Annotated in this window: 58 protein-coding genes (1 of these 58 only partly in view); 33 read left to right on the plus strand and 25 right to left on the minus strand. The window is 70.3% G+C overall.

Features of this window, described 5'->3' with window-relative positions; genetic code table 11:
• A partial coding sequence (locus HKK72_RS08405) for a PucR family transcriptional regulator (RefSeq protein WP_187233700.1) occupies positions 1-566 on the plus strand: 566 nt, incomplete at its 5' end.
• A gap of 52 nt (positions 567-618) precedes the next feature.
• Here the strand turns inward: HKK72_RS08405 and HKK72_RS08410 are convergent.
• The 7 genes from HKK72_RS08410 to HKK72_RS08440 all read right to left on the minus strand — a co-directional run bounded on the left by HKK72_RS08410 (position 619) and on the right by HKK72_RS08440 (position 7040).
• Entirely contained in the window at positions 619-1848 is a 1230-nt protein-coding gene (locus tag HKK72_RS08410; protein WP_187233701.1) for an ABC transporter permease, read from the minus strand.
• Entirely contained in the window at positions 1845-2621 is a 777-nt protein-coding gene (locus tag HKK72_RS08415; RefSeq protein ID WP_187233702.1) for an ABC transporter ATP-binding protein, read from the minus strand. The genes HKK72_RS08410 and HKK72_RS08415 overlap by 4 nt, the downstream gene beginning before the upstream one ends.
• Positions 2618-3751, minus strand: coding sequence for a peptidoglycan-binding protein (locus HKK72_RS08420; protein WP_187233703.1), 1134 nt, complete (start codon positions 3749-3751; stop codon positions 2618-2620). The genes HKK72_RS08415 and HKK72_RS08420 overlap by 4 nt, the downstream gene beginning before the upstream one ends.
• A gap of 5 nt (positions 3752-3756) precedes the next feature.
• Complete coding sequence (locus HKK72_RS08425) at positions 3757-4347, minus strand: hypothetical protein (protein WP_187233704.1); 591 nt, start codon at positions 4345-4347, stop codon at positions 3757-3759.
• Positions 4348-4583: 236 nt separating this feature from the next.
• Positions 4584-5474, minus strand: coding sequence for a hypothetical protein (locus HKK72_RS08430; RefSeq protein ID WP_187233705.1), 891 nt, complete (start codon positions 5472-5474; stop codon positions 4584-4586).
• Between the two features lie 205 nt (positions 5475-5679).
• A complete protein-coding gene (locus HKK72_RS08435) occupies positions 5680-6456 on the minus strand; it encodes a hypothetical protein (RefSeq protein WP_187233706.1) in 777 nt (258 codons plus the stop codon).
• Positions 6453-7040 carry an RNA polymerase sigma factor gene (locus HKK72_RS08440; RefSeq protein WP_222720490.1) on the minus strand — a complete coding sequence of 196 codons (588 nt, stop codon included), beginning with the start codon at positions 7038-7040 and terminating at the stop codon, positions 6453-6455. The genes HKK72_RS08435 and HKK72_RS08440 overlap by 4 nt, the downstream gene beginning before the upstream one ends.
• 363 nt (positions 7041-7403) lie before the next feature.
• Here HKK72_RS08440 and HKK72_RS08445 point away from each other — a divergent pair, with 363 nt between their 5' ends.
• Complete coding sequence (locus tag HKK72_RS08445) at positions 7404-9674, plus strand: peptidoglycan recognition protein (RefSeq protein WP_187233707.1); 2271 nt, start codon at positions 7404-7406, stop codon at positions 9672-9674.
• A 66-nt stretch (positions 9675-9740) separates the two neighbouring features.
• Here HKK72_RS08445 and HKK72_RS08450 read toward each other — a convergent pair whose 3' ends face one another.
• Both HKK72_RS08450 and HKK72_RS08455 read right to left on the minus strand, forming a co-directional pair.
• Entirely contained in the window at positions 9741-10457 is a 717-nt protein-coding gene (locus HKK72_RS08450; protein ID WP_187233708.1) for a hypothetical protein, read from the minus strand.
• Positions 10458-10629: 172 nt separating this feature from the next.
• Positions 10630-11202, minus strand: a complete 573-nt coding sequence (locus HKK72_RS08455) for a TetR/AcrR family transcriptional regulator (RefSeq protein WP_222720491.1) — start codon at positions 11200-11202, stop codon at positions 10630-10632.
• Positions 11203-11306: 104 nt separating this feature from the next.
• On the opposite strand from HKK72_RS08455, the gene HKK72_RS08460 reads away from it, so the two are divergent.
• The 4 genes from HKK72_RS08460 (at position 11307) to HKK72_RS08475 (ending at position 16058) form a co-directional block, all read left to right on the plus strand.
• Positions 11307-13550 carry an MMPL family transporter gene (locus HKK72_RS08460; RefSeq protein ID WP_187233710.1) on the plus strand — a complete coding sequence of 748 codons (2244 nt, stop codon included), beginning with the start codon at positions 11307-11309 and terminating at the stop codon, positions 13548-13550.
• A gap of 71 nt (positions 13551-13621) precedes the next feature.
• Positions 13622-14524: an SDR family NAD(P)-dependent oxidoreductase gene (locus HKK72_RS08465; protein ID WP_222720492.1), complete on the plus strand. Its 903-nt coding sequence runs from the start codon at positions 13622-13624 to the stop codon at positions 14522-14524.
• A 27-nt stretch (positions 14525-14551) separates the two neighbouring features.
• Entirely contained in the window at positions 14552-14854 is a 303-nt protein-coding gene (locus HKK72_RS08470) for a hypothetical protein (RefSeq protein ID WP_187233711.1), read from the plus strand.
• A 463-nt stretch (positions 14855-15317) separates the two neighbouring features.
• Positions 15318-16058 carry a PP2C family protein-serine/threonine phosphatase gene (locus tag HKK72_RS08475; RefSeq protein WP_187233712.1) on the plus strand — a complete coding sequence of 247 codons (741 nt, stop codon included), beginning with the start codon at positions 15318-15320 and terminating at the stop codon, positions 16056-16058.
• Between the two features lie 117 nt (positions 16059-16175).
• Here the strand turns inward: HKK72_RS08475 and HKK72_RS08480 are convergent, their stop codons facing one another.
• The gene (locus HKK72_RS08480; protein ID WP_187233713.1) at positions 16176-16706 is read right to left on the minus strand and encodes a hypothetical protein; all 531 of its coding nucleotides are present in this window, start codon (positions 16704-16706) and stop codon (positions 16176-16178) included.
• Positions 16707-16892: 186 nt separating this feature from the next.
• Here HKK72_RS08480 and HKK72_RS42045 point away from each other — a divergent pair, with 186 nt between their 5' ends.
• Positions 16893-18350 (plus strand): DUF2786 domain-containing protein, encoded by a 1458-nt coding sequence (locus tag HKK72_RS42045; protein ID WP_187233714.1) that lies wholly within the window; start codon positions 16893-16895, stop codon positions 18348-18350.
• Here the strand turns inward: HKK72_RS42045 and HKK72_RS08490 are convergent.
• From HKK72_RS08490 to HKK72_RS08500, 3 genes are all read right to left on the minus strand, one after another.
• Positions 18340-18984, minus strand: a complete 645-nt coding sequence (locus tag HKK72_RS08490) for a response regulator (protein WP_187233715.1) — start codon at positions 18982-18984, stop codon at positions 18340-18342. The genes HKK72_RS42045 and HKK72_RS08490 overlap by 11 nt on opposite strands.
• Positions 18936-20258 (minus strand): sensor histidine kinase, encoded by a 1323-nt coding sequence (locus tag HKK72_RS08495; RefSeq protein WP_315987147.1) that lies wholly within the window; start codon positions 20256-20258, stop codon positions 18936-18938. Before HKK72_RS08495 ends, HKK72_RS08490 begins: the two co-directional genes overlap by 49 nt.
• 367 nt (positions 20259-20625) lie before the next feature.
• A complete protein-coding gene (locus HKK72_RS08500) occupies positions 20626-20916 on the minus strand; it encodes a YiaA/YiaB family inner membrane protein (RefSeq protein WP_187233716.1) in 291 nt (96 codons plus the stop codon).
• A 186-nt stretch (positions 20917-21102) separates the two neighbouring features.
• On the opposite strand from HKK72_RS08500, the gene HKK72_RS08505 reads away from it, so the two are divergent.
• From HKK72_RS08505 to HKK72_RS39760, 8 genes are all read left to right on the plus strand, one after another.
• A complete protein-coding gene (locus HKK72_RS08505) occupies positions 21103-21651 on the plus strand; it encodes a nucleotidyltransferase family protein (RefSeq protein ID WP_261986656.1) in 549 nt (182 codons plus the stop codon).
• Positions 21644-21892 (plus strand): BON domain-containing protein, encoded by a 249-nt coding sequence (locus tag HKK72_RS08510; RefSeq protein WP_187233718.1) that lies wholly within the window; start codon positions 21644-21646, stop codon positions 21890-21892. Before HKK72_RS08505 ends, HKK72_RS08510 begins: the two co-directional genes overlap by 8 nt.
• Positions 21889-22635 carry a metallophosphoesterase gene (locus HKK72_RS08515; RefSeq protein WP_187233719.1) on the plus strand — a complete coding sequence of 249 codons (747 nt, stop codon included), beginning with the start codon at positions 21889-21891 and terminating at the stop codon, positions 22633-22635. The genes HKK72_RS08510 and HKK72_RS08515 overlap by 4 nt, the downstream gene beginning before the upstream one ends.
• A gap of 103 nt (positions 22636-22738) precedes the next feature.
• Positions 22739-23512, plus strand: a complete 774-nt coding sequence (locus HKK72_RS08520; RefSeq protein ID WP_187233720.1) for an SDR family oxidoreductase — start codon at positions 22739-22741, stop codon at positions 23510-23512.
• Between the two features lie 10 nt (positions 23513-23522).
• Entirely contained in the window at positions 23523-24287 is a 765-nt protein-coding gene (locus tag HKK72_RS08525) for a crotonase/enoyl-CoA hydratase family protein (protein WP_187233721.1), read from the plus strand.
• A gap of 608 nt (positions 24288-24895) precedes the next feature.
• Positions 24896-25618 (plus strand): response regulator transcription factor, encoded by a 723-nt coding sequence (locus HKK72_RS08530; RefSeq protein WP_187233722.1) that lies wholly within the window; start codon positions 24896-24898, stop codon positions 25616-25618.
• 11 nt (positions 25619-25629) lie between these two features.
• The gene (locus HKK72_RS08535; protein ID WP_261986657.1) at positions 25630-27210 is read left to right on the plus strand and encodes a sensor histidine kinase; all 1581 of its coding nucleotides are present in this window, start codon (positions 25630-25632) and stop codon (positions 27208-27210) included.
• Positions 27211-27803: 593 nt separating this feature from the next.
• On the plus strand, positions 27804-28607 hold the full coding sequence (locus HKK72_RS39760; RefSeq protein WP_315987148.1) for a S1C family serine protease: 804 nt from the start codon (positions 27804-27806) through the stop codon (positions 28605-28607).
• A 35-nt stretch (positions 28608-28642) separates the two neighbouring features.
• On the opposite strand, the gene HKK72_RS08545 is transcribed toward HKK72_RS39760, so the two are convergent.
• On the minus strand, positions 28643-29479 hold the full coding sequence (locus HKK72_RS08545) for an oxygenase MpaB family protein (RefSeq protein ID WP_187233724.1): 837 nt from the start codon (positions 29477-29479) through the stop codon (positions 28643-28645).
• Positions 29476-29787, minus strand: a complete 312-nt coding sequence (locus tag HKK72_RS08550) for a hypothetical protein (protein ID WP_187233770.1) — start codon at positions 29785-29787, stop codon at positions 29476-29478. Before HKK72_RS08550 ends, HKK72_RS08545 begins: the two co-directional genes overlap by 4 nt.
• A gap of 81 nt (positions 29788-29868) precedes the next feature.
• Here HKK72_RS08550 and HKK72_RS08555 point away from each other — a divergent pair, with 81 nt between their 5' ends.
• Both HKK72_RS08555 and arfB read left to right on the plus strand, forming a co-directional pair.
• Positions 29869-30783 carry a cation diffusion facilitator family transporter gene (locus HKK72_RS08555; RefSeq protein WP_315987149.1) on the plus strand — a complete coding sequence of 305 codons (915 nt, stop codon included), beginning with the start codon at positions 29869-29871 and terminating at the stop codon, positions 30781-30783.
• Positions 30784-30894: 111 nt separating this feature from the next.
• Positions 30895-31323 carry an alternative ribosome rescue aminoacyl-tRNA hydrolase ArfB gene (gene arfB / locus HKK72_RS08560; protein ID WP_187233726.1) on the plus strand — a complete coding sequence of 143 codons (429 nt, stop codon included), beginning with the start codon at positions 30895-30897 and terminating at the stop codon, positions 31321-31323.
• Here arfB and def read toward each other — a convergent pair.
• A complete protein-coding gene (gene def, locus HKK72_RS08565; protein ID WP_187233727.1) occupies positions 31317-31859 on the minus strand; it encodes a peptide deformylase in 543 nt (180 codons plus the stop codon). The genes arfB and def overlap by 7 nt on opposite strands.
• Before the next feature lie 189 nt (positions 31860-32048).
• Positions 32049-33311: a DivIVA domain-containing protein gene (locus HKK72_RS08570; RefSeq protein WP_187233728.1), complete on the minus strand. Its 1263-nt coding sequence runs from the start codon at positions 33309-33311 to the stop codon at positions 32049-32051.
• A 177-nt stretch (positions 33312-33488) separates the two neighbouring features.
• Here HKK72_RS08570 and HKK72_RS08575 point away from each other — a divergent pair, with 177 nt between their 5' ends.
• The 3 genes from HKK72_RS08575 (at position 33489) to HKK72_RS08585 (ending at position 38763) form a co-directional block, all read left to right on the plus strand.
• On the plus strand, positions 33489-34022 hold the full coding sequence (locus HKK72_RS08575; protein ID WP_187233729.1) for a gamma carbonic anhydrase family protein: 534 nt from the start codon (positions 33489-33491) through the stop codon (positions 34020-34022).
• A 70-nt stretch (positions 34023-34092) separates the two neighbouring features.
• Positions 34093-38445 (plus strand): AAA family ATPase, encoded by a 4353-nt coding sequence (locus HKK72_RS42050; protein WP_187233730.1) that lies wholly within the window; start codon positions 34093-34095, stop codon positions 38443-38445.
• 132 nt (positions 38446-38577) lie between these two features.
• Positions 38578-38763, plus strand: coding sequence for a hypothetical protein (locus HKK72_RS08585; RefSeq protein WP_187233771.1), 186 nt, complete (start codon positions 38578-38580; stop codon positions 38761-38763).
• 54 nt (positions 38764-38817) lie between these two features.
• On the opposite strand, the gene HKK72_RS08590 is transcribed toward HKK72_RS08585, so the two are convergent.
• Positions 38818-39024 carry a heavy-metal-associated domain-containing protein gene (locus HKK72_RS08590; protein ID WP_187233731.1) on the minus strand — a complete coding sequence of 69 codons (207 nt, stop codon included), beginning with the start codon at positions 39022-39024 and terminating at the stop codon, positions 38818-38820.
• Positions 39025-39366: 342 nt separating this feature from the next.
• Between HKK72_RS08590 and HKK72_RS08595 the strand changes: the two genes are divergently transcribed.
• A complete protein-coding gene (locus HKK72_RS08595) occupies positions 39367-39984 on the plus strand; it encodes a DUF47 domain-containing protein (RefSeq protein WP_187233732.1) in 618 nt (205 codons plus the stop codon).
• A gap of 104 nt (positions 39985-40088) precedes the next feature.
• Positions 40089-41126 (plus strand): inorganic phosphate transporter, encoded by a 1038-nt coding sequence (locus HKK72_RS08600; RefSeq protein WP_187233768.1) that lies wholly within the window; start codon positions 40089-40091, stop codon positions 41124-41126.
• Between the two features lie 154 nt (positions 41127-41280).
• On the opposite strand, the gene pstB is transcribed toward HKK72_RS08600, so the two are convergent.
• The 6 genes from pstB to HKK72_RS08630 form a co-directional block, all read right to left on the minus strand.
• The gene (gene pstB, locus HKK72_RS08605; RefSeq protein ID WP_187233733.1) at positions 41281-42057 is read right to left on the minus strand and encodes a phosphate ABC transporter ATP-binding protein PstB; all 777 of its coding nucleotides are present in this window, start codon (positions 42055-42057) and stop codon (positions 41281-41283) included.
• Between the two features lie 64 nt (positions 42058-42121).
• Positions 42122-43021 (minus strand): phosphate ABC transporter permease PstA, encoded by a 900-nt coding sequence (gene pstA, locus HKK72_RS08610; RefSeq protein ID WP_187233734.1) that lies wholly within the window; start codon positions 43019-43021, stop codon positions 42122-42124.
• 207 nt (positions 43022-43228) lie between these two features.
• On the minus strand, positions 43229-44215 hold the full coding sequence (pstC, locus tag HKK72_RS08615; RefSeq protein ID WP_187233735.1) for a phosphate ABC transporter permease subunit PstC: 987 nt from the start codon (positions 44213-44215) through the stop codon (positions 43229-43231).
• A 70-nt stretch (positions 44216-44285) separates the two neighbouring features.
• The gene (pstS, locus tag HKK72_RS08620) at positions 44286-45392 is read right to left on the minus strand and encodes a phosphate ABC transporter substrate-binding protein PstS (RefSeq protein WP_187233736.1); all 1107 of its coding nucleotides are present in this window, start codon (positions 45390-45392) and stop codon (positions 44286-44288) included.
• Between the two features lie 145 nt (positions 45393-45537).
• On the minus strand, positions 45538-46470 hold the full coding sequence (gene mshD / locus HKK72_RS08625) for a mycothiol synthase (protein ID WP_315987152.1): 933 nt from the start codon (positions 46468-46470) through the stop codon (positions 45538-45540).
• 179 nt (positions 46471-46649) lie between these two features.
• Positions 46650-47363 (minus strand): winged-helix domain-containing protein, encoded by a 714-nt coding sequence (locus HKK72_RS08630; protein WP_187233738.1) that lies wholly within the window; start codon positions 47361-47363, stop codon positions 46650-46652.
• A 149-nt stretch (positions 47364-47512) separates the two neighbouring features.
• On the opposite strand from HKK72_RS08630, the gene HKK72_RS08635 reads away from it, so the two are divergent.
• The 11 genes from HKK72_RS08635 to mycP all read left to right on the plus strand — a co-directional run bounded on the left by HKK72_RS08635 (position 47513) and on the right by mycP (position 55496).
• Positions 47513-47767, plus strand: coding sequence for a MoaD/ThiS family protein (locus tag HKK72_RS08635; RefSeq protein ID WP_187233739.1), 255 nt, complete (start codon positions 47513-47515; stop codon positions 47765-47767).
• Positions 47768-47943: 176 nt separating this feature from the next.
• Positions 47944-48645 (plus strand): DUF2993 domain-containing protein, encoded by a 702-nt coding sequence (locus HKK72_RS08640; RefSeq protein WP_187233740.1) that lies wholly within the window; start codon positions 47944-47946, stop codon positions 48643-48645.
• A 61-nt stretch (positions 48646-48706) separates the two neighbouring features.
• Complete coding sequence (locus HKK72_RS08645; RefSeq protein ID WP_187233741.1) at positions 48707-49231, plus strand: sigma-70 family RNA polymerase sigma factor; 525 nt, start codon at positions 48707-48709, stop codon at positions 49229-49231.
• Positions 49232-49309: 78 nt separating this feature from the next.
• Positions 49310-49975 (plus strand): anti-sigma factor family protein, encoded by a 666-nt coding sequence (locus HKK72_RS08650; protein ID WP_187233742.1) that lies wholly within the window; start codon positions 49310-49312, stop codon positions 49973-49975.
• Between the two features lie 97 nt (positions 49976-50072).
• Positions 50073-50492 carry a TlpA family protein disulfide reductase gene (locus tag HKK72_RS08655; RefSeq protein ID WP_187233743.1) on the plus strand — a complete coding sequence of 140 codons (420 nt, stop codon included), beginning with the start codon at positions 50073-50075 and terminating at the stop codon, positions 50490-50492.
• 135 nt (positions 50493-50627) lie between these two features.
• Entirely contained in the window at positions 50628-50693 is a 66-nt protein-coding gene (locus HKK72_RS42690; protein WP_410050289.1) for a putative leader peptide, read from the plus strand.
• Positions 50694-50805: 112 nt separating this feature from the next.
• A complete protein-coding gene (locus HKK72_RS08660; RefSeq protein WP_187233744.1) occupies positions 50806-51243 on the plus strand; it encodes a DUF4395 domain-containing protein in 438 nt (145 codons plus the stop codon).
• A complete protein-coding gene (locus HKK72_RS08665) occupies positions 51240-52079 on the plus strand; it encodes a sulfurtransferase (RefSeq protein ID WP_187233745.1) in 840 nt (279 codons plus the stop codon). Before HKK72_RS08660 ends, HKK72_RS08665 begins: the two co-directional genes overlap by 4 nt.
• A 50-nt stretch (positions 52080-52129) precedes the next feature.
• Complete coding sequence (locus HKK72_RS08670; RefSeq protein WP_187233746.1) at positions 52130-52438, plus strand: DUF1416 domain-containing protein; 309 nt, start codon at positions 52130-52132, stop codon at positions 52436-52438.
• Positions 52439-53088: 650 nt separating this feature from the next.
• Positions 53089-54207 (plus strand): MinD/ParA family protein, encoded by a 1119-nt coding sequence (locus tag HKK72_RS08675; RefSeq protein ID WP_187233747.1) that lies wholly within the window; start codon positions 53089-53091, stop codon positions 54205-54207.
• A gap of 80 nt (positions 54208-54287) precedes the next feature.
• The gene (gene mycP / locus HKK72_RS08680; protein WP_187233748.1) at positions 54288-55496 is read left to right on the plus strand and encodes a type VII secretion-associated serine protease mycosin; all 1209 of its coding nucleotides are present in this window, start codon (positions 54288-54290) and stop codon (positions 55494-55496) included.
• Between the two features lie 56 nt (positions 55497-55552).
• Here the strand turns inward: mycP and eccCa are convergent, their stop codons facing one another.
• On the minus strand, positions 55553-56934 hold the final stretch of the coding sequence (gene eccCa / locus HKK72_RS08685) for a type VII secretion protein EccCa (protein ID WP_187233749.1). It continues 2584 nt past the right edge of the window; 1382 of the gene's 3966 nt are visible here — the last part of the coding sequence; its start codon lies beyond the right edge, outside the window; its stop codon occupies positions 55553-55555.

The raw sequence follows: 56934 nt of genomic DNA on the forward strand, positions 1-56934 counted from the left end.
TGCGCTACGACCACGGCGTGCTCGTCGTCCGCGACAAGCAGGGCCGGGGCGATTCCGGTCCGCGCGCCGTCGCGGAGCACCTGAACCACGATCTGCGGACCGCCGTGCGCGGGCTGCCCTCGGTGACCGCCGTGGTGGTCGGCGTCGGCCGGCCGTGCGCCGATCTCTCGGAGATTCGCTCGTCGTACGACGAGGCGGCGCTGGCCGCCCGGGTCGCCGTGCAGCTCCCGGCGGTAGGCCCGGTCGCGTTCTGGTCGCAGCTCGGGATCTACCGGGTGCTGTCCCGGCTGACCAGCGAGGAGATGCGCAACGCTTGCGTCCACCCCGGCCTGGAGAAGCTGCTCGGCGATCCGGCCAACCGGCCGCTGCTCGAGACGCTGGAGACCTATCTCGACCTGGCCGGCAACGCCCACGCCACCGCGGAGCGGATGAACCTGCACCGTACGTCGCTGTACTACCGGCTGCAGCGGCTCGAGCAACTGGCCGGCACCGACCTGAAGAACGGCAACGAGCGGCTGTCGCTGCACCTGGCGCTGAAACTCGCCCGGCTCACCGGGCCGGTGTAGCGATCCTGACCCGAGCAGCGTCCGCGGCGCGTCGCGCACCCGACCACGCGGGTCAGGAGGATGCCAGCGCCTCGGTCGGGGGAAGACGGGCCGCGCGGCGGGCGGGATAGAGGCCGGCGACGGCGCCGATCACGGCCGCGGCCACGGCGCCCCCGGCGATGGCCTGCACCGGTAGGACGAGCGGCCAGTCGCGATAGAGGGCATAACCGAGTGTGATGCCCACGCCGAGGAGCAGCCCGATCACCGCGCCCAGAAGTGACAGGGTCACCGATTCGGTGAGGAACTGCAGGCGGATCTGGCGGCGGGTGGCGCCGAGGGCCCGGCGCAGCCCGATCTCCTGGCGGCGTTCGAGCACCGAGATGACCATGATGTTGGCGATGCCGACGCCGCCGACCAGGAGCGCCACGGCGCCGAGCGCGAGGAAGAGCCCGTTGAAGGCGGACTTCGCGGCGAGTCGCACGGTGAGCACGTCCGAGGGTCTGCTCACCGAGACGTCCTCGGGATGTTCGGGGTTGGCCGTGGCGGCGAGCACGGCGGCCACCGAGGCCACCGTGGAGTCCGTCGACCGTTCGTAGATGCTGGTGGGGTGCCCGTCGAAGCCCAGTGTCGCCGCGTACGGCCAGCCGATGAGAGCGGCCCGGTCGATCTCCGGGGCCAGCGGCAGGGGGTTGAGGACGCCGGTAACGGTCACCCAGCGGCCGGCGAGGAAGACCTGGTCGCCCGCGTGCGAGATGCCGAGCCGGTCGGCGGCGACCGCGCCCAGCACGACCGTGGGGTAGCGGGCCGTCGCGTCGTTCAGGAACGCGCCCGATCTCATCGCCGTACCGTCACCGCCCAGGGTGCCGAGCAGGTCGAGCCGGGTCGCCAGCACCGCGATGCCGCCCGTCTCAGCCGGTGCGATCTTGTCGGTGCGTCGCACGGTCGCCTCGGGCACGGTGCCGACGGCCGACGCCGATATCACCCCGGGGATCCGCCGCACCATCCCGGTGGCGTCCTCGGGGAGCCGGGAGGTCTGCCCCAGCAGCGACTGGCCAGGTGTGACGGTGAGCAGATTGGTGCCGAGGCCCTCGATCTGCGCCAGCAGCCCGGCCCGGCTCACGGTGCTGATGCCCAGCACGGCGACGAGCGCCGCGATTCCGATGGCGATGCCGAGCGCCGACAGCGCCGCGCGCAGTGGACGGCCGCGCAGTCCGCTGAGCCCCACCCGCAGAAGGTCGCCCGCGGGCAACCGCGTCGAATCGGGCAGCGGCACGGCCGAGGCCGTACGGGTGGTCGCGGTCATGAGCGGGCCTCCAGGCCCGGCCCGGTGTCCGCCGTCGCGACGGAGCCCGTTTCCCTGCCCGTTCCTGTGTCCTTGCCCTTGCCGGTCGTGTCGGTGCTCGTGCCGGTATCGGAGCGGATCCGGCCGTCCAGCATCTCCACCTGACGCGGCATCGTGGCGGCGACGCCGGGGTCATGCGTGATGATCGCGACGGCGGTGCCCTCCTGGTTCAGATCGCTGAGGACCTGGATGATCCCGGCGCTGGTGGCCGAGTCGAGATTGCCGGTCGGCTCGTCGGCCAGCAGCAGCGAGGGCCGCCCGACGACCGCCCTCGCGATGGCCACCCGCTGTCGTTCCCCGCCGGAGAGCTGGTGCGGGAGGTGGCTCAGCCGATGGCCGAGCCCGACCCGCTCGAGCCGGTCCTCGGCGAGGGCGCGGCGGCGCCGCAGTGACGTGCCGCGGTAGAGGAGGCCGGTGGCCACGTTGTCGAGCGCGGACAGGTGACCGGTCAGGAAGAACTGCTGGAACACGAAGCCGATCCAGTGCGCCCTGATCGCGGCCAGCCGGCGGTCCGGCAGCTCGGCGATGTCATGTCCGCGGATCGAGACCAGCCCGGTGCTCGGCCGGTCGAGGGTGCCCATGAGGTTCAGCAGAGTGGACTTGCCCGACCCCGACGGCCCGACGATGGCCAGCAGCTCGCCCGGACCGATGGTGAGCGACACTTCGCGCAGTGCCCGTACCCCTCCGGGATAGTCCTTCGATGCGGCGTGCAGCGCCACCACCGGTGCGGTCATGGTCGGGGCACCTCGACCTTCGCGCCCTCGGCCAGCTCGCCGGCGACCTCGACCTTGCCGCCGGCGAAGACGCCGAGCCGCACCGGGACCCGCCGGGTACGGCCCGGGGAGTCGACGACGACCACCGCGTAGCCGAGGTCGGGCGTGGCGAGCAGGGCGTTGACCGGTACGGCCAGTACTCCCTTGTGCAGGCTGCCGGTGAAGCCGACGGTGACCGGCGCGCCGTCGAGCCGACCGGCGGCCGATGGACGGTCGAGCGTGATGTGGACCGGGATGGTGGCGGTCTGGGTGCCCTGCCCGGTCTGCGGCTGTTCGCCGTCGCCCCCGCCGTCGCCGCTTATGGCCACGGTGCCGACCTTGCGGATCCGGCCGGTGGTCGCCTTCCCTCCGGGCAGTTCGACCTGTACCTTCGCGCCGGTGGCCGCCAGCCCCTGTAGGCTCACCGGAAGGTTCACCGTGATCTGGCGGGTGGTGCTCGAGGCGGTCAGCAGCGTGCCCTGGGCGGCGCCGCCGGCAGTGGCCTTCACGGTGGTGATCCGCAACGCACCGGGCTGCATGACGACCTCGCCGGGGTGCACGACGCCGGTCTCGGCGACCCCCAGATCCTCCTGCCACCTTCTGACCGCGGTCGCGGTCGCGTAGCCGAAGTCGTCGTCGACGGTCAGGCCGTCGCCGTGACCGAGCGCGGCGAGGTTGCCCTCCAGCTCGCGGACGTCCCGGCCGTCGGTCATGCCGATCCTCAGCTCCCGCCAGAGCGGCGTCGAGCCATAGAACAGCGGGACCTCGTGCCCGTCCACGCCGTACACCTGCTGCCCACGACGGATCACCGTTCCGACGGCGGGCAGCCAGGTGAGGCGGCCGGGCCCGGCGGCGACCACGGGGTAGGTCCCGGCGTAACCGAGCGTGCCGTCCACCTGGGTCCGGTCGGCCAGGTCGGTGCGCACGACGTCGGCCGTCGCGGCCGCAGGGGCGGCCGGGCGCTCATCGCCTGAGCCGTCCCGCACGACCATCAGGATCCCTGCGGCGCCGAGGGCGATCACGGCCGTGGCGGCGAGCGCGATGCGCCCGGGCCGGAGGCGGCGCGACGTCTTCTCCGGGCCGCCCGGCGGCGCGGGATCGAGCAGGGTCATCGCGCTCAGCCCCCGCTTCCGGCGGGAGTGGGCGCCGCTGCGTTCAGCTCTTTGCGGCAGACGCCCTGGGCTCTCTGGATGCGTACCTCGTCATCGGTCTCGCCGTTCCCGCTGATCTCCAGCGGCCGGCCCGGCTGTGGATCCGGGACGTTCAGGCCTTGCCGCCGAAGGCACTCCGCCATCTTGACGCCTCGATCGTGAACCGCCGGGTCGTTCGGGTCGATGTCCTTTTTCGGGGAGTACTGCCGGCACGCCCGCATGGCGGCGTCGAATCTGCTCCGGTCGTCTCCCTCGTCGATCGTGATGCCCGTGGCACCGGGCTGCGGATCGGGCACGTCGAGGCCCTGCTGCCGCAGGCACTGGGCGAACTTCACCATCTGGTCCTGTGCGTTGAGCGTCGCCGTCGGCGATGGGCTCTTGGGGCCGCAGCCGGTCAGCCCGGCCAGCGCGAGGCCGGACAAGAGGCCCACCGCGGTGTGTCTGATGATCGGCGACCGCTCACCCGGCCGCGGCGTGCCGAGCGTCGCTCGCTGACGCATCTGCCGCGCGAGCCGCCGGTAGAGCGGGACACCGGGCCCCGCATCGAGTCGGAACACCCTCGCCTCCCTCGGTTGTAGAGTACTAGTAAACTAGTAGACCGAAGGAGCAAAGGGCAATGGCCGGTTGCCGGTGAGGCCGAGGGATCGTGCGCCGCGTCCGACGAACGGGGGCTGGGGGAGTTTCGGCAGACTCATGAACGGTGAGGGCCACGGGGCCACGGCATGAGTCGGCGCGGCCCCATGGCGCTCATCCTGACCGTGCCTTGAATGGCACGTCGTCTCTCTTGGGCGGCTCAGCGGCCCTGGATCGAGATGGGCGCCCAGCGATTCGCCAGAAAGCGAACCCTGCCCTTCCCCTTGGGGGGAACATATGCGAGCACTTCGAGGCGCTCAATGGTCGTGAGTGACGTCTTCGCCGTGGAAACGCGGATATAGGGCCGCAGCAGATCGCCCCATTCATCGTGGTTCCACGTGATGTTGTTGCCACGACCGGTGTGGCGGAATGCCTCCTTCAGCTCGATGGCCGACCAGACGAGCGCGCCCCCCGAGGTGGTACGAACGGCATACGTGGGAACCGTCGATGCCGAGTAGCTTGCGGTGCCGGCCCAGCCATTGCGCTTGAAGACGGTCTTGTCCTCTCGCAGATTCCGATACCTCGTCTTTATCCAGGGGGTGAGAGTGAGCGAGCGATAGTGGCCACTGCGCGAACCGAGGTTCAGCACATCGGCCAGTGCACCGGAGATCCCGCCGGGCGGCAGCACCAGCGAGGCGTCGTCCTGGGGGGCGACCTCGGGGAAGTCGGCGACGTCCACACCTCGTGCCAGGGGACCGGTGGCGGGGGCGGTCGTGAGCGGAGTATAGGCCGACCGCCATGGCCCGCCAGGCTTGTCCTGTACGAGGACGATGATGTCCCGCAGAGGCGTGTTCCCCCCTCGGTCGGTCATCGCCGCGAAGAACCACTTGGGGTGTCCGGTGAATTTCGGGCTGGCCACCAGCGGCGACCCGTACTTGTACGGGCTGATCGTCAGCTTGTTCGCCTTGAAGATCTTGTACTTCGCGGTCTGCATCTGCAGGGTGGAGCCGGTCGACGCGAGGGCCGCCAATTGGGGGGAGAGCCGCTTGTTCGCCCGGTTCACGCGAATCGCGTACTGCGAGAGCGCGCGCTTGGCCTCCGACACGCTCACAGCCGGGCTCGGTGAGGGTGGCGGAGGGATGGGAGCCGTTATCGGGGGACTGTCATTGATGAAGCCGCATGCGGCGGCCGGGGTCAAAGCGGCGAGCAGTATCGCGACGCGCCAGGTCGTGTCGAGCAAGGTGAATCCTCAGCGTGTTGACAGGTCATATCGGACGAAGGAGATCTTTCAAATTCGGTGCACCGGATTTTTCAAGTTAGGTGCACCGGGGAAATGGGGCGGCTTGGGGGCGAACGGGCTTGCTTCCGTCACCGTCGAGAGCGAGCCGACCCGCCCGTGGAGGGGGCCTCGGCCTCGCCGTGGGCTTGTCGGCCTTGCCTTTCGGCGTCGGTTCCAGCCTCTTTTTCGGCGGGGGCTGGAGCAGCGCGGCGCAGTAGCGCGCGACCTTTTTCTCGCTGCCCGCGGCCTTGATCAGTTTGGCGAATGCAGGGCCGTCCAGTGCCTCACCGGCTTTGCCGTTCCGCCTGTTCCGCTCGTACGCGCGGCAGAGGCCTTCCGAAGACGCCGAGGGGACCGGCGCCGGCCGCACCGTGCGGCCGGCGGTCCTCGAGGGCGTGGCCGCAGGAGGGCTCTGCCCCCGTGTGGCGGTGGGTGTCCGGTCGGGACGGTGGTGCTGACCCGGCAGACTTCCGGTTCCGGTGGCGAGCGCCACGCCGCCGATGGTGGTGACCGCGAAAACGGCGACGGCCGCCTTCACCGTGAGCAGCCTCGCGAGTCCGGACCTGCCCGCCGAGCCCGTCGTGGATGCGGTGGGCGCCGTGGGTGTCACGGGTGCCGGCACCTGGCGTGCCCTTCGGAAGGCGGCCAAGGCGGCATCCTCCCCCCTCGGTGCCGCGTCGCGCGTGGATGAGGGCGCGGCCGCCTCGGCGAGGAGACGGGCGAGGGGATCCGGGTTCGTCGAAGCGCCGGACGGGGCGTCGCGAAGCAGTCGCTCGGCCCTCCGGCCGCTGATCCTGCGGCGGCGGACGCTCATCGCGCGTCCTTCGGCACTGCCGCATCCGACCCGGTCTCCAGGCGTCCGGCCAGTTCACGAAGGCCTCGATAGGCCGCGGTGCGGACCGCTCCTGGACTCTTGCCGAGCACTCGCCCTGCCTCCTTCGCATTCATGCCCATGACGACGCGCAGCAGCACGGCCTCGGCCATGGGGCGTGGCAGCGTCGTGATCAGTGCCACGGCGTCGCCCTGGTCGATTCGGTCGAACGCCTCCTGGGCTTCATGGTCATGGCCGGCGAGGTCCACCATCTCGTCGACGGGTGCGGGTTCTTCGGGGCGGCGTCCCCGGCGGCGCAGGAGGTCTATCGCACGGTTTCGCGCGATGGCGGACGCCCAGCCGCGGAACTTGTCGTAGTCGCCGCGAAACGTTCTGTGGTCTCGCGCGATCTGACTCCACGCCTCCGCCGCCACGTCCTCGGCGTCGGCTCCCACCAGCGCGCGCAGGTAGCGGACGAGCCGAGGATGGAGATCGCGGAACACCATCCGGAACGCGTTCTCGTCGCCGTTCAGCGCCGCCGACAGGACGTCGTCGAGGTCGGTGGTCGCGCCGTGTGGCTCAGCCAACCCCTTGCCTCTCGAGCGTGAACGTCTGCTTCATGGCGATGCAAGCGGTGAGAGTACTGGACGATTCCTGCTAAGTCGGGCCGTGGACGATGCCGAGACGAACCGTGCTCAGCTCCAGGACGCGGCGCGCACCGGCGGCGGGCCGTGCCTGTGGCCCCATGCGAACAGGCCGGAGTCTCCCGCTGTGACCAGGCATTTTGTGTGGCAACTAACGTTGCGCCTGCTTCATTCTGTGACAAAACCGGCGGCTGTGACGCTGTAGTTCACGGAGCCGGTATCGCAACCGTGCCTCCTACCCACCCCCCTGGGGATGCTCCGGTGGACACGAGGGGTCCGCCGGATGTTCGGAGAGTTCGGAGAGTAATGAAACGGCGTGCGCTCGTCGCGCTTTCGGCTGCCGGGCTGGTCACGGCCGCAGCCGTGGTCTACGTACTGCCCGGCGATGCGCCGGCGGCCTCACCTGGGTCGCGGCCGGGTTCCGGTCAGGTGAACACGCTCGCGCTGCGCACCATGTCGAGCGCGGAGCCGGACGGGTCGCAGCGGCGCCCGGTCATGGGCCTGTCTCCGGAGCGCACGAAGCCGTTCAGCCTGCTCGGGGTCTCGTGGGACGACGCCCGTAGGGATCTCGATGGGTCGGTCCGGGTCCGTACACGCAGCGCGTCGGCCGGCACATGGTCGCCGTGGCGATCCGTCTCCGCCGACAGTGACGACGGGCCCGACGCCGATGCGCGCTCCGACCGCCAGGCTCGAGGGGCCACGGAACCGTTGTGGGTCGGGTCGTCGAACGGGGTCGAGGTCCGCGTCGCCGGGGGCGGAGCTCTCCCCCGGGGAATGCGTGTCGAACTGGTCGACCCCGGTGACGGCCGCCGCGGGCCGGCGCCCCGGGCCGCCGGTCACCAGCCGGGCGAGATGACCCTCGCCGGGGCGGTCAGCAGCACTGAGACCGATCCTCCGGCGGATCCGTCCTCCAGTCCCACGGTCGAGTCCGGCAGCCCGGTGCCCACCGATCCGGCCTCCCCGTCGCAGCCGGCCTCGCCCAGCGCGGATCCGACGGCATCGCCCTCCCCGACGGGGTCCGCGTCCGCGTCGCCGAGCGCGAGCGCGTCTCCCACGCCGACCGCTCCGTCCAGCACCGCGCCGCGCCCGGCGATCGTCAGTCGTGCCCAGTGGGGCGCGGACGAGCGCCTGGTCACGAGCCCGCCCGACTACGCCTCCACCGTCAAGGTGGTCTTCACCCATCACACGGCGGGCACCAACGGCTACACGTGCGCCGAGTCCCCGGCGATCGTCCGGTCGATCCTGCTGTACCACGTCAAGACCAACGGCTGGAACGACCTCGGCTACAACTTCCTGGTGGACAAGTGCGGCACGGTCTTCGAAGGCCGTAAGGGCGGTCTCGACCGGCCGGTGATCGGAGCCCACACCTACGGCTTCAACACCAATTCCACCGGCGTTGCGGTGCTCGGCGACCACACCGCCACCGCGCCCACGCAGGCGTCGTTGAGCGCGGTCGCCAAGGTCGCGGCATGGAAGCTCGGCCTGCACGGAGGAAACCCGACGGGCAAGGCCGTGCTGACGACTCCGCTCGCCAACGGCAAGTTCGCCGCGGGCACCTCGGTCAACTTCAACACCATCTCCGGGCACCGCGACGGCTACCCGACCGAGTGCCCGGGAACGCTGCTCTACAACAAGCTCGCCGCCATCCGTACCGAGGCCGCGCAGTGGAGCACCCCGGCCACCTCGGTCGCCATCACCGGTATGTCGGGCGCCACCAAGGTCGGCACCACCTATTACACCAAGGGAACGGTGACCCTCTCGTGGCCACCGGCCGCCGTGTCGGGCTACGAGATCCTGGTCGACGGCGCGGTCGTCGCCAAGCCCGACGGCACCGCGACCTCGGCGAAGGTGACCCTGACCGCGGGTTCCCACACCGTCCAGCTGCGGGTGACCAATATCAACGCGACCAAGGTGTCCTCACCGGCGTATCCGGTGATCGCTGACAGCACCGCGCCGGTCTTCTCCACACCCGCCGCCCTCACGCTGCGCACGGGCTCGGCCAGCACGGGGGGTTCGATCCCGGTGCGTCTCGGCTGGAAGGTCTCCGACGGCCGGCTGCTGCGGACCGTCAAGGCCACCTCGCCGTCCGCGGCGACCTTCACCACGACCGCGACCTACTGGTCCGCCTACGCCAAGGCGAACACCTCCCTGCTGTGGTCGCTGACCGCCGCCGACGCGGCCGGGAACACCGCGACCTCGGCCACGACCCGGACCGCCTCACTGCTCCACGAGAGCAGTTCCGTGCGCACCGGCACCTGGAGATCGAGCACCTACAGCCAGTACCTCGGTGGCAGGGCCTACTACGCCTCCGGCAAGGGCGCCACAGCCAGTTACACGTTCACCGGCCGCTCGGCCGGGCTCGTCGTCAAACGAGCGACCAACGTCGGCGCCTTCTACGTGTACGTCGACGGTGTCAAGACCGCCTTCGTCGACTCCAGGGCCGCTTCCTCGGCCTACCGCCAGGTCATCTGGACGAAGAACTGGAGCACCAGCGCCAAGCACACCGTCAAGATCGTTCTGGCTGGAACCTCCGGACGGCCCACCGTCATCACCGACGGCCTCGTCTACATCAAGTAGTCGGCGCCTGGACCGCCCACGCGCCGGGGGCCAACGGCCCCGCCCCCGGCGCGATGGGCAGGCCGACTAGCCGCCGCGACCGACGTGATTGTCGGGAGCGCCGTCTCCCGTCTCGGGCAGGTCCCCGCGTTCGGGCGGGGTCGGCGGGCGGCCGGAGCGGCCGCCGGGCCCGTCTTCAGAGGTGCCGGGCGGCAGCATCTCGTCGAGCTCCTCACGGCTCGCGGCATGGGCGTCGGTCGCGGCGTCGCGCAGCAGGTCGAACGTGGTGGTGTCGACGCGCCCGCTCACCCGCACCAGGAGATCACCCTTGGCCACCGCGTACTCCTGCCGGTCCCCGCTCGTCCGTCGCCAGCCGTCGCCGTCCCGTACGCACCGCACCGAACCGCCCGGCGAGGTGGCGGCGGGAACCGGCAGAGAGGGGCAGTCGGCGGCGGTGAGGGCGCGCCGCTCGACGGTCAGCCGCACGTCGCCCTTGTCCGACACGTAGATGTCCTGGAATCCGTCATCGCCGTAGCCGCCCATGCCTCCGGTGGCGCGGTGATAGCCCTTCATTTTCGTGACATAGACGAGCTCTGCCGTGACACCTGCCCGTTGCGCCCGCCCGTCGAGCTCCGCAGCCGAAGGCACCGAGGGGGATCCGCAGCCGGAGAGGAATCCGGACGCCAGCGCGAAGACCAGCCCGGCCGCCGCGGCACGGGCCGGAACGGACGGGTCCGGTCGATCGCCGGCCCGCACGGGCCTGGGGAGCAACGGGTCTGGGCGGTGACGAGTCTCGGGAGCCACGACATGACTCTCGCGGATCGGGCGGCAGGACGCATGAGCCGAAGTACTCAACATCGCTGAGTGATTCGCCGGCGGCGCCCCACGCGACGGGTGTGTTCGGTGGCCCTGGGAGGGGCCACCGAACACACCGCTCACGTGGACGCGAGTAGGCGCTGAGCCGGCCGCGGCCGCCTCAGCCGCGCGCCGGGTCGCGGAGCGCGCCGGTGAGGAAGACGGTGGTGATGGCGGCACTCGCCTGCTCGACGCCGAGCTGCCCCTGGATGACGCGTGAGACGGCGCCTTCGATGAGTCCGAAGTAGAGCTCGATCAGGGTCTGGATCGACAGATCCGTGCGGAACGTCTGTTCGGCCTCACCGCGGTGGAACAGCGCGCGGACCGGATCGATCATGTTGCTGTCGGCCTGGGCGGACATCTCGGGGGTCTTGGCGAACAATGCCAGCGCCCGGTACTTGCTGGTCACCCCGATCACCGCGCGGGTCATCCGGGCGAGCGCCTCGTCGACCGGCACGGAGTCGAGCCGGGCGTCGGCGATGCGCGCGGCGAGGTCGGAGAGCGCGGTCTCCTGCAGCGCCCGCAGCAGCGCCTCACGGTTCGGGAAGTAGCGGTACAGGGTGGCCCGCGATACGCCGGCGGCCTCGGCGATGTCGGTCATGCTCGCCTGCTCGCCGTGGTCGGCCAGGACGGCCGCGGCGATGTCGAGGATTCCGGCGGCCACATGGTCGCGCAGGGCTGCACTCCTGGTCATCGTCAGCGACATTACATCATCGTACGAATAGTTGACTCCATGAGTCACTGGTGAGACATTATGTCTCGCCAACGCAACACAGTGGTCGAGAACAGGAGTTGTTCGTGGCTCAGTACCTCTATCGGCTCGGCCGGTTCGCCCATCGACGCCGGCGGCTGGTGACCGCGCTGTGGCTGGGCCTGCTCATGGTGTCGGGCGTCGCCGCGGCCACGCTCTCCGGGCCGACCTCCAACGCCTTGTCCATACCCGGCACAGAGGCACAGCGCGCGATCGACATGCTCGCCGAACGCTTCCCGCAGGCGGCCGCCGACGGTGCCACCGCGAGGGTGGTGTTCGCCGCACCGGACGGACGGCGACTGACCGACACCGAGCTCAGGGCCGCTGTCGGGCGGACCGTCGCCGGGCTGAGGAACGTACCCGAGGTCGCCGGCGTGGCCGACCCGTTCGCCGCGCGGGCGGTCAACCCCGGCGGCACCGTCGGCTACGCACAGGTCACCTTCAGGGTTGCGGCGCCGGACCTGAGTGACCAGGCACGTCACGCGCTGACCCGGGCCGCCGTTCTCGGACGCGACGCGGGCATGACCGTGGAGATCGGCGGAGACGCGATCGAGGAACCTGCCGAGCAGGGGCTTCAGGAGATCATCGGCGTTGCGGTCGCCGGGGTGGTCCTGGTGATCACGTTCGGCTCCCTGGTCGCCGCGGGACTACCGCTCCTGACCGCGCTGCTGGGAATCGGCATCAGCCTGACCGGTATCACCGCGGCCACCGGGTTCGCCGATCTCAACGCCTCCGCCCCGACGCTCGCGATCATGCTCGGGCTCGCGGTGGCGATCGACTATTCACTGTTCATCCTCATCCGTTACCGGCATGAACTCTCCCGGACACCCGACCCCCAGGAGGCCGCCGGGCGAGCCGTCGGGACCGCCGGATCCGCCGTGGTCTTCGCGGGGCTCACCGTGGTCATCGCCCTGGCGGGGCTGTCGGTCGTGGGCATCCCCTTCCTCACCCAGGCCGGCCTCGCCGCCGCCGCGACGGTGATCATCGCGGTGCTGATCGCGCTGACGCTGCTGCCCGCGCTGGTCGGCTTCGCGGGCGACCGGGTGCTCGGCCGGCGCAGCCCGGGAGCGCGGGGTACGGCCGCCGCAGAGCGTACGGCCGCCGCAGAGCGTACGGTCGCCGCAGACCGTACGACCGCCGCGGCGCCCGGCCCGTCGGGATGGGCCCGGCTGGTGACCCGCCACCCGGTGCCGATCCTCGCCGCGGCCGCGATCGGGCTGCTCGTCATCGCCGCTCCCACGCTCGGTCTGCGCCTCGGCCTGCCGGACGACGGCACCGCGGCTCCGGACTCGACCCAGCGCAAGGCCTACGACCTCCTCGCCGAGGGCTTCGGCCCCGGGTTCAACGGACCGCTCACCCTCGTCGTCGATACCGGTGGCGGCGGCGACCCGCAGCAAGCCGTACGGCAGGTGTCCGCCACCGTCTCGGGACTCGACGGCGTCGTCGCGGTCACCCCGGCCGTCTTCAACGAGGCCGGTGACACCGCGCTGCTCACCGTGGTGCCGCGCGGCGCGCCCAGCAGCCAGGAGACCGAGGACCTGGTCGCCGGCATCCGCGACCGGTCGGCCGGCCTGCGCGCCACGACCGGAGCGGCCGTGGCGGTGACCGGCCTGACGGCGCTGAACATCGACATGTCCGACAAACTCGCCGAGGCCATGGTGCCCTACCTCGCCCTGGTCGTAGGCCTGGCGATCGTGTTGCTGGCGCTGGTCTTCCGGTCGGTGCTCATCCCGCTCAAGGCGACGATCGGTTTCCTGCTCAGCATCGCCGGCACGTTCGGCACCGTGGTCGCGGTCTTCCAATGGGGATGGCTGGCCGGGCTGTTCGGCGTGACACAGACCGGCCCCATCCTGAGCGCGCTGCCGATCTTCCTGATCGGCGTGGTGTTCGGCCTGGCCATGGACTATCAGATCTTCCTCGTCACCCGGATGCGCGAGGCGTACGTGGGCGGGGCCGAGCCCAGGAACGCGATCGTCATCGGGTTCGACCACAGCGCACGGGTGGTCACCGCCGCCGCGATCATCATGGCCGCGGTGTTCTCCGGCTTCATCCTGGCCCCTGACCCGCTGGTCAAGTCGATCGGGTTGGCCCTGGCCACGGCGACCCTGTTCGACGCGTTCGTGGTTCGCATGACCATCGTCCCAGCCGTCATGACCCTGCTGGGCCGCAGCGCCTGGTGGCTGCCCCGATGGCTCGACCGGGCACTGCCCGACATCGACGTGGAAGGTCGCGCGATCGACCCACCTGCGGCTGCAGCGGACCGGCAGGAGACCCACCCCGCCGCCGTGTAGCGCCGCGCCAGGAGACCTCGCATGCACGCGGCCCGTACGAGCGGACGCTGCAAAAGGAGAAGGAGCACCCGATGACGGATCCAGATGTCCGCACCGACCTGACCGGCCGGACCATCGTGATCACAGGTGCGAGTTCGGGCATCGGCGCCGTCGCCGCCCGGCGGCTCACTGAACTCGGCGCGAACGTGGTGCCCGTGGGGCGCTCGCCGGAACGCACCGCACGCGTCGCCGCGCGACTCGGGGCCGAGCCGTTGATCGCCGACTACGCCCACCTCGGCCAGGTGCGTGATCTGGCCGATGCCCTGCTCCAACGCTGCCCGCGCATCGACGTGCTGGTCAACAACGCCGGGGGACTGATCCCCAGCCGCCGGGTCACCGCCGACGGGCACGAGCTGACCTTCCAGACCAACCACCTGGCGCCTTTTCTGCTGACCTCACTGCTGCTGCCCCGGCTGCGAAGCAGCGCGCGCAACGGTCCAGTCCGGATCGTCACGACATCCAGCCTCGGGAACCGCTTCGGCCGGCTCCGCATGGACGACCTCGAATGGGAGAAACGCCGTTACGGCGGCGGCTGGATCGCCTACGCCACCACCAAACTCATGAACGTGTCGTTCACCCGTGAGCTCGCCCGCCGCACCGAAGGGACCGGCATCGGCGTTCTCTGTTTCCATCCCAGGCCCGCCCGGCGCGGCGGAGCGCGAACCGGCCGCACGGGAGTGCCGACCCGCTTCGCGGAGGGATCCCCGGCCCTCCGTCTGCTCACCCGCACACCGTTGCGCGGGCTTCGGCTGAATGATGAGGCCGGGGCCGGACCCTTGGTCTGGCTCGCCGCCTCACCCGAGGTCGGTGGTGCCGGCGGGGACTACTACGACGGTTTGCGCAAGGGGGCGAAGGTGAACCCGCAGGCCGACGACCAGGCGCTGGCCCTGCGGTTGTGGGACCGCTCACAGGAACTCCTGCGGGCCTTTCTATGACGGACGTCACCGCCAGGCATCGACGAGGTGAAGGACTGGTACCAGATCCTCGATCACGGGATCGGGCCGGTGCCGTCTCGCCTAAGCTCGCTGGCGCCGGCCGGGGCGTGGGAGCAGACGCCGGCGCGATACGGGGGAGCCATGCGCGAGTCGATCGGGCCGTGGACCGATTTCACCGGGGTCACCACACCAGGACGTGATGCGGTCGTGCCGATACCCGCGACACTCCTCTCCGACGAGGATCACGACGACAGGTCGGGCGATCGGCAACGCCCGGCGGCCGTACCCGCCGGGCGGCAGACCTGCGGTTGCGCGACCCTCCGGTTCTGACCGGGGGATACCGAGAAGATTCGCCGAGCCCGATGCGGCGATGACGGTGGCCGGGCGGCGTTCACGGGGGAGTTCGCCGGAGGTGGTCGTCCACCTCGCGTTGGTCATTAGCCGCGGAACACGAGATCGAATCGGGGAGGTCCCGTCGGGTTGCGCAGGTAATCGTCGACCTGGAACCGGTCGTAGCCTCGCCAGCGCACCGTGAAAACGGGAGGCGCATCATCGAAGAACGATCCTGACGCCACGTATGCCGCCCTTTCGCGTGGATCCGCGCCGTGCCCTCACGGCCTGGCGCACCGGCCCGGCGCACGGTTCTCTGGCTTGATCGGGATCCTATGTCGGCTCGACGTTCGCATGCGATGTTGTGAAGCGGTGTCGACATGCGATGTCCGGATGCGGTCCCACGCACGCGTGGGCCGGATCCGGCCTGATCTCGGATGGTGGTCGGCGCGTCATACGGGTCATGACCTTCATTTCCGCCGCGGGTTCACGCACTGGCCGAGGCCGTCGGATCAACCAGGACGCCGGCTATGCCGGTGCGCGACTGCTCGCGGTCGCCGACGGCGATGGCGAGGGCGGCGAGATCGCCGCAGCGTTGGTCATCGACGCCCTACGGGTCTGTGACACCGAGATGCCGACGGACGCCCTCGTCACGAGGTTGCGCGATGCGGTCGGACAGGCGCGGGAACGGATAAGGACGCTGAGCGGCCGTCACCGCGAGCTCACGGGGATGGGGACGGCCTTCACCGCACTGGTGAGTTCGGGCGATGATCTGGCCCTCGCGGATTTCGGGATCACGCAGGCGCACATGCTGCGTGAGTCGGAGCTCTTCCAGATCACCAGCGACGAAGGATCGCTGCAAGTTTGCGTCGTGGAGCCGGACCCGCAGGGGATGCGGCCGACCGGGCCGGTGTTGAACGCGGGCACGGACCGCGAGCCGTCCATCATGGTGCGCAAGGCCAGGCCAGGCGACCGTTACCTGCTGTGCTGTGAGGCGTTGTCCTTTCACTCGGATGTCATGGATCGTTACGAGGTGCTCATGACCGAGGACGACCCGGCGGTCGCGGTCTCGCGCCTGCTCGGGCTGGTCATGGCGAACGGCCATGAGGAGGACGTCACCTGTGTCGTCGCCGACGTCACGGACGCTCCCACCCTGAACCCGCCGATGCTGGTGGCCGCCGGAGCCTCGCTCCCGGGAACGTGAGGTCGGATCAGCACCGCCGGCCCGACAGCCGGATGCGGCCCCCCACCTGTGCCCTCGCCCGGGCACGGAGCCGCGCGAGCGCCTAGCGCTCCGTCCCCGCTCGTCGGTCTCCGCGAGTCACCGGTGACGCCACCATGGCGGGTCGTGCCGCCGCCGGTCGGGCCACCGGTCACGGTCGCGCCGGTGCGGCGGCCGCTGCCACCATGCGGGGCGGTCCGGCCTCGCCGCCCTTTCGGTGCTGCGAGGAGTGGCGCGCGGCTTCGCAACGGTCGAGCTCGGCGGAGCGGCCGCCTTCTCGGGCGTTGCCGGTGCCATCGGCGGCACTCGTACGCCGCGGGTCGGGTCCGCCGACGCCGATGGGCCCGTGGGCGATGGAGACGGTGAGGAGCCGGTCGCGGATCCCACCGTCTGCGGCCCCGGAAGCCTGCCGCCGGCGCCTTCGCCCAACGCCATTCCGAGTCCTGCGCCGACGATGGCCAGCACACCGGCAGCGGTGACCAGCATGGCGACCCCGCTGCGGAAGCTGAGCTCCTCCAGACGTGCGGAGAACGCCTGCCGTACGGGAGACGGCTTGCGATGGTGCGGTCGGGTGGCCGTGACTTCGCGTTGCCACACGGGGTGCGTCGCTGCCTGGTCCTGACTGGTCACAGTGGATCACTGTATGCGGCTTTGGCTCTCAATTCCTGGCAAATGTCGACTATCTCGCAGAAGGTATGCGAAACCGGTATTCGCAGGTCGTCGCCCACACGGGACTGCGCGACACGCCATCTCGACGGATCGCGCCTATGGGAGTATGCGGGCCCATCAGCACGCGCGGACTCACCTGGGGGGACCGTGGATGACAGGGCCGGGCGGCGAAGCCCGGAACCGGCGGCGACCGGGACGGGCGGCCGGCGGCGGCATCGCCGGGCGCACCGTGACCCCGGCCGGACGGCGGCGACCCGGGTCGAACGGCTGCTGTCCGCCGCGCTCAACGCCAGGCTCCGCGACGACCCGGTGACCTTCGGGCGGTGCGCGGCGGAGCTGACGGCCCTGCCCGACGAGCCGGGCATGTCCGAGGAGCCGGGCATGTCCGAGGAGCCGGGCATGTCCGGTGCGGCAGGGTGGACCGGCGACTGGTCGCGGGTCGTCGACCGCGCGCTGGCCGGCCGCCTGAGCGCGGCGGTCACGGCCGCATGGGGGCTCGGGTGGGAGCCAGCCGACGTCGTACGGATCGTCCGCCGCCGGCACGGCGCCCGGCACGTGCGGATGGCCATCGACATGATCGCCGCGGAGATGCGCCGCTACTCGGCGGCGACAGTCGACGAACGGTGGCGGGCGCAGCTCGCCGTCCTCGACGCGCGGCCGTGGTGGAGCAGCGACGATGCCTACCCGGGCGAGTGGCGGGCCCGTGAGGGCGTCGGCCGCGCCGCCATGGTCACCAGCGCGCTCGACGTGCTGGTCGTGCTCACCACGCTGCCGGAACTGCCTCGGCTCTGCCCGCGGCCGGGTGAGGCCCGGCCGGGCGGGGCGCGTGGGCCGGCCGCGCCGGACGCGGGTGCTGCCGAGCGGGCGGTCGCGGACGAGCGGGCCCTCGCCCGGGTACGGGCGCTGCTGGCCAAGGCGGAGTCCACCGAGTTCCCCGAGGAGGCCGAGGCGCTCTCGGCACGGGCACAGGAGCTGATGGCCAGGTACCGCATCGACGCCGTGCTCCTGGCGGCCGGATCCGGGCCGGGCGGTGACGAGCCCGCAGGCCGGCGGGTGGGCGTGGACAGCCCGTATGAGGCTCCGAAGACGATGCTGTTGGACGCGGTCGCGCGGGCGAACAAGTGCAGGGTCGTGTGGCACCGCGGGCTCGGCTGTTGCACGGTGCTCGGCTACCCGGCGGATCTGGACGCGGTCGTGCTGCTGTTCACCTCGCTGCTGACGCAGGCGACCACCGCGCTGGTCGCCGCAGGTCCGCGCCGTGGCCCCGGTGGCCGGCCGCGTACGCGGTCGTTCCGCCGTTCGTTCCTGGTCGCGTACGCCCAGCGCGTCGGCGAGCGGCTGACCGAGGCCACCGAGGCGGCCGAACGGGGGGCGGCGGCGAAGTCACCGGGCACGGACCTGCTGCCGGTGCTGGCCGCACGCGAGGAGGCCGTCGATCACGCGGTGGGCCGGATGTTCCCCCATCTCGGGCGGTCGACGGTGACGGCGGCCCGCGACCGTGACGGGTGGCTGCTCGGGCGGGCGGCCGCCGACCTCGCCGCCCTGCACGGACGTGACGAGGTCACCGGCGCCGGCGACCGGGCGCCGTCACCGGTCAGGCGTTGAGGTAGGCGATCACGGCGAGCACCCGCCGGTTGTCGTCCTCGGACGGCGGCAGGCCGAGCTTGGCGAAGATGTTGTTGGTGTGCTTGCTGATGGCCTTGTCGGTGACGAACAGCTTGCCCGCGATCGCGGCGTTGGACCGGCCTTCGGCCATCAGCCCGAGCACCTCACGCTCCCGGGGGGTCAGGGCCTGCAGCGGTTCCTCCCTGGCGTGCCTGGCCAGCAGCTGCGAGACCACGTCCGGGTCGAGCGCGGTGCCGCCGCCGGCGACCCTGCGCACCGCGTCGACGAACTGCCCGACGTCCATCACCCGGTCCTTGAGCAGGTACCCGACACCGCCGCCGGAGTCGGAGAGCAGCTCACGGGCGTAGAGCTGTTCGACGTGCTGGGACAGGACGAGCACCGGCAGGCCGGGCACCCGCTTGCGCGCCTCGAGCGCCGCCTGCAGGCCCTCATCGGTGAACGTCGGCGGCAGCCGTACGTCGACGACGGCGACATCGGGCCGGTGCGAGGTCAGCGCCCGCAGGAGCGACGGGCCGTTGTCGACGGCCTCGACGACTTCGAAGTCGTAGGCGGTCAACAGCCGGATCAGCCCGTCTCTGAGGAGGGCGAGATCTTCGGCGATGACAACTCGCACGGCAGCTCCATGGTGACGACTGTGGGTCCGCCGGGCGGACTGGTCACCGCGATCGTGCCATCGAATGCGCTCAGGCGCCGCTCGATTCCCCGCAGCCCGGTGCCCTTGCCCGAGTCGGCGCCGCCGATGCCGTCGTCGCCGACGAGCATGACGAGCCGGCCGTCGGCATGGTGCGACTGCACCCACGCCCGCGCCGCCGCGCTGTGCTTGACCACGTTGGCCAGTGCCTCGGCGACGGCGAAGTAGGCGGCCGACTCCACCGGGGCCTGCGGGCGGCCGGGAAGATCGATGGCGACGTCGACGGGCATGGGAAGGCTGAGGGCGAGGGCCCGCAGGGCACCGTCGAGGCCGCGTTCCACGAGTACGGGGGGGTGGATGCCGCGTACGAGTTCGCGGAGCTCGGCGAGGGCCTGGCCGCTCGCCTGGCGCGCCTCGAAGAGGAGCTGCTGGGCGGCTTGGGGATCGGTCGTGAGGAGGTCTTCGGCCATGCCGAGGCTCATGCCCAGGGCGGCGAGGCGGGCCTGCGCTCCGTCGTGCAGGTCCCGTTCGATGCGGCGGAGTTCGGCGGCCGAGGCGTCGACCGCGTCGGAGCGGCTCTCGGTGAGCTGATGCACCCGCAGCGAGAGCGCCGCCTTGTGCGTTGGGGCCAGCAGCCACTGGGCGAACAGCGCGTAGCGCTTCACCAGCCATGGGCCGGCCGCCAGCCCGACCGACAGGATGATCATGCCTTGGGCGACGGCCAGGATGGAGTCGAGCAGGCTGTCGATCGGCCAGATCGCTCCATAGCCGTAGAAGGTGATGTGTCCGAGCCACGGTGCGACGAACAAGCCCTCGATGCCGTACACGACCAGGCAGCCGGGCAGCAGCCCGAGCACCAGGCCGACGGGGATGTTGAACAGCAGCCAGAGCAGGTCGCGCCACGTGGCCGGATCGCCGAGCAGCCACCGGCACTGCTGCCAGAGGCCCGTAATACCGCCTGAGAACTCCGGCCGGTGCCGGTAGGGGATCGGGATGTCCACGCCCGACCACTCCTTCGCCCACCCCCGCTGGAGGTTGGCGTAGGAGCGGATGCCCGCCATCACGGCCGGCACTAGGACCAGCCCGGCGCCGAGACCCATGAAGACGATGGACAGGATCGTCAGGATGAAGAGCGGGAGGGAGATCAACTGCGAGGACAGCGCATTGAGCAGCCCGCGATAGGACGGCCGGAGCCTGGCGCGCAGCCATGGGCCACGTCCGTCCGGCAGCCCGCGCATCGCGCTTCGCTGGTCCACGTCGGTCACGGTGGATCGCCTCTCTCCCAGCCCGACCGTTGGTCGCCGTGGGCCGCGGACGCCCGCGTCGATCAGCGTCCGGTGGCCCGTGGTCACCGGCCGGCCGTCGGGCCGGTATCGGCCGGTTCCCCCATTGTGGGCGACGTGGCCTCGCAGATCAGTGGTGTTAGACCTACCACTGTGGGCCGCTCGTGACGCGCGGCCGGTGATCGTCTCAGGCTCATCGGGTTCCAGCGGAGGCCTCGGCCGCGGAATGCGCGTGTGCCGGCCGCCGAGACCCGTTCCACCTGCGCCGAGCCCCTGTTACCGGCGCGGAGTGCGAGCGAGGCGGTGGTGGCGGACGCGCTCGCGACGGCCCGAGCGGCGGTCAGAGGGTCTCGACCTTGAACGGATCATGCTCGGCCAGCAGCTTGTCCAGCCGGGCCTTGTCGACACGGCTGACGACCGCGGTCTCCTCCTGGCGGTCACGGACGCACTTCGCCAGCGTGAACGTCGACGTGATCACGTAGAGCGTGCCCAGACCGAGGAAGGCCCGCATCCACGGGTCGGCGTTCAGGTAGACGATGCCGAGCCCGAGCGCCACGGATGAGACGGCGAACGAGATCGCGGCTTGGAGGTAGAAGGCGGTGGTGGTCTGCGGGTGTTGTGGAGTGCTCATGGCGCCATGGTCGACGGCCCGGTGAGGCCGCACATGAGTACGCGTACTCAACTCTGCTAGTCGGACATCCTGGGGCTTTGTCGGACATCATGGGCAGGATCCACGGTCGCGAGCCCCAGGCGGAATGGTCCGGGACCCTAGGGGAAATAGTGAGTTGTGTCGTCCATGCCGGTTATGTCGGACCTGATGGTCACGCTCAGGCGGGCCGCGAGGGCTCTGAAGGACGCGGAGATCGGCTTCGCCCTGGCGGGAGGCTATGCGGCGTACGCCAGGGGCGCGGCCGAGCCCACGCATGACGTCGACTTCGTGCTCCGCCAGGAGGACGTCGGCGTCGCGCTCGCAGCGCTGGGAGCCGCCGGCATGGAGCACCGGGCCTCTCCGGAGGACTGGCTGGAGAAGGCGTACGACGACGGTCGCCTCGTCGACCTGATCTTCAATCCGGCCGATCGGCCGGTGGACGTGGACCTGCTGCGGCGCGCGGAGCCCCTCTCCGTATCGGCGATCACGATGCCGGTGCTCACGGCCACCGATCTCGTGATCATGCGGCTGCTCGCCTACACGGAGACGACCTGCGACTTCAGTGAGTTCCTGCCGGTGTTACGTGCCCTGCGTGAGCAGATCGACTGGCCGCAGGTCGTCAAGGAGACGTCGCACTCGCCGTACGCCTATGCCCTGATCGAGCTGCTGGGGCGGCTCGGCGTCATCGAGCCGCAGAGAGGACAACCTGATGAGTGAGGACGTTCCGCAGTACCTGGCGGCGCACATCCACGACCGCCTGACCGCCGAGGCCGATGAGCTCGGCATTCGCGTCGACATCCGCGGAGAGCTGATCTATCTGCGTGGAGAGGTCGCCAGCGCGGAGCAGCGACGCCTCGTCGAGGACATCGCGCGAGAGATGGCGACGGGACGGCGCATCCGCAACGAGGTGCACGTGGTGGCGGTGCACGAGCCGGAGGGCGAGGAGCTACTTTCATGATCCGCGTCGCGGCCGTCGGTGACCTGCACGTGGGACCGGACATACGCGGCCATTACCGAGAACGCCTGACCGGCATCGCCGATCGGGCCGATCTACTGCTCGTCGCGGGTGATCTGACCAGGCACGGCACGATCGCCGAAGGTCACATCGCCGCCGAGGAACTGAGGGGCATCGGGGTGCCGGTCATCACCGTGCTGGGCAACCACGACTACCACTCCGATGTCGAGCTGGAGATCGCGCAGGTTCTGAGCGCCGCGGGCGTGACCGTGCTGGAGGGCACCGGAACGGTCGTGCAGTGCAACGGCACGCGGGTCGGGGTGGCCGGCGGGAAGGGCTTCGGCGGCGGCTTCGCCGGGCGCAGCGCCAGTGATTTCGGGGAGCCCGAGATGAAGGCGTTCGTCGGCTACACCAAGACGTTCGCCGCCCGGCTGCGTGCCTCTCTGATGTCGCTCGACGCCGACGTGCGCATCTGCCTGACCCACTACTCCCCGGTGAAGGACACCCTCGCCGGCGAGCCTCCGGAGATCTATCCGTTCCTCGGCAGCTACCTGCTGGCCGAGGCGATCGACCAGTCCGACGTCGACCTCGCGGTTCACGGCCACGCGCACAAGGGAACCGAGAAGGGTGTGACGCCGGGCGGGGTTCGGGTCCGCAATGTCGCCCTGCCGGTGATCCAGCAGGCCTACGCCGTCTACGGCCTGGTGCGGGAGGAGGCCGGCGAGCCTGCGGCGGAGCGGCGCTGACATGGGGCCTCGCGGTGGCCTCACCGGCCGCTGTTCCCCGTAAGGTGACGCCTGGGTAACATCATCCGAACCACATTCGGTTCTGTCGAGTAAGGTGCTGCTAATGGACTTGAACGGAGTTTCCGCCGTCGTATCCGGTGGTGCGAGCGGCCTCGGTGAGGCCACCGTCCGCGACCTCGCCGCCGCCGGCGTCAAGGTGGTCATCGCCGACCTGAACGAGGACAAGGGCAAGGCCCTCGCCGACGAGGTCGGCGGCGTGTTCGTCAAGACCGACGTCTCGGACGAGACCCAGGTCGAGGCCGCTGTCCAGGCCGCCGTCGACACCGGGGCTCCGCTGCGGGTCGTCGTCAACAGCGCCGGCATCGGCTGGGCGTCGCGCACCGTGGGCCGTGACGGCTCCCCGCACGACCTCGCGAGCTTCCAGAAGGTCATCCAGATCAACCTGGTCGGCACCTTCAACCTCATGCGGATCGGCGCCGCGGCGATCGCCAAGACCGACCCCGCCGACGCCGACGGGCTGCGCGGCGTGGTCGTCAACACCGCCTCGGTCGCCGCGCTCGAGGGCCAGACCGGTCAAATCGCCTACTCGGCGTCCAAGGGCGGCATCGTCGGCATGACCCTGCCCGCCGCGCGTGACCTCGCCGCGATCGGCGTACGGGTCAACACCATCTGCCCCGGCATCATCGACACCCCCATCTACGGCGAGGGCGAGGCGGCGGAGGCGTTCAAGGCCAAGCTGTCGGCACCCGTGCCCTTCCCCAAGCGCATGGGCCAGGCGTCCGAGTTCGCCCACCTGGTGCGCGCGCTGATCGAGAACGACTACATGAACGGCGAGACCATCCGGTTCGACGGCGGTATCCGCTTCCAGCCCAAGTGAGGCGCTGAACATGTCCGACGAAGTCCTTGTCGAAGTCGACGGCGGGGTCGCCGTCATCACCATCAACCGGCCCAAGGCCAGGAACGCCGTCAACGGCGCCGTCGCCCAGGGTGTCGCGTCGGCGCTCGACGAACTGGACGAGCGCAACGACGTATCGGCAATCGTGATCACCGGGGCCGGTGGCACGTTCTGCGCCGGCATGGACCTCAAGGGGTTCATGACCGGTGAGAACCCGATGGCCGGTGGCCGTGGTTTCGGCGGCATCGTCGAGAAGCCCCCGGCCAAGCCCGTGATCGCGGCGGTCGAGGGCTACGCGCTCGCCGGCGGCTGCGAGATCGCCCTGTCCTGCGACATGATCATCGCTTCCTCCGAGGCCAAGTTCGGCCTCCCGGAGGTCAAGCGCGGGCTGGTCGCAGGGGCAGGCGGCCTGCTGCGGCTGCCACAGCGGATCCCGTTCCACATTGCGATGGAGATGACCCTGACCGGGGACCACTACCCGGCGGGGCGGATGGCCGAGCTCGGCCTCGTCAACCGGGTCACCGAGCCGGGCGAGGCGCTCGCCGGCGCCAGGGAACTCGCCGGCCGGCTGGCCGAGAACGCCCCGCTGGCGCTGGCGGCCACCAAGCGGGTCATCGTCGAGTCGGCCGACTGGTCGCGCGACGAGGCCTTCGCCAAGCAGGGCGACATCATCAACCCCGTGTTCACGTCCAAGGACGCGATCGAGGGTGCGACGGCGTTCGCCGAGAAGCGCAAGCCCGTCTGGAAGGGCGAATAGCCCCACCCCTCCTGATCATGCAGTTGTTCGCGCGTCACGAGCGCGGGCCCGTCCATCGCCGGCGAAGAACTGCATGATCACGGCAGGGGTACTTGGGCATGATCATGCACTTGTGCGGGTGAGAGCCCGGGGCTTGGCGTACACGCCGATGCACAAGTGCATGATCACCACAGGGAGTCCTTGGCCGTGATCATGCACTTGTGCACACGGAACCCATGCTCCGGACCACCCGCCCACGCACAACTGCATGATCACGGCAGAGAGTTCTTGGCCGTGATCATGCAGTTATAGGCACGGAGCCCGGTGCACCGGTCGTGGAGCGCGGGTCAGGTTCCGAATCTGCATGAACAAATGCGTGATCATCACAGGGAGTCTTCTGCCGTGATCATGCAGTTGTTCGCGCGTCACGAGCGCGGGCCCGTCCGCAGCCGGCGAACAACTGCATGATCACGCCCGTGTGGTGGCGGCCTCTGGGCCGGGGTTCAGTGGGCGTTCAGGTTGCACTCAGGTTCATGCCGCATCCTGGAAAGCGGCGTACCGCCGGGCGCCACGGGATCGGGTCGGGGCGACCTCGGGAAAGACGGGAGAGTTCGTTGGCGGAGGGCACCATGCTCGACGGTCGAGCGCCGGACGTCCGGGGTCCGGAGGCGCGGCTCCTGGTCGTCGAGGACGAGCCGAACATCCGTGAGCTCCTCGCGGCGAGCCTGCGTTTCGCCGGCTTCGAGGTCGTGACCGCCGACGACGGCGGTGAGGCGGTACAGGCGGCGCAGCGGCACCGGCCGGACCTGATCGTCCTCGACGTCATGCTGCCCGACATGGACGGCTTCGACGTCGTGCGGCGTCTGCGGTCCGGCGGCGCCCGCACCCCGGTGCTCTTCCTCACCGCGCGCGACTCGGTCGAGGACCGCATCCGCGGCCTCACCATCGGCGGGGACGACTACGTCACCAAGCCGTTCAGTCTCGAGGAGGTCATCGCCCGGATCCGCGCCGTGCTGCGCCGCGTGCACGACACCGCGGCCGAGCCCTCGGCGCGGATGGCCTTCGCCGACATCGAACTCGACGAGGACAGCCACGAGGTCTGGCGAGCCGGCCGACCGGTGCAGCTGTCGCCGACCGAGTTCAAGCTGCTTCGCTACTTCATGGCGAACTCCGGTCGCGTGGTCTCCAAGGCCCAGATCCTCGACCACGTGTGGAACTACGACTTCCGGGGCGACGCCGGCATCGTGGAGTCCTATGTGTCCGCCCTGCGCCGCAAGGTGGACAACGCCGAGCCCAGGCTCATTCATACGCTGCGCGGCGTGGGATACGTGCTGCGTCTCCCGCCGTCATGAAGCCGGCCGTCATGAAGCCCAACGTCGTGAACCCCGCCGCCATGAACCCCACCGGCATGAACCCCACCGGCATGAGTGCCGCAGTCCGGCATGGCCCGTGGGCCCGCATGCCGCTGCGGGTGAAGCTCATCGCCGCGCTGCTGCTCCTGCTCCTGCTCGCGCTCACCGCCATGGGCGTGGCCGGGGTGTCGGTCATGCGCGGCTATCTGGTGGACCGGGCGGACGGGCAGTTGCAGGCGGCCCAGCGCCAGGTCGTCGGGCAGATCGTGAACGGCGATGGACCGCACACTGCGGACGGCACCCTCTTCCTGCGCGTCCCGAGCGGGTTCGTCGCCCAGATCAGGAACGCCCAGGGCGACATCACCTCGGGCACCGAGACACAGGACGGCCGGAGCGGGCCTCGGATCGACGCCGACGCCGGCTCGCGTGCGGGCGGTCCGTTCACCGTGCACGGCTGGCGGGCGCTCGTGACGCAGTTGCCCGACGGCGGCTCGCTGACCCTCGCGCTCAGCATGGACGAGATCGACCGTACGATCGGCCGGCTCATCAGCCTCGATCTCATCGTCAGCGCGGTCGTCGTGATCGTGCTGGCGGGCGTCGGCATCTGGGTCGTACGGACGAGCATGCGCCCGCTCGTCGAGATCGAGCAGACCGCCGAGGCCATCGCCTCGGGGCACCTGGCCCGGCGCGTGCCCGAGCATCCGCCGGGCACCGAGGTGGGCCGGCTCGGCCGGGCGCTGAACAGCATGCTCGCCCAGATCGAGATGGCGTTCCGGTCCCGTGCCGAGTCGGAGGCGACCGCACGGCAGTCGGAGGAGCGGATGCGCCGTTTCGTCGCCGACGCCGGCCACGAGCTGCGCACGCCGCTCACGGCGATCCGCGGATTCGCCGAGCTCTACCGCCAGGGGGGCGCGCGCTCACCGGAGGAGCTGGACCGGCTGATCGGCCGCATCGAGGACACCGCGGCCCGCATGGGCCTGCTCGTCTCGGATCTGCTGCTGCTCGCCCGGCTCGATCAACAGCGTCCGCTGGAGCGGCGGCCCGTGGATCTGCTGGCCGTCGCCGCCGACGCCGTCGGCGAGGCCCGGGTACTCGATGCGGACCGCGCCGTCGAGCTGGCCGTACGAGGGGGAGCGGCCTACCAGGTCCTTGGTGACGAGCCACGGCTGCGTCAGGTGCTCGGGAACCTGCTGGCCAACGCGCTCACCCACACACCGGCCGGCACGCCCGTCGAGGTACGGCTCAGGACCGCAGATCCGGGGGAGGAGCGCCGCCTGTGGGCCCGGTACCCCGGTGCCTGGGGAGCGGCCGGCCCCGGCGGCGCGCCGCCGTTCACCCCCACGGACGGCCGGGCTCGGGCGGTCGTCTGCGAGGTCGCCGACAAGGGGCCGGGACTGACCCGTGAACAGGCAGAGCGGGTCTTCGAACGGTTCTACCGGGCCGACCAGGCGCGCGGCGGAGATGGCGGCACCGGGCTCGGTCTGGCCATCGTGGCCGCGCTGGTGGCGGCGCACAGCGGCCTCATCGAGCTCGACACCGAACCCGGTCAGGGAGCGACCTTCCGCGTTCTTCTTCCGCTCGCCCTGGACTGACCTCGCGAGGGGCCGCAACGACGCCCTTTCGCCGCCGAGCCAGGCGAGGCGATGCGACGGGGACGACGTTCAGGAAACTCTCAGCAAGGCTCCAGAGGCGCTGCAGGTCCGTGATCGACGCTGGTCTCAAGCGACGACGAAAGGGACCGAAAATGAACGCGAAGGACGAGCCCGGAACCGTACCGGAACCACGGCCGGCGGCGGAATCACCCGCAGTACCGGAATCACCCGCCGCGGCCGAAGAGCCGGCGGCATCGGAAGCACTGGCGGCATCGCAAGAGCCGGCGGCATCGGAAGCACCGGTCGCATCTGGAGCGGCGCCCGCGGCCGGATCGACCCCCGCCTACGGCCCCCCGCCCACCTACGGAACTCCGCCCGTCTATGGGCCTCCGCCCGCCTACGGGCCTCCACCCGGATACGGGCCTCCACCCGGATACCGGCCGCCGCCCGGCCACGGGCCGGCACCGGCCGCTGCGCACCCGTTCGGACCGGCCTTCGCAGCCGAACCCGGCGCCGCACCGGCGTCATCAGAATCCGTCCGCCCGTGGAGTCAATGGACGCGGCGCAGCAGAACGCTCGCGGTTAGCGCGGTCGTGGCCCTCGCGCTCGGCGCGGGTGCCGCGGGAGCGGCGGGCGCGGTCGTGCTGACCGGGCCGGAGTCGGTGCTCGCCAGCCCCACCGTGGTGAACGGTGCGTCCAGCGCGTCCGGCGGGTCCGTGTCCAAGATCGCTGCCGCGGTGCAGCCGAGCGTCGTCTCCATCGCAGCGCGGTCGGCAGAGGGCGAGGCCAGCGGATCAGGGGTCATCCTGCGATCCGATGGTGTGATCCTCACGAATGCCCATGTGGTCGATGGCGCGAGCCAGGTGGTGGTGAAGTTCAGCGCAGGGAAGTCGGCCCCCGCGACGATTCTGGGTCAAGATCCCTCCACCGACATCGCGGTGATCAAAGCCGGCGGAGTGTCGGGGCTCAAGCCCGCCACCCTCGGCGACAGCGGCGCCCTGGTGGTCGGCGACTCGGTGCTGGCGATGGGCAGCCCACTCGGCCTGGACGGTTCGGTGACGGCCGGCATCGTGAGCGCGCTGAATCGTACGATCAACGAGGGCAGTGACGAGGGGCAACAGCAGCCGGGGCTGCCGTTCGGTCCCGGCGGCGGCCGGGGGCAGCAGCAGGGCGCCACGATCACGAACGCCATCCAGACGGACGCCGCCATCAACCCCGGCAACTCCGGGGGTGCCCTGGTGAACGGCTCCGGTCAGGTGATCGGGATCAACACCGCGATCGCGACCACCGGCAGTGGATCGGGCAACATCGGCGTGGGCTTCGCCATCCCGATCAACTCGGCCAAGAAGGCCGCCGACGCCATCATCGCCGACTCGGGCTCCGTCGGCTCCGCCTGATCCACCCACCGTCCGTCCTGGGGCTATTCCTGAGCTCAGTCGGGCGGGGATATCGGCGTAGCGAGCTTCATGCGGCGGGGCGGATGGGCCTTCGCCAGCATGCGGCGCGTCTTGCGGAGGTAGAGCGAGCGCGGCAGCGTGCGTACCGAGAGCGGCAGGCGCGGGTAGACGAATGACAGGATGCCCATGAGCAACCGGAACCGCGCCTGCCGGGAGGCGTTCCACGTCCAGCCGTACTGCTCGCGGATCGGCTCGGGCATCAGCCCGGCGGTGATGAGCCGGATCGCCATGAGGCCCGGCTCGAACACCTTGGGCAGATCGGGGTGGAGGACCTGGTCGGCGATCGCCCTGGAGGCGTCGCTGATCCGCAGTGTGTTGAGCATGTCGGCGTAGTACTCGCGAAAGTCGGGGTAATCCGCCGGCAGCGCCTCCTCCGGACAGCCGAGGATGGTCGCGAAGATCTTGCTTTGCTGGTAGTGGACCTCGAGTTCGGCGGCGGTGAAACGGTGCCGGAAGATGAGCTCGTAGGCCTGCGCGCTCACCGCGAAGAGCGTCGCGGCGACCCAGACCTGCAACTCGGGATCACTGGCTCGGTAATCCGGGCCGGTCACCTTGTCGTGGAGCCGGCGGACGATGGCGCTGACCTGTTCGGCCTCGTCGCGGGTGCCGCACGCCACCGTGTAGACCCAGCCCATCGTGTGCTGGAGCCGGCGCAACGGATCCTGTGCCGTGTAGCTGTGGTCGTACACGCCCTGAGCGACTCCGGGATGCGCGGTCTGCAGCAGCGAGGCGGCGCCGCCGGTGGCGATGAGGATGCCCTCGCGGGCGATCACATGGACCGGGTCGTTCTCATGAAAGATCCCGTTGCTCATGCGAGGTATTGTAAGTAAGCACTTGCTTGTTTACCAGTATAAGAACCGCGCCAGCTTTGTGGCGATTTCTGGTGATACTTCCAGCCCGCCTCGCAGCCCACTGCGCATTGCCGATGCGACGGCCTCGCAGCTGCCTGGAGCATGCTGTTGTCGAGGTGCTGCAGCGCGGATTCTGTTCCATTCTGGGCTGTATGGACGGTGAGCACCTGCATCCGGACAGCCACGATCACGGCCATCGGCCCGATCGCGATCATCACGATGATCACGGTCATGGCGACGGTCACGGGCATAGCCACGAACACGCTCATCGGCACGCCCGCGACGCGGGGACGGCATGGCAGCGGGTACGCCACGGCCTGCGGCCGCACTCGCACGACCCGGCGGACAAAGTGGACGCGGCGTTGGCCGCCGACGCGGACGGGATGCGTGCGCTGTGGATCTCGCTGGCCGGGCTCGGGGCCACCACGGTCGTCCAGGCCGCCGTGGTGGTGCTCTCCGGATCGGTGGCGCTGCTGGGCGACACCCTGCACAACGCCGCGGACGCTCTCACCTCCGTACCGCTGGCCATCGCGTTCGTGCTGGGCCGCCGCCCACCGAACCGCCGCTACACCTACGGGTACGGACGGGCGGAGGATCTGGCCGGCGTGGCCATCGTGCTGGCGATCGCGCTGTCCTGCGTCGCGGCCGCCTACTCGGCGATCCACCGGTTGCTGCACCCGCAGGAGGTGTCCCACCTGGCCGCGGTCGCGGCGGCGGCACTGATCGGTTTCGTCGGCAACGAACTGGTCGCCGCCTACCGCATCCGGGTGGGGCGCAGGATCGGCTCCGCCGCGCTCGTGGCGGACGGCCTGCACGCCCGCGCCGACGGCTTCACGTCGCTGGCCGTGCTGGCCGGTGCGGGCGGGGTGGCGCTCGGTCTGCCCTGGGCCGACCCGGTCGTGGGCCTGCTCATCACCGTCGTCATCGTCATGGTGCTGCGCCAGGCGGCCCGCGAGGTCTACCGCCGGCTGATGGACGCGGTCGATCCGGCCCTGGTCGATCGGGCCGAGCAGGTGCTGCGCGGCATCGAAGGTGTGCTGGGGGTGGGGGAGGTGCGCATCCGGTGGATCGGCCACCGGCTCCGCATGGAGTGCGAGATCGTCGTCCGGCCCGACTCGACCGTCGTGGCGGCGCACCGCGTCGCGGTCGAGGCCGAGCACGCGCTCATCCATGCCGTCCCTCGCCTGTCGGCGGCCCTCGTGCACGCCGACCCCCAGACCCACCACGGTGTCGACCACCACGCCGAGCTGGCCCACCATCGGTAGCGCCCGCGCGCCGGACCGCCCGCACGGACCGCCCGCACGGACCGGCCACACGGGCAGGCGCCGGGCGGAAATCCGGGAGACATGATCGATAACTGCGGCGATAATGGAGGAATGCCCGGCCCGATTCATCTGCGCGGCTCGGCCGTCATCCCGGCGACCGAGTTCAACTGGCGTTTCTCCAGGTCGTCCGGGCCCGGCGGCCAGCACGTCAACACGAGCTCCACGGCCGCGGAGCTCTCCTTCGACCTCGCCGGGTCACCGTCGATACCGGAACCGCTCAAGCAGCGCGCCCTGGACCGGTTGGCCGGCCGGCTCGTCGACGGTGTCATCACCATTCGAGCCGAGGAACACCGGTCACAGTTGCGCAATCGTGAGGCGGCGCGAATGCGCCTCGCCGCGCTGCTCACCGAGGCGACGGCGCCACCGCCGAAGCAGCGCCGTCCCACCAAGCCGAGCCGTGGGATGCGCGAGCGACGGCTGGAGAACAAGCGGCATCGCTCCGAGATCAAGCGCTCGCGGTCCCGCCGGCACGACTACTGACCGACCTGACTCCAGTCCGCCGAACGAATGGTGCGCAGAGCCTCGCGCCGGGTGTCGCCGGTCAGGAAATCGATGTAGACCTTGCCGCCCAGGTGGTAGGTCTCGTGCAACAGGCACCGGGCGAAGTAGCCGGTGCCCTCGACGCGGATCGGCTCGCCGTTGGCGTCGACGCCCTCGACGACCGCGTGGTCGGCGCGCGGCGTCGGAAAGTGCAGCCCCGGGACGGACAGGCAGCCCTCATCGGCGAGGAGCGTCTCGCCGCCCTCGGCCACCAGCACCGGGTTGACCACGTGCCCGACATGGCGGCGTCCCTTGTCGTCCTCGCAGTCGTACACGAAGACCCGCAGAGAGACACCGATCTGGTTCGCCGCCAGCCCCACGCCCTCAGCGGCGTGCATCGAGACGAACATGTCGTCGATCAGACGTCCCAGGTCGGCGTCGAACGACCGTACGGTGTCGCATTCGGTTCGCAGCACCGGGTCGCCCAGCAGCCGGATCGGCCGTACGGTCCCGCGTCCCTTCCCTGGCGTCCTCATGCGCCGAACACTAAAGGCTGGGCATGCCCAATGCGGAATCAGGCGGTCGCGAACGGTACGGCGCGTACGGAATCGGGCCGCCGCGAAGGGCCTGGCCCGTGCGGAGTCAGGGCGCCGGGAACGGCACGGCGCCCCTTGCCGAGCGGACTCGGCAAGGGGCGCCGTGGACATGCGTGCGGCAAGGGCTGATCAGCCGGCGTCGTCGTCGGACGGCTTGGGCGCGGGCGGTGCCTGTGGCGGCACCTGTCCGGCCTGGGGCGTCTTCGGCTCCGCGGACGGCGTGGACGGTGAGTGCTGGCCGATGGAGTCCGACGACCCAGGAGGCACCGAGCCACCCGACGGGCCGGACGGCGGCGAGGCGGAGTGCCGGGGCCCGCCGGACGAGCCGGGCAGGCCGGACGGCACCGGAGCGCCGGGCGCACCCGACGGCGACGATCCGCCAGGCGACGCCGGTGCACCGGGCGATGCCGATCCGCCAGGCGATGCCGGTGAGCCGGCCGACGCCGGTGAGGTGGCCGGCGCGGGCGGCGCCGGGGGCTTGGCCGGTGCCGGAGGCGCGGGCGGCGCCGGCGGCTTGGCCTGGGGCGGTACCGGCGGTGCGCTGTGCCGTGGCCCGGCGGGCTGCGCGGGCTCGGCGCCGGACGCCGATGACGACCCGGGAGCCTTGTGCACGGGCGCCGGCGGAGCGGTGTGCTTGGGCGCCGGAGCGGCGCCGTGCTTGCCGGCCGGAGCGCCCCCCTGCTTGCGCGGGGCCTGACGGACCGCGTCGTCGACCATCTTCTCGAGCGGCCCGGCCGCGTCCTCGGCCTTCAGCAGGGTGTTGAGCGTCGTGCTGATCTCGGTGAGCCGCTGCAGCGCCTGCGAGTGGTTCCTGGTCAGCTGGGTGAGCCGCTGGGTGGCGCCCTCGTTGATCACACTGGAACGGCGCTCCGCCGCCGTGAGCGTGCGCTCGGCCTCGAGCCGGGCGCTCGTCACGGTGTGGTCGGCCTCCTGCTTGGCCTGGGAGAGAACGTTGTCGGACTCCTTCTTGGCGGCGCTCAGGATCTGGTTGGCCTTGTCCTGGGCGGCGGACATGTCCTTCTCGGCGTGCCCGCGGGCATCGTCGATGATCCGCTTGGACGCGGCCTCCGCCTCCTTGCGGATCTGAGTGCCCTTGTCCTCGGCCTCGGCCAGTTTGTCCCTGGCCTCGTCTTCGGCGAGGTTGATGATCTGCCGGAGGCGATCGCTCAGGTCGTCACCGGTCGGCTTGCGCGCCTCGCGGACCTCGGCCATCTCGCGGCGGGTCCGTTCGACGTCGTCCAGCGCCCGGGCGAGCCGGGTCTCGAGGTCGCGGATCTGGTTCTGGCTGCGGGCGATGAACTCTTCGACCTGACGGCGGTTGTAGCCGCGCATCACGATCTCGAACGACTCGTCACGGAGCAGGTTCGGAAGGATCTCTGTTTCGTTGCTCATGAGCCTAAGGGGGTTGGGAGGGACGTCGGAGTCGACTCTCGTCCGATCCACCCCATTCGCGCAACCGGAACGCCTGGTCCGGCACAGATTTCGTTACTCCGGTGAGGCAACAAGTCACGTAATGAAATGAAATGCCGCCCAGCCGCCGCCCTCGATCAGGTCCGTACGATCAAGGCCATGACTTACTTGGGGTCTCTCGGGCCCGACGAGCCGGTGGTGCACCCCGACGCGTGGATCGCGCCGGGCGCCGTGGTCGTCGGCAAGGTGACGCTCGGCCGAGCGGCGAACGTCTGGTACGGATCGGTGCTGCGCGGCGACGACGAGGAGATCGTGGTCGGCGAGGAGTGCAACATCCAGGATCTCTGCTGTCTGCACTCCGACCCCGGCCAGCCGGCGATCCTCGAGGACCGCGTGAGCCTCGGGCACAAGGCGATGGTGCACGGAGCGTACGTCGAGAGGGGCTCGCTCATCGGCATCGGGGCCATCGTGCTGGGCGGCGCGCGCATCGGCGCGGGCTCGCTGATCGCCGCGGGCGCGGTGGTCGGGCCGGGTAAGCAGATCCCGTCCGGTGTTCTCGTGGCCGGCGTCCCCGGCCGGATCGTCCGCGAGCTGACGCAGGGCGACCGTGCCGTCATGGAGCACACGCCGGACAGTTATGTGGCGAAAGCACGGCGGCACCAATCCGCACAATGGCGGTCTCACCAGGACTGATACCGATTTACGTGGCCACCGGCCATGTGATCGGAGTGAGATCCGTCCGTCCGACAACTACGATGACGGCGTGGTGTGGGGACCGGGCTACGTCGGCGCGCCGCCGCAGAGCCCCCCGATGGCTCAGGATCCATTCACGGCGGCGGAGCGCGACACGCATGCGATGGTGACCGCCGGCTGGTGGTCGTCGGCGCCTCCGCAACAGCGCCAGCACTCGATCGCGGGGCGCGTTCTCGTGCTGCCCGACGGCACGTCATGGCTGTTCGGCGCGTGGGCCCGCTGGTACCGCTGGCACCCGTCGGACGGCCAGTGGTACCTCTGCCCGCCGCCGCAGGCGACCGCCACGCGCATGTCGGCGCGCCCCGCGCAGGCCGGCCAGGTCCCTGGCCTGCCGGCGCACGTGGTGCCGGCCGGGCCCGACTTCAGCTTCGACGCGCCAACACCGCTCCCCTTCGTCGGTCACGACCTCTCGGCCGAGCTCACCGCCCGCATCCGGGCGACCGTGGAGTCCGCCGCGCAGCTGCCGGCGGCGGAGTACCCGCACTGGTGGAAGCTGTTCTCCTCGTCGGCGCCCAGCACCGTCGCGCTGGCCTGGGGCGTCATGCTGTGGTGCGCGGCCGCGCCGGCGTTCGACTCCCGCCTCGACGAGCAGATGCTCGGCCTCTGGTCCCCTTACCGCGCCAAGCCGCTGCCCACGGTCGACGGCCCGCGCTGGCTGACCCCGCCGCCGCTCGAGGCACTGGTCGGGCTCTACTCCGAGCGACTGCGCGCCGATCGGGTCGACGCGGCGGTCGTGGTGCTCCGCACCATGTGGGCGATAGCCAGCGCGCTCCGCGAAGACGTACGCTTCCGCGCCCGCGCGGACGCACTCCTCGCCATCCTCGGCTCGACCCTCAACAACCCGACCGTCGACTACGGCGCGCTGCCGTACGGAGACCAGGCCCTCGTCCAGCAGTGGCTGACCCGCTGCCCGCCCCATCTCGCGCCGGCGCTGCGGATGGAGAGCTCGCCGGGCGATCATTTCCGGCACTCCTACTACGCGCTCGCGCACGCCATCGCCCAGGTCTCCGGTGACTCCGCCGAACCGGCCTACATGGAGCCGCGTCTGGTGGCCGCCGCGCTCATCGCCGCCGACCTCGCGGTGGTGCGGCAGGACGTGGTCGACAAGGTCGTACCGTGGCTGGACCCTGAGATCCGCTACACCGTGCAGGCCGTGCTCAGCCAGAACGGGCACCCGCTGCGCAGGCTGTGGCCGGTCGACGCCGTGCTTCCCGACCTGCTGCGCGGCGGTGGCGGCGACGGCAACGAGACCCTCCTGGCCGCGATGTACGGCGTCGATCTGGCATGGTGCCGGCTCGCCGACGGCATCCCGGCGAGACCGCGCGGCTTCCCGGTGCCCACCGCGATCATCGCCCAGATCATCGGGGTCCAACGCGCCACGTCCGTCGCCAAGGAGCCGGTCACGCCCGCGCCCGGCATCGCACCCGCCGCGTCGCAACACCCGGGCGGCCCGGCTCAACAGGGCGCGGCTCAACAGGGCGCGGCTCAGCCGGGGTGGCCTGGCGGCGACCTGGGCGGATCCCCGGGACAGCCGCCGGGCGGGCAACCACCGGGCGGCGCGCCCTGGGGTCAGCCGTGGACGCCCTCGCCCCCCGACCCGAACCCGGGCTGGCAGAGCCCGTCCGGCGCTCCGCAGGCCGGCGGTCTCTTCGGCGCACCGGATCTGCCCGGTGCGCCGGGCCTGCCGTACGTTCAGCCGCCCGCGCAGGGACCCGCCCACGATCCGGGGAACGCCTCCCCGCGCGACTCCCCGTACCAGGCCGAGCAGTCACCGTGGCCAGGGCAGGAGAGGCCGCCCGTGCCACCCGGTGCCGGCGGCGCACCCGGTGGAGGGCCATCGCCCGGTTGGCCGGGATCGGACCGGCGGGAGCCCGGTGGGAGTGCGGGCCCGCAGTGGCCGGCCGAGGAGCCGCAGGTACCCGCGGCCTTCGGCATGCCGGGTGCCGCCCGCCACGAGCAGCAGCCGGGCCCACACCCCGGCCCGCAGCAGGACGAGGCATGGTCGCCGCCCTACGACCCCGGCCCGGCCGGCGGACGACATGATCGGCCCGGCGGAGCCGCATTCGGAGCCGGTCCGGGCGGTGCACAGTACGAACCACCCGGCATGGGCGGCGCCCCGTACGGACCCGGTCCGGCCGGTGCACGGTTCGACGCGGGTCCGGGCGGTGCCCCGTACGATCCCGCCCCCGGCAACGCCGAGTACGAACCCGACCCCGGTGCCGCTCCGTACGGACCCGGCCCCGGCAATACGCCGTACGGGCCCGGTCCTGGCGGTGCGCAGTATGAACCCGGCCCGGGCGCTCCGCCGCATGAGTCCGGTCCGGGCGGCCCGCCGCATGACTCCGGCCCGGGAGGCGCCCCCTACGGCCCGGGTCCGGTCGGCCGCGCACCAGTGCCCCCGTACGCCGGCCCGGGCGCCGACGGCGGATCTCCGTACGGTCGGCAGGCGGAGGGATCCGATCCGTCCGAGACCCGGATCGACCACCCGGTCGCCCGGCTTCCCGCGGAGGGCACGGCCCGGCCGGGCGGCGCGGCGCCGCCTCGCACGCGCGTGTACGGCGGGCCGGAGGAGACGTCACCCGACCGGGGCGAGCCGGAGCGGGCGGCGCCGAACAAGCCCCCGGCGGTCAAGCCGCCGCCTCCCGGCACCCGGATCATGTCCGAGACCATGATCGGCAGTTTCGACTTCCTGGAGGACACGCCCGCGCCCGCGCAGCCGGTGCACGAGATCGAGCCGCCCCCGGGGGCCACGGCGCGACCGGTCACCGAGCGGTTCGGCGTGTCGTTCATGTCCGGCGACGAGAACGCGGCCGGGCTGCTCGACGAACTGCAGCTCACCGCCCGGGCGCTCACCGACCCCGAGTCGACCGCCGCGTCCGCGCCGAGTGTGCTGCTCGTGGGCTCGCCGCACACCGGGCAGCGCCGGTTGGCGCGGCTGATCGCTCTCACACTGGCGGACGCGGGGGTGGGCGACGGCGCCATCCGCACCGCCAACGCCGACGATGTCCGCGGCGCCACGGCCGAGCGGATGGAGACGGTGCTGGAGCCGGGCGGCCCGGCGCTGTTGTTCGAGCGGTTCGACACGGCGATCCTCGAGTCCGCGGACCCGGCCGCCGCGATCGGGGCCGTACGCCGCATGCGGGTTGACCGGCTCAGCGGCACCACCCTGATCGCCACCTGCGAGCCGCGGGCCTACAAGCGGCTGGCTCAGGACCACCCCGAGCTCATCGAGGTGTTCCGGGTCTTCCGGATGCCCGACCTCACCCGGCTGGACGGCAGGCTGACGCTGCTGCACGTGCTGGCCGACGAGCGCCGGGTCACGGTCGGCGGCGAGGCCATGGAGGTCGCCGGCGAGGACCTGGCCCGGCTGCGCGGGCCCGGTGAGCTCGTGAACGCGCGTTTGGTGGAGACCTACCTCGATCAGGCGTGCCAGCGGCACGTCACCCGGGCTGGGGCGACCCGCGACCGGCTGGTGCTGGTCCCCGAGGACTTCGCCGGGGTGGCCGAGGCCATCGAGCCGGCGCTGCGGCCGCCGGGGGACATCGACACCTTCCTGAACAGGCTCGATCAGATGCTCGGCCTCGACGAGGTCAAGCAGACCGTCGAGGGTCTGGTCGCCGAGGCGCGGCTGGCCGCTGACCGGGCACATCACGGCCTGCCGTCCGGAAACGCCAGCAGGCATCTGATCTTCCAGGGTCCGCCGGGCACCGGGAAGACCACGGTGGCCGGGCTGCTCGGCGGGGTCTACGCGGCGCTCGGCCTGCTCGACTCCGGGCACATCGTCGCCTGCCGGCCGGTGCACCTGGCCGGCCGTGACGCGGTCGACACCGAGAACCGGGTGGGCGCCATGATCGAGCAGGCGATGGGCGGCGTGCTGCTCATCCAGCAGGCACATCGGCTGGAGCGCTCGCCCGCGGTGGTGGCCGAGCTCCTGCGGTACATGGAGGAACGGCGCGACAAGTTCATGGTGGTCTGCACCAGCCGGTCCGAGGAGATGGCCTCCTTCCTCGACGCCAACCCCGGCTTCCGGGTCGAGTTCGGCACGATCGTGGAGTTCGAGCCGCTGTCGGACCGCGAGCTCGTCCAGCTCTTCCAGCGGCAGGCCGAGCGGGACCTCTACATGCTCGATGAGGAACTGCGGGTAGAACTGCTCGCCCGATTCGAGCGGATGCGGGAGCGGGACGACTTCGAGAATGCGCGGACGGTCCGCGCGGTGTTCGAACAGACCGTCGCGCGGCAGGGCACCCGGCTGGCCGGCGTCAACGTCGACGCCGCGACCGTCGCCCGACTCACCACCCACGATCTCCCCGACTCGACGCTGGAGCAGATGCTCGGCAACCTGCATCAAGATCCTCATCTGTGACTCTGCGTAGGCATATGGTTCGCCTCACGGGGAAGACCACCTCGGAGAGTGGCCACCGAATGGTTCTCTTGGGCCATGCGCCGCGAGATGGGTGAAGCGTAATCTCATCAGTGGTGTGGGGAATGAACGGAGGTGGACGCGGTGCGCCAGCAGTATCTTGATCTGCGCGTCCACGACCGTGTTGCGCTGGACGAAATCGAGCTCTACTCCGAGATCCTGAGCGCCGTGGCAAAGGCCGAGCGGCCGCTGACCACGGCGGAGATCGACCTGGTCCTCGGGGTGCGTCCCGCAGCCAGTCGTCGCGAGTTGACGCCCTAGCAGGATGGTGTCCGCCGGGGGGCGACCGTCAGAGTCGCTCCCCGTCCCTCCGCCTCACGCGGGTTCGGTGTCGTAGCCGGCCTCGTCGATCGCGGCCCGCAGCACGGCGTCATCCAGCTCCTCGCCACGCACCGTCACCCGTTTGGCGTCGACGTCGACGACCACCTCGCGCACGCCGGCCACCCGGCCGACCTCGCCGCTGATGGCGCTGACGCAGTGGCCACAGCTGATCGCCGGGACTGTGAAAGTAATCTCACTCAACGCGGGAGCCTTTACTCCTGTGCGAACTCGGATGCGCGCCGAGCCTATACCCGGGCACGCGGGAGTCGCCGGTGCCCGGGCGGCGTCGCCGGGCCCCGTCGGGGGCGCAGCCGCCTGATCGCCCCGCTCCTGTGGTGGCTCTGAGCGTCCGGCCGCGTCACGGTGCCGTCGCCGGCCGGTGCGCAACGGGACGACCCCCCGGGAGCGCGAGCTTCATGATCTTGGGCGACCATGGGGGTGAGAGGGGACCGACGGCTCGGCGAAGCCGACGTGAAGGTGTTCTTTACGTCCGATAGCGCCTACGATCCTCACCGGACCATTCCCGCACATCAGGAGTACGACGTGCGCTTGCGTCTCACACCACGTGAGGACAGCTTCTACGGCATGTTCGCCGACTCGGCGAACAATCTGGTCACCGCAGCCAGCCTGCTCGTGGAACTCATCAGCGATGGCGCTGACCGCGAGGCCGTCGCGGAGAAGATGCGCGCCTGCGAGCATGCGGGTGACGAGTGCACTCATGCCATCATGCGCCGGCTGAACGAATCCTTCATCACGCCGTTCGACCGGGAGGACATATACAACCTCGCCTCGCTGCTCGACGACGTGATGGACGAGATGGAGGAGGCGGCCGATCTGGTCGTCCTCTACAAGATAGAGACGTTTCCGAAGGACATCGTCAAGATGGTGGAGGTGCTCGAGCGGGCCGCGGAGCTGACCGCCGAGGCGATGCCCCGGCTGCGCTCGATGAAGGAACTCAACGAGTACTGGATCGAGATCAACCGGCTCGAGAACCAGGGCGACCAGATCTACCGGAAGCTGCTGGCCCACCTGTTCAGCGGCGAGTACGACGCGCTGACCGTGATGAAGCTCAAGGAGGTCATCGATCGCCTCGAAGAGGCCGCCGACGCCTTCGAGCATGTCGCCAACACCGTTGAGACCATCGCGGTCAAGGAATCATGAGCACGGTACAAGAGCGAAGTCCGCAGGTCCGCGAGGAGCCACCGCCACTGGTGTCGCCTTCGATCGTGCGGCGGCTCATGGTCATCGGTGTGCCGGCCGTCCTCATGGCGCTGGTCGGGATCTGGCTCCTCGGCCGGCTGGTGGGCACCGAACTGGCCGTGCTCATCACCGTCGTGGTGATCGCGCTGATCTTCGATTACACGAACGGGTTCCACGACGCCGCCAACGCGATCGCCACGTCGGTCTCCACCCGGGCCCTGACCCCCCGGGTGGCGCTGATCATGGCGGCGGTGATGAATCTCCTGGGGGCCCTGCTCGGCACCGAGGTCGCCAAGACCGTCAGCGAGGTCATCACACCGCCGACGGGTCTGCACGGGCTGACGGTCGTGGGCGCCGGCGTTCTCGGAGCGATCACCTGGAACCTCATCACCTGGTACTTCGGGCTTCCGTCCTCGTCGTCCCACGCTCTGATCGGTGGAGCGGTCGGCGCCGGCCTGGCCTCGGCGTCCGACGTGAACTGGGACAAGGTCGTCGACAAGGTCGCCATTCCGATGGTGATCTCACCGCTGGTGGGGTTCGGCGTCGCCTACCTGGTGATGGTGGCGATCCTGTGGATCTTCCGGCGGTCACAGCCGGGCCGGATAAGCCGCCGGTTCCGCATCGCGCAGTCGCTCTCCGCGGCCTCCATGGCGCTCGGGCACGGACTGCAGGACGCCCAGAAGACGATGGGCATCATCGTGCTCGCGCTCGTCACGACCGGTCACCACACGCAGGGCGGCGGCGTTCCGCTGTGGGTCGTCCTGGTGTGCGCGGGCGCGTTGTCGGCGGGCACCTACGCCGGTGGCTGGCGGATCATGCGCACGCTCGGCCGGAAGGTCATCGAGCTCGATCCGCCGAAGGGCTTCGCCGCCGAGCTGACGGCGTCGGCCGTGCTGTACTCGACGGCCTTCATCTGGCACGCCCCCATCTCCACGACGCACACGATCACTTCGGCGATCATGGGTGTCGGGGCGACCAAGCGGCTGTCGGCCGTCCGCTGGGGAGTGGCCGGCGGCATCATCATGGCCTGGGTGCTGACCATCCCGATGGCGGGCCTGGTGGCGGCCCTCGCCTACACCGTGGTTCATTTCTTCGGGGCCTGAACACCCGCCCAGGAAGATCGCCCCAGAACACCGGCCCAGGCAGATCGGCCCCAGGAAGCGGTAGGGGCCGTGCGGCTCTGCGGGGTCGGGCGGAGTCGAGCGCGCCCTGGCGCCCCGCGCTGGGGGCGCCAGGCGGCCGGGCGCCGGGCACTCTCTAGCCGAACCGACCGGTGATGTAGTCCTCGGTGGCCTTCTCCACCGGGTTGGTGAAGATCTTGCTGGTGTCGTCGATCTCGATGAGCCGGCCGGGCTTGCCGGTGCCCGCGATGTTGAAGAACGCCGTGCGGTCGCTCACCCGGGCGGCCTGCTGCATGTTGTGCGTGACGATCACGATGGTGTACTGCTCTTTGAGCTTGGCGATCAGGTCCTCGATCGCCAGCGTCGAGATCGGGTCGAGCGCCGAGCACGGCTCGTCCATCAGCAGCACCTGCGGCTCGACGGCGATCGCCCGCGCGATGCACAGCCGCTGCTGCTGACCGCCGGACAGGCCCGCGCCGGGGCGGCTCAGCCGGTCCTTGACCTCGTTCCACAGGTTCGCGCCCCGCAGTGACCGCTCGACGATCTCGTCGAGCCGGCCCTTGCCCCGCACGCCGTTGAGCTTGAGCCCGGAGGCCACGTTGTCGTAGATCGACATGGTCGGGAACGGGTTCGGGCGCTGGAAGACCATGCCGACGACCCGCCGCACCGCCACCGGGTCGACGTCGGAGCCGTACAGGTCCTCGCTGTCGAGGAGCACCTTGCCCTCTACCCGGGCGCTGGGGATGACCTCGTGCATTCGGTTGAGGGTCCGAAGGAACGTGGACTTGCCGCAACCCGAGGGGCCGATGAACGCGGTGACCGAACGCGGCTCGACGGACATGGAGATGTCCTCGATGGCATGGGTCTGGCCGTAGTAAGCATGGAGTCCGGAGACTTCGATCCGCTTGGCCATGGTGCTGGTTACTCCTATCGGGGGGCTTCGCTGTTCAGCGGGCTGTCGAGCCACGGGCTGTCGGTCAACGGGCGGTGGGCCTGCGCATCCGCGCGATCAGTCGTGCCGTCAGGTTGAGCGCCATGATGATGAGGATCAGGGTGAGGGCCGCCGTCCAGGCGCGCGCGATGGCCGTGTCGTTGGGCTGGCCCGCCTGGTCCCAGATGAACAGCGGCAGCGCCATCTGCGGGCCGCTGAACGGGTTCATGTTGATCGAGTTCGTCACGAAGACGAGCAGCAGCAGCGGTGCGGTCTCGCCCATGACCCGGGCGACGGCCAGCATGACGCCGCTCACGATGCCGCTGAACGCGGTCGGCAGCACCACGAAGCAGATCGTCCGCCAGCGCGGGACGCCCAGCGCGAACGCCGCCTCGCGGAGCTCGTTCGGCACGAGCTTGAGCATCTCCTCGGCCGACCGGACGACCGTGGGAAGCATGAGGATCGCCAGGGCCAGCGCCCCCGCGAAGCCCGAGTAGCTGAAGCCGAGCAGCAACAGCCAGAAGGCCAGGATGAACAGGCCGGCCACGATCGAGGGGACGCCGGTCATGACGTCGACGAAGAAGCTGATCGTGCGGGCCAGCCGGCGGTCCTGTCCGTACTCCACCAGGTAGACGGCGGTGAGGATGCCGATCGGCACGGCCATCACACTGGTCATCAGCACCTGTTCGAGGGTGCCGATGATGGCGTGATAGGCGCCTCCGCCGGCGTCGCGCGGACCGATGCCGTTCTGCGAGAACGCGAAGAAGTCCGCGTCGAATCGGCCCAGCCCGTTCTTGATCACCATCCACAGCACTGAGACCAGCGGGATGACGGCGAGCGCGAAGGCCAGGTACACCAGGACCTGAACGAGCCGGTCCTTGACCTTGCGCCCCAGGGACACGGAGGTGAGGCTCGTCGGCGCGGAACCGCGGGTCGTAACGGACATCACACGAACTCCTGCTCGATGGTCGCAACGTGTTCTTCGCTCGCTGCGCGGACGGCCGGAAGCGACGCTGCGCGTGAGTTCGGCCGGCCGCTCCGCTCGCTCATCACACGAACTCCTGCTCGATGGTCGCAACGTGTTCTTCGCTCGCTGCGCGGACGGCCGGAAGCGACGCTGCGCGTGAGTTCGGCCGGCCGCTCCGCTCGCTCATCACACGAACTCCTTGCGCCGTGCCACGATCGCGCGCGCCGCCATGTTGACGATCAGGGTGATGACGAAGAGCACCAGGCCGGACGCGATGAGAGCGCCGCGGCCGTTGGCACCCGCCTCGGCGAAGGTGTTGGCGATGTTGGCGGCGAAGGTGTTGCCGCCCTCCCTGAGGATGTGCAGGGTGATCCCGGACGCGGTGGACAGGACCATGGCCACGGCGATCGTCTCGCCGAGGGCACGACCCAGGCCGAGCATCGCGGCGCTCACCATTCCGGACCGGCCGAATGGCAGGACCGCCATCCGGATCACTTCCCACCGGGTGGCGCCCAGAGCGAGGGCCGCCTCGATGTTGGCCTGAGGCACCTGCTGGAAGACCTCGCGCGAGATCGAGGAGATGATCGGGAGGATCATGATCGCCAAGACGACGGAGGCGGTCAGGATCGACCGGCCGCCCACGCTGTCGCCCCCGAAGAGCGGGATCCATCCTGCGTTCTCGTTCAGGAACTTCGCGACGCCGTCCATCTTCGTGACGAAGAACTGCAGCCCCCACAGCCCGTAGATGATGCTCGGCACCGCGGCGAGGAGGTCGACGACGAAGCTGAGCCCGCCCGCGATCCGGCGAGGCGCGTAGAACGAGATGAACAGCGCGATCGCGATGGCCACCGGAGTGGCCATGAGCAGGGCGAGGAACGACGACAGCACGGTTCCGAACGCCAGCTGGGCGATGCCGAATCGCGCCGGTGCCGAGTCGGGACTCCACTCCTGCGAGGTCACGAAGTTGGCCTCGTTGTCCCGCAGCGCCGGGAGCGCCTTCCACACCAGGAAGGTCGCGATCGCCGCCATGATGACGAGCACGATGATCCCGGACCCCCGGGTGGCCACGGCGAACACCCGGTCCCCGGCCCGGCCGGTGCTCGCGGGGCGGCCGGCTCGGTGACCCGGAGCCGCCGTCAGGCCCTTGTCGCCGATCTCGGTTTGGCTGGTCACGCGTTTACCTCCGAAACCCAGGGTTGCCCCGCCGCCGGGAGACCGGCGGCGGGGCAGGGGTCGTGCCTGGTCAGGACAGGGCCTGGACGGCGCTGCGAACCTTGGTCACCACGCTGGCCGGCAGCGGGGCGTAGCCGAGGTCGGTCAGAACCTTCTGGCCGTCATCGCTCGCGGTGTAGGTGAGGAAGGACTTCACGAACTTGGCCTGGTCGGCCGGGAGCCCCTTCTCGCACGCGACCTCGTAGGTCAACAGGACGATCGGGTACGCGCCCGCCGTCTTGGTGGCGTAGTCGATCTTCATGGCGAGGTCGTTGCCGGTGCCGACGATCTCGGCGCCGTCGAGGGCCTTGGAGGCGCTCTCGGGCGACAGCTCGACGAACTCACCGGACCCGTTGGCCACCTTGGCGGTCTTGAGGCTGGCGTTGGTGGCGTACGAGAGCTCGACGTAGCTGATCGCGCCGTCGGACTGCTTCACGACCGTGGTGACGCCGTCGGACTTGGGCGCGCCCTGGCCGCCCGGGGCGTTCCACTTCTTGTCCGGCTCGTACGTCCACACGTCCTCGGCGGTGGCCTTGAGGAACTTGGTGAAGTTGTCGGTCGTGCCCGACTCGTCGCTGCGGTGCACCGTCTTGATCGCGGTCGACGGCAGCTTGGCGCCGGAGTTGTCCTTGGCGATCTCAGGCGCGTTCCACTTGGTGATCTTGCCTGAGAAGATGCCCGCGATCGTCTTGGGCGACAGCTGCAGGCTGTCCACGCCGTTCACGTTGTAGACGATCGCGACCGGGCCGACCACCATCGGCAGGTTGAGGGCGTTGTTGCCCTGGCAACGCTGCTTGGCCGGGCCGACCTCCTCCGGCTTGAGCGCGGAGTCGGAGCCGGCGAAGGCGACCTGGTTCTGGGTGAAGGCCTGGATGCCCGCCCCCGAACCGCTCGGGTTGTAGTTCAGGTTGGCGCCGGCGCAGGCCTGGCTGTAGGCCTTGGTCCACTCGCTGATGGCGTTCTTCTGCGCGCTGGAGCCGGCGGCGTTCACCGTGCCGGTGGCGCAGTCGATGCTGCCGGCGGCGGGTGCCGAGCTGCTCGGCGAGCCCGCGTTGTCGTCAGACCCGCATGCGGACAGTGCGAGTGCACCCGCGACGACTATGCCGCCGATGGCGGCCAGCCGAGTGCCGTTCTTCACGGGGGATTCTCCTCCTGGTTGGTGGGCCGGTGATCCCCCTGGTCATAGCGAGGGTGTGGGGCCACCGTCGATGGTGACGCTAGGGAGGAGAGGTGACCAACCGGACTGATCTAGATGAACGGCGGATGAACTGGCCAGGACGGCGCTAGGAAGAATGCCCCGACTTGTGATTGCCATCAGGTGAACGAGCCGGGCACCCGTACATGACATCCACGTCGAAGCGGACGAAACCCAGCGACTCGTACAACCGGACCGCTCCTCGGTTCGCCTCGTCGACGTACAGCATGACCTGCGACAACCCCGCCGAGCGCAGATGGCGCAGGCCCGCGAGGGTGAGCACCCGGCCCAGCCCGGCGCCTTGATCATCCGGGTCGACGCCCAGCACGTAGACCTCGCCCGTGGTGGCGTCGTGGATCTTGGTCCAGTGGAATCCGGCGAGCGCGCCGCCGCGCTCGGCGAGGAAGAATCCGGCCGGATCGAACCAGGCTTCCCGTTCCCTGCGCACGAGGTCGTCGATCGTCAGCGAACCCTGCTCGGGATGGTCGGCGAACGCCTTCCGGTTCAGCTCCACCCACGCGGGCTCGTCCTGCCCGACGACGAACGTGCGGAGCCGCACACCGTCCGGCACCACCGGCTCGGGGAACGGGTCGGCGAGCGGCCGGCGCATCTTCCACAGGGCGCGGACCCGTTCGAACCCGAGCGAGCGAGCGAGCGCCGCGGCGGCCGGTGACTCGCCGTGGGCCCAGAGCCGCAGCGGCCCGTTCGCCGCGTCGACCATCGCCTGGGCGAGGCAGCGGCCGTGTCCCCGGCCGCGGTGCTCGGGATGCACCACCAGTTCACCGCTCGGCTCCGCACCCGGCTCGAGGTGGCCGTACCCGGCCAGTGCGGGCCCGGAGCCGGCCCGCGTGCTCTCAGAGGCGTAGAGCAGCACGCTGCGCGCCCGCCCGTCGCCACCGTGGCGCAGATGGAGCATCGACTGATCCGACAGCGGACGCACGCCGTCGGCCTTCGTCGCCGCGTCGATCAGTGCGCTCGCGGCGGCGATCTCATCGGCCGACAGTCTCTCCCGTACGACCACGCCTGGCTCCGCGTCTGGCTCCGTCACGCCCGCCAGCGTATTCGAGGCCCCACCCGGCGATACGGCCCGGTCGGCCCGATGCCGCCATGCGGGTCCGCATGCGAGGTCGGCCATGAAGTCGACACGAGGTCGGCCACCGGCCCATCACGGATGGGAGCACCCGGTGAAGCGTTCCAAACTCACGCGCGGGTGGGCACGATCTCCTCGGCCTCGCCCGGCCGGTGGTCGGGAACGAACCGGTACCCGACATTGCGCACGGTGCCGATCAACGATTCGTACTCCGCACCGAGCTTGGCCCGCAGCCGGCGTACGTGCACATCGACCGTGCGGGTGCCGCCGAAGTAGTCGTAGCCCCACACCTCCTGCAGGAGCTGGGCGCGCGTGAAGACCCGGCCAGGGTGCTGCGCGAGGTACTTCAGCAGCTCGAACTCCTTGAAGGTGAGATCGAGGACGCGCCCGCGCAGCCGCGACGTGTAGGTCGCCTCGTCGATGGTCAGGTCTCCGCTGCGGATCTCTCCCGGCACCTCATCGGCCTCGCCGGCCGACACCCTGCCCATGGAGAGCCGCAGCCTGGCCTCGACCTCGGCGGGGCCGGCCGTCTGCAGAAGCACGTCGTCCAAGCCCCACTCGGAGCTGAGGGCGGCGAGCCCGCCCTCTGTCACGATCGCCAAGAGCGGACAGTCCAGACCGGTCGTCCGAAGCAGCCGGCACAGGCCCTTGGCGTGCGCCAGGTCGCGACGCGCGTCGACGAGGATCACATCCGCGGGGGGCGCGTCGATCAGTGCCGACCCCTCCGCGGGCGCGACGCGAATCGAGTGCAGCAGCAGTCCCAGCGCGGGGAGCACCTCATCGGATGGCTCCAGTGCATTGGTGAGCAAGAGCAAACTACTCACGGGCCCCGCCTCCTAGCCCCTAAAAGACGTCAAGGACCCGGGGGCCTCATCGCCCGGATCCCTCGCCCCGAGCATATCCGAGCAATCGATTCACACAATGGCCGGGTACGTCCGGATCATTACGGATGCCGTAATGAGATCCTGTTCCCATGGCCAAGGGCACGATCAGATATTGGGCGGCGGCGCGCGAGGCTGCGGGGACGAGTGAGGAACCGTACGACGCGCCGACGCTCGCCGAGGCACTGCGGGCGGCGCGAGAGCGGCGTGGAGCGGACTTCGCCCGCGTGGTCGGCCGAAGTTCGTTCCTGATCGACGGCGATCCGGTCGGCACCCGAGCACACGACGGCGTGCCCCTGCCCGAGGGCGGCACCGTCGAGGTGCTGCCGCCCTTCGCGGGCGGCTGAGGCGGGCGCCGAGACGGGCGGCCGAGACGGGCGGCCGACGTCGCCCAGCGGTCGTCCGCGAAGTACCCCACAGGGGTGACGGCTCTTTCAGATCTCGATCCGCGGTGTGACTCGATCGGGCGGCACCGTCGCTATGGTGAACCCCGCTGGTGATTCGTTTTCGCACGAGGAGTGGCATGCGCAAGGTACTGGTCGTGATCCTCCTTCTGCTGATCGGCGGGGTCATCGTCGCGGATCGCATGGGCGTCCGCAGAGCAGAGGATGAGATCGCCAAGCAGGTGGCCGCGCAGTACCGGCTCGACGCCAGGCCGGATGTCACCATCCACGGCGTCCCGTTCCTCACCCAGGCCATCGGCGGGAACTACGACCAGATCGACGTGAAGCTCGGAGAGTGGACGGAGAAGGGCGTCACGGTGCACGACGCCGCGCTCAAGCTGTCCGGCGTCCAGGCGCCGCTCGCCGACGTCGTCAACGGCAACAGCTCCCAGATCACCGTGCGGAACGCGACGGCGTCGGCGGTCGTGCCGTACTCCGTCGTGCAGAAGTACGCACCGCAGGGGGTAAAGGGCATCTCCGCGAGCGGGTCCAACCTGCAGGCCCGGGTCAGCGCGTCCTACCTCGGGATCCGCGTGGAGGGCGACCTGGTGGCCTCGCTCAAGGCGACGTCGCAGGGCATCGCGGTCACCCCGCAGTCGATCAGCAACGGCGGGGCCAAGGTGCCGCTGGCGATGTTGCAGCAGCAGTACACCTTCGTCATCCCGACGCGGAGTCTGCTTCCCATGGGAGCACGCGTCAGTGACATCGGGGTCACCCCCCAGGGACTGCGGATCGCGGCCACGGCCGACAACGTGAGGCTCGAGAATCTCGCCAAGTCCTGACGCCGCCGGTCACGGAGGGGAGACCGGTGAACCAGAAGGTCTCCCTGTACGTGTCACAAGCGTGGGAGCATCCCCGGACGAGCGACTACTGCGCGCACTCTACGCCGAGCACGGCGGGCCGCTCCTCGGCTATGCGCTGAGGCTGACCGGTGGTGATCATCAACAGGCGGAGGACATCGTACAAGAGACGCTGATCCGCGCCTGGCGGCATCCTGAGGCGCTGGCGAGACGTCCGGTACGGCCATGGCTGTTCACGGTGGTGCGCAATCTCGTCGTGGACGCGCACCGTGCGCGGGTCGCGAGGGGCGGACGGCATCTGCCCATCGACGACGGCGAAGGGCGGCTCGCCGCACTGCCCGGCTCGGACGACATCGACCGTGCGCTCGAATCCTGGACCGTGGCCGAGGCGCTCGCGGACCTGAGCCCGCCGCACCGCGCGGTGATCATGGAGACGTTCTACCAAGGTCGCTCGGTGGCCGACACGGCGAACGTGCTGGGCATCCCGGCGGGCACGGTGAAGTCCCGGACCTATTACGCGCTGCGTGCTCTGAAGCTCGCATTGGAGGAGCGGGGGTTGGCGCCATGAGTGCGAGAGCGCTAGCGCGACGAGACGGCGAGCGCGACCATGAGGCCTGAGTGGGGGCGGGCCCACGGTTGCGATGAGGTGCGGACCTCACTCGGCGTCTATGTCCTCGGTGCCATCGAACCGGCCGAGCGCAGTGCGGTCGAGGCGCACTTGTCCGTCTGCCCGTTCTGCCGTGACGAACTCGCGGGGCTCGCCTCCCTGCCCGCGCTGCTCGGCCGGGTCGACGAGGCGCAGATCGCGCAGGTGTCCACGCCTCCGGAACCGCCGCTCGAGGCATTGATCGCGTCCGCCGCGGCGCAGCGGCACGGCCGGATCCGGCGGTGGGCGCCGCGGTTCGCGGCCGCCGTGTTCATCCTGTTCGTCGGCGTTCTCGGCGGGATCGCCGCCGGCGGGGGCGATCCCCGAGTGCGACCGACGGGGGTGCCCACCGCACCCTCCGCCGCGCCGGAGCAGGTCAGCGCGACGGACCCGAAGACGCACGTGACGGCCCAGGTCGGCATCGACGGCAAGGCATGGGGCACCGCCGTGGCGGTCCGGGTGAAGGGCGCGCCCCCCGGCACGCTGTGCCGGTTCATGGCGGTGGGCAAGGACGGCCGGCGCGACGTCGCCGCCGCCTGGCAGGTGGTCTACTCGGGGTCCGCGACCTTCTACGGCTCGACGATGATCACGCGTGACGAGCTGAAGGGCTTCGAGATCAGGACCCTCGACGGCCGCATGCTGCTCACGATCGCCTCCCCCCGCTGACCGCGACGCCCTCGGCAGTTTCCGGGCACCTCGCCGCGACGCCCTCGCCGCGACGCCCTCGCGATGGCCCGGGCGGGAGAAGGTACTGTGAATCGCGATGACGGGTGCGCTGATCGCGGCAGCGGTCCTTGTGACGTGCACGGCGTTCGGACTCGTCCGGCGGCGCCGTGACGGTGTGCTGCGCGCACCGAGATCGGGAGGCGCCATGCGACTCGACGCCGACGACCTCGGGGCCGCGCTCGGCGAGAGGGCGACGCTGCTGCAGTTCTCGTCGGCCTTCTGCGCTCCCTGCAGGGCCACCCGGCGGGTCCTGGACGACGTCGCCGGGATGGTCGACGGGGTGGCCCACATCGAGATCGACGCTGAGAGCAGGCTCGATCTCGTGCGCCGGCTCGAGATCGTCCGCACCCCCACGTCCCTCGTCCTCGATGCCGCCGGCCAGGTGGTGCAGCGCGCCTCCGGCCAGCCCCGCAAGGCCGAGGTCATCGCCGCGCTCGGAGCCGCGATCCGGTCATGAGCCGCCGCGCCGGGCCGGTGAGACCTCTTGGATGCGCCGCGTGAGAAGACCGTCACCATCTCGAAACACGAGACAGAAGTGACACTGGACGGAATCGGACCTAGCATCGGGTCCGTGCGTCATTGGACAGAGCAGATGCTCACGAAGCGCCGCGCGGTCGATTTCTGCCGCGTGGCCACCTCGCTCTGTCGCACTGCCTGAGGCATCGAGCCCGCTCGTCGAGCCGCCCGCGGGAGTTCGCTCCCGGCAGGCCCCTCCACAGCTCGCACGCACTCTGCTCACTTCAGGAGCGATCTTCCTCAGGAGCGATCCCATGCAGGTCGACCCACGTGGACAGCGATTCAGTGCGGCTCTCACCACCGTGGTGCTCATCGCGGTTCTGGTGACCGGCAACGCGGTGGTGCTGGCCGTCCAGGCCGTGGTCTTCGCGGTCGGAGCCGTCCTGGGTCTGCGCCACGCCCCGTACGGGCTGGTCTACAAGACGCTCGTGCGTCCCCGGATCGGTCCACCACAGGAGCTCGAGGCCGAGGCTCCACCCAGGTTCGCCCAGGGTGTGGGACTCGCCTTCGCGCTCGTCGGTGTGGCCGCCTACCTCCTGGGGGTGGGCTGGCTGGGCGCCGGTGCCACCGCCTTGGCGCTGGGGGCGGCGTTCCTGAACGCGGCGTTCGGGTTCTGCCTCGGCTGCGAGATGTATCTGCTGATCCGCCGCGTGTTTCCAAGTAAACGCTCCAACAGGGAGGTTCCCGCATGAGTCGCTCCGACGTCCTCGTGGACGCCGATTGGGTGGAAGCCCATCTCGACGACCCGGGTCTCGTCCTCGTCGAGGTCGACGAAGACGTAAGCGCCTACGACAAGGGTCACATCCGTGGCGCCGTGAAGATCGACTGGAAGACGGAGCTGCAGGACCCCGTCCGTCGTGACTTCGTCGACCAGACCGGTTTCGAGCAACTGCTCTCCGGCAAAGGGATCGCCAACGACGACCTCGTGATCCTCTACGGCGGCAACAACAACTGGTTCGCCGCCTACGCGTACTGGTACTTCAAGCTGTACGGGCACCAGAACGTCAAGCTGCTCGACGGCGGCCGCAAGAAGTGGGAGCTCGACTCCCGCGAACTGGTCAGGGACGTGCCGTCGCGCCCCGCGACCGACTACAAGGCCAAGCCGCAGGACCTGGCCATCCGGGCCTTCCGCGACGAGGTCGTCGACGCGATCGGCACCAAGAATCTCGTCGACGTCCGCTCGCCGGACGAGTTCACCGGCAAGCTGCTCGCCCCGGCGCACCTGCCGCAGGAGCAGGCGCAGCGGGGCGGTCACATCCCGACCGCGCGCAGCATTCCGTGGTCCAAGGCGGCCAACGACGACGGCACCTTCAAGTCCGACGAAGAGCTCCGCGAGATCTACACCGGGGCCGGTGTCGATCTGGACAAGTCCACCATCGCCTACTGCCGGATCGGCGAGCGCTCCTCGCACACGTGGTTCGCGCTCAGCCAGCTGCTCGGCCTGTCCGACGTGAAGAACTACGACGGTTCCTGGACCGAGTACGGCTCGCTGATCGGCGTCCCGATCGAACTCGGCGAAGCCAAGTAACACCCGCCGACCCGGCGGCAGTCCCGCCGCCCGGCGGAGAAGGAGGAACAATGACCCAGGGCTGCGCAGCGCCCGCGCAGACGGCGCATCTACCGGCGACGGTCGATCTGGCGAAGGAGGCGGTCATCCAGGGCACGGTCATCCGCGGCGACATCCCGGTGGCCGGAGCCTACGCACGGCTGCTGGACTCGACCGGCGAGTTCACCGGCGAGGTCGTCACCAGTGATGAAGGGATCTTCCGATTCTTCGCCGCTCCCGGCGACTGGACCATCCGCGTCCTCGCTCCCGGCGGCGTGAGCATCGACTCGTCGGTCACGGCGGCGATCGGAGAGGTGGCCGCCGTCGAGGTCGCCATCTGACCTTGCGCCGACCGCACAGCGGGCCCTGACACCTACCAGGTGTCAGGGCCCGTCCGCGTCCGAACTGACATTGTCATGTCCGGTTGTGGCGCGCAGTCGTCCGACCATGGCCGGACGGCGTGGAAACGGTACCGTGGCGTCTGTACCGCTGTGCCAGTTGTGGGAGGGGGACGATGTCGGACGACAACTGGCAACACGCCGTGCTCACTGATCTGGGTGTGGCCCACGCCGGGTTGGTGACCCCCGCATCGCCTCCGTCGAACGCGGTCGTGCCGCCGCCGGCCGTCGCCCCCGCACCGGCCACCGCCCCCGCGCCGGCTGTCCCGCCCTCGACCCCGCCGGTCGGATCCCAGTCCGCGCCGGCCGGGTCCCAGTCCGCGCCGGCCGGGTCCCATGGCCCCGGAGCCGATCTTCCGTCGCCGTCGCCTGCACAGGTGCCGGCCCCGTCCCTCGACATCGGCCCGCCGGCCGCCGAACCCGGCTTGCCGCCCGGACGGACCGAGGCGCCGGCGTGGGCCGGAGGCGGCGTTATCGGGCCGGAGCACGAGGGGTCTGTCACGCGGCCCCCGATCGTGTCCCCCTCGGAGCCCATAGAACCGCCTGTCGTCACGGGCTGGCCCTCCTCCGAGCCCGCGCCCCCGCCGCAGCCCGTGGAACGGAACTTCCTGACCTCCGAGCTCGACCCCTCGCTGTTCAGCTCGGCCGTGGGATCCGCTGAGGGCGCGCCTGCGCCTCCGCAGTCCCCCTCGGAGAGTGGGACGGGATCCGGTGCCCAGCCGCCTCCAGATCGACCGGCGCCGCCGTACGGAGCGAATCCGGCGCAGCAGTCCGGTGCCCCGAACGCCGCCTGGTATCCCGCCGACTCACCATCGCAGACGGCGCCGGGCGGCAACGATTTCGTGCGCAGGAACGTGCACGGCGACCCGCTCATGCGCAGGATGGGCCACGGGGTGCGCAAGGCCGTCGGCGCCTCCGCCGCGCAGAACGTGCGGCAGCTCGCCGAAATGGCCGAGTGGATCCGCCGGCCGATCGCCTCGTGCCGTCAGATCGCGGTGACGAGCATCCGCGGTGGTGCCGGCAAGACCACGGTGTCGGCGCTGACCGCGGCGATGATCGCGGACTACCGAGGCGATCGGGTGCTCGCCGTGGACGCCGATGCCGGTCTCGGATCGCTGCCGCTGCGCCTGAAGTCGCCAACGGAGCGGTCACTGCACGACCTGGCTCGGGTACGGCTGAACTCCTTCGAGGAGACGGGCCAGTATCTGGGCCGGGCCTCGGAGAGCCTGTGGGTGCTGCCCGCCACGACCGCCGGCCGGGTGTCGGTGGATCTCGAGCTCGAGACCTTCCGCGCCGCCATCGGCAATGTCACCAGATACTTCTCAGCGGCCGTCATCGATTGTGGTGCCGGCCTGGGAGAACTTCAGCGCGGCATCCTCACCGGTGTCCACGGCCAGATCATCGTCGCGCAGGGCACCGCCGACGGCGCGCTCAGCACCCGCAGCACGCTGGAATGGATGTTCGGCAACGGCTACGGGCCATTGCTGTCCCGTACGGTCATCGTCCTGATGACGCATTCCCCCCACGTCGACTCCGACCTGGAGCGGGCCCGCCACATGCTCAGTGCGGGCGGCATGCCGGTCGTGCACGTGCCGTACGACCGGCAGTTGGCCACGGGCGCCGCCATCGACATGACACGGATCAGCGAGGGCAGTCGGGTGGCGGCCACCCGGATCGCGGCCGAAATCCTTGCCCGGTCGGCGATCGGATGATGAGGTCGGAAGACATGTGCTGCCGTAACTGAGCAGATCGTCTAAAGTCGTGCGACGAGACCACAGCGTGGGAGACGGGGATGCGCGGAACACGCGTGCTGGCTATCGGCGGCGGCCTTGCGCTCGCCTCGCTCGGGTGGGCGCCACCGGCGGTGGCCGGACAGGTGGCGCAGGCACAGGTCGAGCGGTTCGCGGCCGCGCCGTCGTGCACACTGCAGCAGACCGGGAGCCCGGCGACGGAGATGAAGTCGGAGCCGTGGCCGCAGCAGAGATTGAACTTCGCCGACGTGTGGGACCTGACCCGTGGCGGCGGCGTGACGGTGGCGGTGGTCGACAGCGGTGTGGACGCCTCGCACCCGCAGTTGCGCGGTCGGGTACGGACCTATGACGTCACCAAGACCGGGCCGCAGGACTGCTTGGGGCATGGCACGCGGGTGGCCGGGATCATCGCGGCACGGGACATGCGCAAGGAGAACGTGGCGTTCATCGGGGTGGCGCCGCAGGCGAAGCTCATCTCGGTGAAGATGGCGGTCAGTTCGAGCGGTGACAACGACCCGCGCTGGGTCGCGGACGCCATCAGGCGGTCGGCGGACCTCGGCGCGAAGGTCATCAATGTCTCCTCGCAGACCCCGAACTATCCGTTCCTGAAGGCGGCCGTCGAGTACGCCCAGGGTAAGGACGCGTTGATCGTCGCTGCCGCCGGCAACCTCAAGGACGCGAAGCAGACGGCCCAGCAGGCCTATCCCGCGAGTTATCCCGGCGTGATGGCCGTGGGCGGAATCAACCCGAACGGCTCATTGGCGGACTTCTCCAACAGTGAGACGCACGTGACGATCACGGCTCCGGGCAAGGACATCATCAGCACCTGGCCGAATGGCGCCTACTTCAACGAGAGCGGCACCAGTTGGGCCGCGCCGTACGTCGCGGGTACGGCGGCACTGGTGCGGTCCTACCATCCGAAGCTGACGGCCGCGCAGGTCAAGGACCGTATCGAGCGCACCGCGGACGGCGGCACCGTGAAGGGCACGGGGGCCGGGCTGGTCAACCCCTTGCGCGCGGTGACCGCCGTGCTGGGGAACGAGGGCGCCGGAGCGTCGACACAGCCGACCGTCCGCAGGGTGGCCATCGCCCAGCCGCAAGAGGGCGACCATTTCGGCCGGAACCTCGCCCTCTCCCTGGCCGGCGGAGCCCTCGTCCTCGCCGCCGCGACGGCCGTCGCCGGCGCCGCCATCCCCGCGAGCCGCCGCAGAAGCGAGGCGGCTCGGTCGGAGGAACCGGCATCGCGCTGAGCCCTGTCCTCCATGCTCGGGGCCTTCCATGCTCGGGCCATGGATGTTCGGTGTCGTCAGCCGCTCTGCTCGGTGTTGAGGTAAGCGGTCTGGATGAGGCGGGTGCCGGTTCGGCGCTCGACGTAGTAGCCGCGGCCCGGAGCCAGTTTGTGCGCCTTGACGTTGCCGATCAGAGCGCCTTCGTCCTTGTTGCCGGACATGATGAGGCCGGGTGAGGCCATTTCCTTGATCCGCTGGATCACCGGATCGAACATGGCGCGGCTGGCGCCGCCCATGGCGCGGGAGACGATGACGTGCAGGCCGATGTCGCGGGCCTGCGGCAGCAGTTCGGCGATCTGGCGCAGCGGGTTGTCCGAGGTGGCGACCATCTCGTAGTCATCGATGATCAGATAGAGGTCCGCCCCGGTCCACCAGGACCTCGACCGCAACTGGTCGGGGGTGAGGTCGGCCGGTGGGAGCCGGCTGACCATCGCGCCGTGGATGTCCTTGACCAGAGACTGCGCGGCGGCGGACGAGGCGGCGAAGCCGATCTGGTGGTCGGTGTTGGCGACGTCCAGCAGCGAGCGGCGGTAGTCGATGAAGATGATGCGGGCCTGATCGGTGGTGTTCCGCTCGATGATCCCGTTGGTGATCATGCGGAGCAGGTTCGACTTCCCGCACTCGGTGTCGCCCAGCACGACGAAGTGCGGATCGGCGTTGAAGTCGAGGAGGACCGGGGACAGCGACACCTCGTCGATACCGATGGGGATCTGCGCGCCGGTCTGCGCGGCCGGGGGCAGCGCGTCGAACGGGAGGACGTCGGGGAGCATGCGCACCTTGGGCGCGACCGGTCCGTGCCACGACTCGCGGAGCGCGTGCACGAGCTTGCCCACCCCATCGGAGATCGACTCCGCGGAGTTCTCGCCGTCGATCCGGGGCAGAGCCGTGAGAAAGTGCAGCCCCTCACGGGTGATGCCCCGGCCCGGCCGGTCTTCGGGGACGTTCTGAGCGAGCTTGCGGTTGACCTCGGATTCGTAGGCGTCACCGAGCCGCAGCTCGAGCTTGGTGCCGAGCAGGTCGCGGACGTTGCTGCGCATCTCCGACCACTTGTTGGACGACGCGACGACATGGATGCCGTAGCCGAGACCACGGGCGGCGAGCTGAGTGATGCTGCCCTCGAGGCTTTCGTAGTCCTGGCGGAGGGTCAGCCAGTTGTCCACGATCAGGAACACGTCGCCGTAGCCGTCGCCGGGGAACTCGCCGTCGGCGCGCATCCGCCGGTACGTGGCCATGGAGTCGATGCCGCGCTCGCCGAAGACCCGCTCGCGCTGGTCCAGCAGCCCGCTGACCTCGGCGACCGTACGGCGCACCCGGTCGGCGTCGATCCGGGTGGCCACCCCGCCGATGTGCGGAAGTTCCGCCATGGCGGCGAGCGTGCCGCCGCCGAAGTCCAGGCAGT

The organism is Actinomadura sp. HBU206391 (assembly GCF_014323665.1).
Lineage (GTDB): Bacteria > Actinomycetota > Actinomycetes > Streptosporangiales > Streptosporangiaceae > Actinomadura_C.

Coding starts and splice junctions, on each gene's coding strand:
- HKK72_RS08660 (WP_187233744.1), top strand. CDS start 50,806: ATGCAGGTCGACCCACGTGGACAGCGATTCAGTGCGGCTCTCACCACC.
- HKK72_RS08410 (WP_187233701.1), bottom strand. CDS start 1,848: ATGACCGCGACCACCCGTACGGCCTCGGCCGTGCCGCTGCCCGATTCG.
- HKK72_RS08665 (WP_187233745.1), top strand. CDS start 51,240: ATGAGTCGCTCCGACGTCCTCGTGGACGCCGATTGGGTGGAAGCCCAT.
- HKK72_RS08445 (WP_187233707.1), top strand. CDS start 7,404: ATGAAACGGCGTGCGCTCGTCGCGCTTTCGGCTGCCGGGCTGGTCACG.
- HKK72_RS08515 (WP_187233719.1), top strand. CDS start 21,889: ATGATCCGCGTCGCGGCCGTCGGTGACCTGCACGTGGGACCGGACATA.
- HKK72_RS08420 (WP_187233703.1), bottom strand. CDS start 3,751: ATGACCCTGCTCGATCCCGCGCCGCCGGGCGGCCCGGAGAAGACGTCG.
- mycP (WP_187233748.1), top strand. CDS start 54,288: ATGCGCGGAACACGCGTGCTGGCTATCGGCGGCGGCCTTGCGCTCGCC.
- HKK72_RS08520 (WP_187233720.1), top strand. CDS start 22,739: ATGGACTTGAACGGAGTTTCCGCCGTCGTATCCGGTGGTGCGAGCGGC.
- HKK72_RS08575 (WP_187233729.1), top strand. CDS start 33,489: ATGACTTACTTGGGGTCTCTCGGGCCCGACGAGCCGGTGGTGCACCCC.
- HKK72_RS08525 (WP_187233721.1), top strand. CDS start 23,523: ATGTCCGACGAAGTCCTTGTCGAAGTCGACGGCGGGGTCGCCGTCATC.
- HKK72_RS08655 (WP_187233743.1), top strand. CDS start 50,073: ATGACGGGTGCGCTGATCGCGGCAGCGGTCCTTGTGACGTGCACGGCG.
- HKK72_RS08600 (WP_187233768.1), top strand. CDS start 40,089: ATGGCGCTGGTCGGGATCTGGCTCCTCGGCCGGCTGGTGGGCACCGAA.
- arfB (WP_187233726.1), top strand. CDS start 30,895: ATGCCCGGCCCGATTCATCTGCGCGGCTCGGCCGTCATCCCGGCGACC.
- HKK72_RS08505 (WP_261986656.1), top strand. CDS start 21,103: ATGGTCACGCTCAGGCGGGCCGCGAGGGCTCTGAAGGACGCGGAGATC.
- HKK72_RS08640 (WP_187233740.1), top strand. CDS start 47,944: ATGCGCAAGGTACTGGTCGTGATCCTCCTTCTGCTGATCGGCGGGGTC.
- pstB (WP_187233733.1), bottom strand. CDS start 42,057: ATGGCCAAGCGGATCGAAGTCTCCGGACTCCATGCTTACTACGGCCAG.
- HKK72_RS08570 (WP_187233728.1), bottom strand. CDS start 33,311: ATGAGCAACGAAACAGAGATCCTTCCGAACCTGCTCCGTGACGAGTCG.
- HKK72_RS08500 (WP_187233716.1), bottom strand. CDS start 20,916: ATGAGCACTCCACAACACCCGCAGACCACCACCGCCTTCTACCTCCAA.
- pstA (WP_187233734.1), bottom strand. CDS start 43,021: ATGTCCGTTACGACCCGCGGTTCCGCGCCGACGAGCCTCACCTCCGTG.
- HKK72_RS08530 (WP_187233722.1), top strand. CDS start 24,896: ATGCTCGACGGTCGAGCGCCGGACGTCCGGGGTCCGGAGGCGCGGCTC.
- HKK72_RS08465 (WP_222720492.1), top strand. CDS start 13,622: ATGACGGATCCAGATGTCCGCACCGACCTGACCGGCCGGACCATCGTG.
- HKK72_RS08510 (WP_187233718.1), top strand. CDS start 21,644: ATGAGTGAGGACGTTCCGCAGTACCTGGCGGCGCACATCCACGACCGC.
- def (WP_187233727.1), bottom strand. CDS start 31,859: ATGAGGACGCCAGGGAAGGGACGCGGGACCGTACGGCCGATCCGGCTG.
- HKK72_RS08535 (WP_261986657.1), top strand. CDS start 25,630: ATGAAGCCCAACGTCGTGAACCCCGCCGCCATGAACCCCACCGGCATG.
- HKK72_RS08455 (WP_222720491.1), bottom strand. CDS start 11,202: ATGACCAGGAGTGCAGCCCTGCGCGACCATGTGGCCGCCGGAATCCTC.
- HKK72_RS08550 (WP_187233770.1), bottom strand. CDS start 29,787: ATGAGCGTGTTCGTGGCTATGCCCGTGACCGTCGCCATGACCGTGATC.
- HKK72_RS08545 (WP_187233724.1), bottom strand. CDS start 29,479: ATGAGCAACGGGATCTTTCATGAGAACGACCCGGTCCATGTGATCGCC.
- HKK72_RS08435 (WP_187233706.1), bottom strand. CDS start 6,456: ATGAGCGTCCGCCGCCGCAGGATCAGCGGCCGGAGGGCCGAGCGACTG.
- HKK72_RS08475 (WP_187233712.1), top strand. CDS start 15,318: ATGACCTTCATTTCCGCCGCGGGTTCACGCACTGGCCGAGGCCGTCGG.
- HKK72_RS08670 (WP_187233746.1), top strand. CDS start 52,130: ATGACCCAGGGCTGCGCAGCGCCCGCGCAGACGGCGCATCTACCGGCG.
- HKK72_RS08415 (WP_187233702.1), bottom strand. CDS start 2,621: ATGACCGCACCGGTGGTGGCGCTGCACGCCGCATCGAAGGACTATCCC.
- HKK72_RS08635 (WP_187233739.1), top strand. CDS start 47,513: ATGGCCAAGGGCACGATCAGATATTGGGCGGCGGCGCGCGAGGCTGCG.